Consider the following 55,123-nt stretch of genomic DNA (forward strand, 5'->3'; position numbering starts at 1 on the left):
TTCTCGACAGCCGCGGCAACCCCACCGTCGAGTGCGACGTCCTGCTCGAGTCGGGCGTAATGGGCCGCGCCGCTGTGCCCTCGGGTGCCTCCACGGGCAGCCGCGAAGCCATCGAACTGCGCGACGGCGACAAGAGCCGTTACCTGGGCAAGGGCGTGCTCAAGGCCGTCGAGCACGTCAACACCGAAATCTCCGAAGCCGTGCTGGGCCTGGACGCGAGCGAGCAGGCCTTCCTCGACCGCACGCTGATCGACCTCGACGGCACCGACAACAAAGCGCGCCTGGGCGCCAACGCCATGCTGGCCGTCTCCATGGCCGTGGCGCGCGCGGCCGCCGAAGAATCGGGCCTGCCGCTGTACCGCTATTTTGGCGGCATGGGCAGCATGCAGCTGCCCGTGCCCATGATGAACGTGATCAACGGCGGCGCACACGCCAACAACAGCCTCGACCTGCAGGAATTCATGCTCATTCCCGTGGGCGCACCGAGCTTTCGCGAAGCGCTGCGCTGGGGCGCCGAGGTGTTCCACGCGCTCAAGAAAATCATCAACGACAAAGGCATGAGCACGGCTGTGGGCGACGAAGGCGGCTTTGCCCCCAACGTGGCCAACCACGAAGCCGCGATCCAGCTCATCCTGCAGGCGATCGACGCGGCAGGCTACAGCGCGGGCGAACAGATCGCGCTGGGCCTGGACTGCGCGGCGAGCGAGTTTTACCGCGACGGCAAATACGTGCTCGCGGGCGAGGGCGGCCTGCAGCTCGCGGCCGCGCAGTGGACCGACATGCTCGCGAGCTGGTGCGACAAATACCCCATCATCAGCATCGAGGACGGCATGGCCGAGGGCGACTGGGACGGCTGGAAGCACCTGACCGAGCGCCTGGGCAAGAACGTACAGCTCGTGGGCGACGACCTGTTCGTCACCAACACCAAAATCCTCAAAGAGGGCATAGACAAAGGCATCGCCAACTCCATCCTCATCAAGATCAACCAGATCGGCACGCTGACCGAAACCTTCCAGGCCATCGAAATGGCCAAGCGCGCGGGCTACACCGCCGTCATCAGCCACCGCTCGGGCGAGACCGAGGACGCCACCATCGCCGACATCGCCGTGGGCACCAACGCGGGCCAAATCAAAACCGGCTCGCTGAGCCGCAGCGACCGCATGGCCAAATACAACCAGCTGCTGCGCATCGAGGAAGACCTCGGCGACGTCGCCCACTATCCGGGCCGCGCGGCGTTCTACAACCTGCGCTGACAGCGCGCCGCGCCAGAGCCGCCATCCGCTGCCATCGAGCCACCATGGGCGGGCGCCTCGTTCCCTTCGTGCTGCTGGCCTTGCTGGTGGCTTTGCATGCCCAGCTCTGGCTCGGACGCGGCAGCGTCGCGCACGTGCGCAGCCTACAGCAGCAGCTCGCCGCCCAAAAAGCCGCGAACGCCCAGGCCCAGCAGGCCAACGACCGGCTCGCGGCCGAGGTCAACGATCTGAAAGAGGGGCTGGAGATGGTCGAAGACAAGGCCCGCAGCGAACTGGGCATGGTCAAGCCCAACGAAATCTACGTGCAAATCGCGCCGCGCTGAAAACACTCGTCATAACGACGCGGGGCGCCGGTTCAGACAAACCGGCGCCCCGTTTTTTTTCTGGATGACTTACACCGGCGTGAACATCGGCACCATGGTGCCGTTTTCGCTCGGCTTCATCACCACCTTGACGCGGTCGCCGATGCGCAGGGCCTCGAAGTCGCAATCGACGATGTTGGTCAGCATGCTCACGCCCTCGTCGAGCGTGACGTAGGCGATCACGTAGGGCACGGGGCCGACGCGGCGGTTGATGCTGAAGGTGTAGATGGTGCCGGTGCCGGCGGCTTCCCGCCACTCGGTCTGCTCGCTCATACAAAACGGGCACAGGGGGCGCGGATACCAGTGCGGCTGGTTACAGCTGCGGCAGTGTTTGACGAGCAGTTTGCCGGACTGCGCAGCGGCCCAGAATTCCTTGTTGTCGGGCCAGATATCGGGCGAAGGGATGGCGCGTGTGCTTGCAGTGGTCATGGCTTCAGGCCCTTTCCAAAATCAAAGTGGCGCTGCCGTGCAAAGCGCCGAGTCTGCCGCCGGTGCCTTGCGCCAGCGCCAGCGTGCAGTTTTTCACTTGTACCGCGGGGTGCGCCTCGCCGCGCAGCTGGCGCACGGCCTCGATCACCTTGGTGATGCCGCCGCGGTTGGCCGGGTGGTTGTTGCACAGGCCGCCACCGTCGGTATTGAAGGGCAGCTTGCCCACGCCGGAGATCAGGTTGCCGTCGGCGACGAACTTGCCGCCCTCGCCTTTCTTGCAAAAACCCAGGTCTTCGAGCTGCATCAGCACGGTGATCGTGAAGCTGTCGTAGATCGAGGCGTATTGGATGTCGGCCGGCGTCACGCCCGCCTCGGCAAAAGCGCGCGGGCCCGACCAGGCCGCAGCCGAGTAGGAAAGATCGACCTTGCCGCCGTTGAGCCCCTTGGGCGCCTCGCCCGCGCCCAGCACGTTGACGATGGGACGCTTGAGCGAACGTGCGATTTCAGGCCGCGCGACGATCAGCGCACCACCACCGTCGCTGACCACGCAGCAGTCGAGCTTGTGCAGCGGGTCGGCGATCATGGGCGAATTCACCACGTCCTCGACGGTGACCACGTCACGCAGCATGGCGTTGGGGTTGTGCTGCGCGTGGTGCGAAGCCGCCACCTTGATCCAGGCGAGTTGCTCCGCCGTGGTGCCGAATTCGTACATATGACGCTGGGCAACGATGGCGTACAGGTTCACCGTGACCGGCCCGTAGGGCGCCTCGAACGGCGACTCGGGCACGTTCGGGCCGAAATTGCGCGGTATCGTGCCGCTCGAAGCCTCGGAGCGCGGCCGTCCGGCCAAAGTGATGAGGGCGATATTGCACTTGCCCGCCATGATGGCCTGCGTGGCATGGGCCACATGCGCGATGTACGAGGAGCCGCCGGTTTCGGTCGAATCGACGTGGCGCGGGCGCAGGCCCATGTAGTCGACCATGCTCAGCATGCCCAGGCCCGGCGCGTCGCCGGCGCAGAAGTAGCCATCGACATCGCTCAGCGAAAGCCCCGCGTCTTCGAGGGCGCCGCGCGCGGATTCGGCGTGCAGTTGGGCGACGGTCTTGTCCGGCGCCTTGCGGGTGGGGTGCTCGTAGGCGCCCACGATACAGGCTTGTCTTTTGATGCTCATGGAGAACCAATCAGAATGATGAAAAGGAAAGAAACGACATCTAAGCGATGAACCTGCTATCCTAACAAACGTTCGGATGGCTTGAGTATCGCACCATTCGTGCCCTCGCAAAACCGGGCAAAACCAGCCCAAAATCGAGCAACCCACGCGAGGCGGCTCCCTTTCTCAACAACCGCACCAAGGAGACAGCTATGAGCATTCGTTTCGACAACCGCGTCGCCATCGTCACCGGCGCCGGTTCGGGTTTGGGCCGCAGCCATGCGCTGCTGCTCGCCTCACGCGGCGCCAAAGTCGTGGTCAACGACCTGGGCGGCGCCGTCGATGGCAGCGGCGGCTCGCTCACGCCGGCGCAGCGCGTGGTGGCCGAAATCGAGGCTGCAGGCGGCGCCGCGATTGCCAATGCGGATTCGGTCGCAAACCCCGAAGGCGCCAAGCGCATGGTGCAAGCCGCCATCGACCAGTGGGGGCGCGTAGACATCCTCGTGAACAACGCCGGCATCCTGCGCGACCGCACCATTTTGAAAATGACGCCCGAGGATTTCGACGCCGTCGTGGCCGTGCACCTGGCTGGCTCGGCCTACTGCACCATGGCCGCCTGGCCGCACATGAAAGAAGCCAACTTCGGGCGCATCGTGATGACCACCTCGGCCGCCGGCTTGTTCGGCAACTTCGGCCAGGCCAACTATGCGGCGGCCAAGCTGGGCATTGTGGGCCTCATGAACGCGCTCAAGCACGAAGGCGCCAAGTACGACATTCGCGTCAACACCGTGGCGCCGATCGCGCTCACGCGCATGACCGAAGACTTGATCTCCCCCGACGTCAAGCCCCGGCTCAAACCCGAGTACGTGTCATCCATGGTGGCGTGGTTCTGCGCGCCCGAAAACCAGGCCACCGGGGACATCGTCGAAGTGGGCGCGGGCTACTACGCGCGCGTGCAAATCATGGAAGGCGAAGGCGTGCTGCTGGGCGACGGCCAAGTGCCCACGCCCGAAGAAGTGCGCGACCACTACGCGCGCATCTGCGACATGCGCGGCGCCAAGCCCTTCGAGTCGGCCAACGAGGTCATGCGCCGCGTGTTCGGTGAAATCCAGCGGCCGAGCAAATAAACACGCGAGACCTGGCGCCCGGGCTTCATCTCGGACACCGCCACGATGGCTGTTTGGGGGTTCATCAGGTCTCCTTTTGTCGTCGTCCAACATTTCACTGCAGCCCCTGCGGCCCTGGTGGCGCAAAAGGTGCATCCGGCACATCGGGCGAGGCTGCAAAAATCTGCGCCACATCGACGGCGTCGAAGTGGTACTGCTGGCCGCAGAACTCACAACCCACCTCGACCTCGCCGCGCTCGGCCAGAATGCTTTCGCACTCGTCCCGCCCCAGGCTGCGCAGCATGGCGCTCACGCGCTCACGGCTGCAGCTGCAGGCAAAACGCGGCCCGCGCGCGCCCTGCAAGGGCTCGAAGCGCAGCAGGTTTTCTTCCCAGAACAGGCGGTGCAAGATGGTGTCCGCGTCGAGCGTGAGCAGTTCCTCGCGCGTGAGACTCGCAGCCAGGTGCGCAATGCGGTTGTAGTCCTCGTTGGCGCCAATCTGCTCCTCGTTTTCGGCCGAGCTCAAGCGTTGCGCCAGATTGCCTTCGCCCGCCACCGGCATGCGCTGGATCAGCAGGCCGGCAGCCAGCTCGTCGTTGGCGGCCAGCACCAGCACGGTGTCGAGTTGCTCGGACTGCAACATGTAGTGCTGCAGCACCTCGGACATACTCGCAAAGCTGCGATAGGACGCATCTTCGAGCGGCACGATGCCTTGATAGGCTTGTTGCCCGGCCGATTTGTCCTTGGGGTCGAGCGTGATCGCACAGCGCCCGCCGCCTGCGACGTTGAGCATCTGGGCGAGCGTGGCATCCTCGGCCACAGGGCCGCGCACCGTGGCCGTGGCGCGCAGGCTCAAATCGGGCTGCACCTCGACCACGGCGAGCTTGACCGGGCCGTCGCCAAACACCTGCAGCACCAGTGCGCCGTTGAATTTGATGTTCGACTCCATCAGCACCGCCGCCGCGGCCATTTCACCGAGCAAGGCGCGCACCGGCGCCGGATAGGGGCCGGTGGCGGAATTGGCCGCGCGGCGCCGCAGGATGTCGCGCCAGGCATCGGTCAGACGCACGAGCATGCCGCGCACGGGCAGGCCTTCGAACAGAAATTTGTGTAATTCGGACACGCGCAACTTTCGCTGGACTTACGCAAACAAGGATGCAGCAAACTGCTTTGCCATTGGGGCGTGCGCCTTGCCTGACCCCGATTTGCGTAAGTCGTGTTTCGTTTTCGAAGGTTCAGTGGGGCAAAAAAAGAAGCGACCGCCAGCCGCTCACGCCAGCTTGTGCAGGCTGCGCTGGAAGCGGCGCGCGTTCTCGATGTAGTGCTGCGCACTCTGGCGCAACCCCTCGATCTGCTCGGGCGTGAGCTGGCGCACCACCTTGGCGGGGCTGCCCAGGATCATCGAGCCATCGGGGAACTCCTTGCCCTCGGTCACGAGTGCACCCGCACCCACGAGGCAGTTCTTGCCGATTTTTGCCCCATTGAGCACCACGGCGCCTATGCCTATGAGCGACTCGTCGCCTATGGTGCAGCCGTGCAGCATGACCATGTGGCCCACCGTCACGCGCTCGCCCACGACCAGCGGCTGGCCGGTGTCGGCATGCAGCACGCTCGCGTCCTGGATGTTGCTGCCTGCACCTACGGTGATGCTGTCGGCGTCGCCGCGCAGCACCGCGCCGCACCACACGCTCGCCTGCGCGCCCAGCGTCACGCGGCCGATCACCTGCGCGCTCTCGGCCACCCAGGCCGAATCGGCGACCTGCGGCACCATGCCGTCGAGTTCATACACTGCCATGCTCTCGTCTCCCTGAAGCTGTTCCGCCCTGCCGCCCGGCAGGGGCCGTGCCCAATTGTAGGGATGGAACTGCGCGCACGTGCACTGCAGCCTCTGCGTGGGCGAAACCCAGTGCAAAAATCGGCTCCAGTGCTCGATACACAAGCGCAAGAAGCTCCTTTTAATATAGCAAATGATCCTTGCGGTACGGAGTCGAATCCACCCGGAGCACGGCGTGCTGCAAGCCGCGCGGCAACCTGGCTGATTTGGCGCAAACAGGGGCAACGCAAACCAAGGATGCAGCGAGGCGCTCTGCCATGCGGCGAGCGCCTCGCCTCACCCCGATTTGCGCAAGCCGTGATGGAATACGTTGCTACACAATGCTGCAGCCTTCGTCCTGCCAGAATCCTAAAATCCCTCGACCTCTTTTGGCCTGCCCCAACCCCAACCGTCCATGTCCACTCCAGCCGCGACCTCTACTGTGACGTCTGTCCAGGGGCCATTTGCCGTCACCATGATTGCACGCCAGGCCATCGTGAACGCCCAGCAGGCCGTGATAGGTCATGAATTGTTCAACCGCGCCCGCTCGAGTGGGGAGCACACGGCGGCAAGCGATGTCATCTTGGTGTTTGCCACCTTGTCGCACACCGGCACAGAGGACTTGCTGGGCAACAAGCTCATCTTCATCAACTGCACGCATGAAAGTCTCTCGGGCGGCCACCTCGAGCTACTCAATCCAGAGCAAATCGTGCTCGAAATCCCTCCACTGGGCCACACTGCCGTCGATGAAGTCCATGCCCGCCTGCCCATTCTCAGTGCCCTGCGTGAACGCGGCTTTCGCCTTGCCTTCAACCACACGGTGCTCGAGTCGGCCTATGCCCCTTGGCTGTCTCTGGCCGACTACATCAAGCTCGACTTGTCCATACTGGCCCCAGATCAGCTCGCCGTGCTCGTGCGCTATGCAACGCGCAATTCCAAGGCCCAACTGATCGCAGAAAAAGTAGAAACCGCCCAGCAGTATGACTTGGCCTCGCAGCAGGGTATCGGGCTTTTCCAGGGCTATTGGTTCGCACGCCCGACCCTCATGGAGACGCGCGTGCTCACTCCTGCCCAGACCAGCATCATCGAACTCATCAACAAAGTGCGTCAACAAGCCAGCACCGAAGAAATTGAAGAGGTGCTCAAGAAAGACCCGAGCCTGGCCTTCAACCTGCTGCGCCTGATCAACTCCGCTGGCCTGGGCTTGCGCCATGAGATCACTTCATTGCGCCAGGCCGTGCTGCTGTTGGGTCTCAAAAAACTGTTCCGCTGGGCAGCCTTGCTGCTGACTGCCACGCGCGCGAGTGGGACACCTTCTCCCCTTGCGCACACCGCCGTGGTACGGGGTCGGCTCATGGAATTGCTGGCGCAGCAAATCCTCACGCAAGAGGACGCCGATCAAGCCTTCGTGACAGGCATTTTCTCTTTGCTCGATGTGATGCTTGGCATGCCCATGGCCTCTGCGGTGCGCTTGCTGAACCTGCCTACCAGGGTCACCAGCGCACTGCTGCGGCATGAAGGTTCGCTGGGTGACTTGCTTACCCTGGCTGAGGCTTGCGAAATGGGCGACGACTCGGCCTTCGACCGCGCCGCGCACAATTTGCACCTCACGAGCCAACAGATCAACCTCGCACACTTGCAAGCACTCGCGTGGGCCGATCAGCTCGACTGAGCAGTAACACTTGAACACAATTTGAAGCAAGAAGCCTAGAATGGGACGCTCATGCATTGCCAACCTTATGCTTCCCATGCCAAGCCCCGCTGACTCCACAGACATTGCCGCCCCCTCCGCCCTGCCGGATTTCGGGGCTGCGCCCGACGCGCAAGCGTCGAACCAGGCCATCATCGCACGCCAGCCCATCGTCGACGCGCAGCGCGCCGTCTATGGCTACGAGCTATTCGACCGCACCACCGCTTCGAACCACCACACGGCGGCCAGCGACGCCGCCTTGCTGTTCAACGCGCTCTCCAACGCCGGAACCGAAGCCTTGGTGGGCAAGAAAACGGTTTTCATCAACTGCACCCATGAGAGTCTGGCTGGTGGCCATCTGGAGCTCATTCATCCCGACAAAGTCGTGCTCGAGATCCCCCCTCTCGCCGTCGATGCCAGCGCACAAAACATCGAGGGCCGCATTGCTGCGCTGCAGGCCCTGCGCCAGCGCGGCTTCAGACTGGCTTTCGACCAGCAGGTTCTACGCCGTCCCTACGCCAGCTGGCTGCCCCTCGCGAGCTTCATCAAGCTAGACATGCAGGCCTTGAAGCCAGAACTTGCCGCCCCATTGGTGCAATTCGCCCGCGCGCACAGCCAAGCCACACTCGTCGCAGAAAAGGTCGAGACCGCCGAGCAATTCCAGCGCATGGCCGATCTCGGGGTCACACTGTTCCAGGGATTTTGGTTCGCCCAGCCCGTCCTGGTGTCCACCACCATCGCCAAGCCCGCGCAAGCCAATGTCATCCAGCTCATCAACCTGGTGCGCAAACAGGCCAGCACGGCAGAGATCGAAGAAATCCTCAAACGCGATCCGGCCCTGTCGTTCAATCTGCTGCGCTTCATCAACTCCTCTGGGTTTGGCCTATCGTGCGAAGTGACTTCGTTTCGCCACGCAGTGATGATCCTCGGCCTGAAAAAACTCTTTCGCTGGGCGGCGCTGCTTCTGACCACCTCTCGCGCCGATGGCACGGCTCCCGCAGTGGGCACTACGGCCGTCGTGCGCGGCAGGCTCATGGAATTGCTGGCCGCCGAATTGTTGCCCCCAGAGGAGTGCGACAACGCCTTTGTCGTAGGCGTGTTTTCCTTGCTCGACGTCATGCTCGGCATACCCCTGGAAAAGGCACTGCAATCCGTAGCCTTGCCAGACACGGTGACCGACGCGCTTCTGCATCACAAGGGCGTGTTCGCGCCATTTCTTGCGCTCACCAAAGCCTGCGAGAGTGGCGATGAGGAGAGCTTCGCCCGGCTCGCGCAGGAATTGCACCTCACCAACCGGCAAGTCAATTGGGCGCATCTACAGGCCCTGGCCTGGGCCGAGAGCCTGGGCGAAGAAGCGATGTGAGAGCGAATCATCCGCCCCGGGCGCGCGCAAGCACCTGCGCTACGCCTTGATTTGCAAGCGCGTCGGCGCGCTCGTTGCCCGGATCGCCCGAATGTCCGCGAATCCAGCGCCACTCGATGCGGTGTCCGCGCTCGCGCACGAGCGCGTCAAGCTGCTGCCACAAGTCCACGTTCTTCACCGGCTGCCCTGACGCGGTGCGCCAGCCTTTGGCCTTCCAGCCCGCAAGCCATTCGGTGATGCCCTTGCGCACGTACTGGCTGTCCAGGTGCAGCGTCACGGCGCACGGGCGCTTGAGCGCCGCGAGCGCCTCAATCACGGCGCGCAGTTCCATGCGGTTGTTGGTGGTATCGGGTTCTCCGCCGAACAGCTCCTTTTCGTGGCTGCCCGAGCGCAGCCACACGCCCCAGCCACCCGGGCCCGGGTTGCCCTTGCAGGCGCCATCGGTATAAATCTCTACGTGGTTCAATGCTTTTCCTTGTCCAAACGAGCGGCATGGAGCCCACGCGCCCGATCGCCGCCAGGCCCCGCGTCCGCCCCGCGCAGCCGCGCCACCGGCATGGACGCCGCGGCCCGCTGGGGCGCGGCACGCCACGTGGGTTCGAGCAAGCGCATGCCATGCACCCGCTTCACGGCCACGATGAAATACACGGCCCCCAAGACGGGCCAGGCGCGCGCGCCAAGTGCGTCCATCCAGGCCAAGCGCTCGAGCCACTGGCTGCCGCGCACGGCTGGCCGGTAGCAGCCGAATTGCGCCGATTCGACCTCGAAACTCAGCAGCCGCAGCCAGTCGCGCAGGCGCCGGTAGGCGATGAATTCCGCCACGCCGGGCACGAAGCGCCCGCCCCAGCCCATGCGCTCCCACCAGCACGAGCGCATCTGGCGCAGGCCCCACAGGCTCAGCGTATGCAGGCCGCTGATGATCACGCGGCCCTCGGGCACGAGCACGCGCTCGACCTCGCGCAGCGTGGTGTGTGGGTCGATGCTGCGCTCCAGCGTGTGCGGCAGCAGCACCAAATCCAGACTTTGCGCGGCAAAAGGCAAGGCCGCGGGATCGGCGAGCAGCGCCGGGCGCACACCGGACAGGGAATGCGCCGCCAGCGCAGCCACGCCCTCCTGCCCCAGCGCCAGCCAGCGGTGCGGCATGCGGTTGCAACGCAGCCCGTCGAGCTGCGGCAGGCCCAGCTGCAGGCTGTGGTAGCCAAACACGTCGGCCACCGCGGCATCGAAGCGTGCCTGCTCCCAAGCCAGCAGGTAGCGACCGGCAGGGCTGTCGAACCAAGCCGGGTCGAAAGAACTTAACGCATCCATGCAGGTGCCGCCCGAAAAACCCTTTGCCGCTCACCGGGCACTTGCAGCACCGCGGTTTTTATAATCTCCAGGACCATGAAGCTCATTCCTCTACCTGCGTTTAGCGACAACTACCTTTGGCTGCTCCACGATGAGGCAGGCCAAGCCTTGGTCGTCGATCCTGGAGATGCCGCACCGGTTCAAGACGCCCTCCAGCGCCTAGGAGCCTGTCCGACTTTGGGCGTCGATAGCGAGAAGGCGCCCCAGCGTGACCAGTTTTTGCCGGATTCGCCGCCCCATAGCGGGACTATGGGGCAAGAAGACGGTAAAAAATGGGCCGCTGCGGCGCATTCGCAGCCGACGATTCCAAAGTCCGACAGGCTCCTAGGGCTGCAATTGCGCGCAATTTTAGTCACGCACCACCACCCCGACCATGTCGGCGGCGTGGCCGCGCTGCGCGACGCCACCGGGGCGCAGGTCTATGGCCCGGCGCGCGAAACCGTCCCCGAGCCGCTCGTGCGGCTGCAGCAAGGCGACACCGTCGAAGTGCTGGGCCTGCGCTTTGCGGTGCTCGACGTGCCGGGCCACACGGCGGGGCATATCGCGTTTTTCGCGCCCGAGGCCGAAGGCGGGCCACTGCTGTTTTGCGGCGACACCTTGTTTTCCGGCGGCTGCGGGCGGCTGTTCGAGGGCACGCCTGCGCAAATGCTCGCCTCGCTCGACCAGCTGGCAGCGCTGCCCGACGCCACGCGCGTGTGCTGCGCGCATGAATACACGCTCTCGAACCTGAAATTCGCGCGCGCCGTGGAGCCCGACAACCAGGCCCTGCGCGACTACCAGCAGCGCTGCGAAGACCTGCGCGCCCAGGGCCTGCCCACCTTGCCCTCGACCATCGCACTCGAGCGCGCCATCAACCCGTTTTTGCGCACGCGCGAAGCCGCCGTGGCGGCCGCCGCGCAGCGCCACGACCCTGCCGTGAACCCTGCCGACCCCGTTGCCGTGCTGGCCGCACTGCGCGCATGGAAAAACGGCTTTCAATGAGCTGGCTGCGCTGGGCCCTGCTCGCCGGCTTGCTGTGGCTGGCGGGGTGTGCGACGACGGGCTCCCCGGGCGATCCTGCAGCCGGCAGCGACGGCACGCCATCATCCCCGACTGCCGCGCCCGGCAACGCAGCGCAATACCCGAGCGGCTCGCTGCGCCCCATCACACCCGGCGAGGCCGCGCGCGGCGGCGTCGCCTCGCTCACGGCGCCCGTCGATCTGTGGGATCGCATCCGCCGCGGCTTTGCCATGCCCGATCTGCAGGACGACCTGGTGCAGGACCGCATCCAGTGGTACAGCGCCCGCCCCGACTACCTGCAGCGCATGACGCTGCGCTCGAGCAAGTACCTGTTTTACATCGTCGAAGAGCTCGAGCGCCGCGGCATGCCCACTGAACTCGCGCTGCTGCCTTATGTGGAGAGCGCCTTCAACCCGCAAGCCGTCTCGAGCGCCAAGGCTGTCGGCATGTGGCAGTTCATGCCGGCCACGGGCACGACCTTCGACCTCAAGCAAAACGCCTTCCGCGACGACCGGCGCGACGTGCTCGCCTCCACGCGCGCCGCACTCGACTACCTGCAAAAGCTCTACGGCATGTTTGGCGACTGGCATCTGGCGCTGGCCGCGTACAACTGGGGCGAAGGCAACGTGGCCCGCGCCATCGCGCGCAACCAGAAAGCCGGGCTGGGCATCAAGTACACCGACCTGAACCTGCCCGCCGAAACGCGCATGTACGTGCCCAAGCTGCTGGCCGTCAAAAACATCATCGCGAATCCCGACAGCTTCCACGCCGAGCTCGCACCGATCGAAAACCACCCGTATTTCCAAACCGTGGAGATCAAGCGCGACATCGACGTGGCGCTGGTCGCCAAGCTCGCGGGCATCCGCGAGGAGGACTTTCGCGCGCTCAATCCGTCGTTTCACCGCCCCACGATCTTCGCCGCCGGCACGCCGCGCATCCTGCTGCCGTGGGACAACGCGCGCGTGTTCGAGCGCAACCTCGAGGCCTACGACCAGGGCGAATACGCGAGCTGGACGGTCTGGACCGCGCCTGCGACCATGACAGTGGCCGAGGCCGCGCAGCGCGTGGGCATGAGCGAGAGCGACCTGCGCAGCGTCAACAACATCCCGCCGCGCATGCTCATCCGTGCGGGCTCGGCGCTGCTCGTGCCGCGCAGCGCCACGCGCAACGACGACGTTCCCGGCCAAATCGCCGACAACGGCCAGCTGCTTCTGGCCCCCGAAATCGTCACGCGCCGCACCGTCGTGGGCGCACGCAAGGGTGACACCGTGGCGCGCCTGGCGCAACGCTACCGCCTGAGCGCCGCGCAGGTAGCGCAGTGGAACGACACCAAAATCAACGCCTCCTTCAAGGCCGGCCAGCCCGTCGTGCTGTTCGTGCCCGTGCGTATGCTGGGCACCAGCACCCCTGCCACAACCCACCGACCGGCAGCGCGCGCCGGCGAGCCTGCGCGCAAAAAATCCGTCTCCACCGCAAAACGCAGCGCCAGACCCGCGACCTCTGCCAAGCCGCGCATAACGGCCAAGGCTGCACGCCGCTGACGCCCCACCCACCTCTTTGCTGACCTCATGGACGCCACCACCCAACTCAACGAGCGGCGCCTTGCCGACGCCTGGGCCGAACTCTACGTCCAGGCACACAATGGCAACCCGCTGCATCCCGATGCCAATCGCCTGGCTTTTGCCGATCCCGAATTCCTCTTTCGCCGCGAAACCCGCGGCATCCGCTTCCAGCTCGAGCTGCTCAAGCCCGACCTCGGCCAGAGCGAGCAGGGCATAGAAAACACCATCGTCGTCTACGGCAGCGCGCGCATCCTTGACCCCGAAGCAGCAGCGCAGCAACTCGCCGCAGCGCAGGCCGCGGGCGACGCCACCCGCATCGCCCAGGCCCAGCGCGCCGTACGCAATGCGCGCTACTATGAAGCCGCGCGCCGCTTCGCCACCCTCGTGGCGCAATACAGCGAGCGCCAGCGCCCGTCCGAGCGCATCTACATCTGCACGGGTGGTGGCCCCGGCATCATGGAAGCTGCGAACCGAGGTGCACACGAAACCGGCGCGCTCAACGTCGGCCTCAATATTTCGCTGCCGCACGAACAGCACCCCAACCCTTTCATCACGCCCTCGCTGAGCTTCAAGTTCCACTATTTCGCGCTGCGCAAGATGCACTTCATGATGCGCGCCAAGGCCCTGCTCGCCTTTCCCGGCGGCTTTGGCACGCTCGACGAGCTCTTCGAAGTGCTGACCTTGGTGCAGACCAAAAAAGCCAAGCCCGTCCCCATCATCCTGTTCGGCAGCGACTACTGGAAGCGCCTGATCGACTTCGACGTGCTGGTCGAAGAAGGCATGGTGACGGCCGAAGACCTCGCACTGTTTCACTACAGCGACGATCCGCAACAGGCCTGGGAGCTCGTGCGCGACTTTTATGAGCTCTCGAAAGAGTAGCTGCTTACGCAGTATTCATCAGCGTTTTAGGCAATTTTATGCCTAACCGTTGGTGTCGCTGCGCGGGCGCGGCTGGTTCACCGGCGTGAGCGGCCCGCGCCCGGCAAAGAACGCAATCAGGTTGTCCGCCGCGAGCTGCGCCATCGCCAGGCGCGTGGGCAGCGTGGCGCTGGCGATGTGCGGCGTCAGCACCACGTTGGGCACCTCGAGCAGGCCCGGATGCACCTGCGGCTCGCCTTCGAACACGTCCAGGCCGGCGGCGGCGATGCGCCGCGTGCGCAGCGCCTCGGCCAGCGCCGCGTCATCGACGATGCCGCCGCGCGCGATGTTCACGAGCGTCGCCGTGGGCTTCATCAGCGCGAGTTCGGGCGCGCCTATGGTGTGGTGCGACTCGGGCGAGTAGGGCAGCACCAGCACCACGTGGTCGGCCGTGCGCAAGAGCTCCTCCTTGCCCACGTAATTCGCCTTGCATTCGGCCTCGACCTCGGGCGCGAGGCGCGAGCGGTTGTGGTAGATCACGCGCATGCCAAAGCCGTACGCGCCGCCCCGGGCAATGGCCTGGCCTATGCGTCCCATGCCGATGATGCCCAGCGTGCTGCCGTGCACCTCGGCGCCCGCGAGCAAGTCGTAAGACCAGCGCCGCCACTGGCCCGCGCGCAAATAGCGCTCGCCCTCGGTCACGCGCCGCGCCGTCGCCAGCAGCAGCGCAAAGCCGAAATCGGCCGTCGTTTCGGTGAGCACGCCGGGCGCGTTCGTGCCCTGCACGCCCCCCGCGTCCATGGCCGCGAGGTCGAAGTTGTTGTAGCCCACGGCCATGTTCGCGACGATGCGCAGGCGCGGGCAGGCCGCGAGCAGCGCAGCGTCGATGCGCTCGCTGCCTGTGGTGAGCGCGCCGTCCTTGTCGCGCAGGTGCGCCGCGAATTCGGCGGGCGACCAAATGTCGTCATGGACGTTCGCCTCGACCTCGAAGTGCTGCGCGAGGCGCTCGATCACTTCGGGAAAGATCGCGCGCGCCACGAGGATGCGCGGTTTTTGCATTGCAGTCATAGGAAGCAGATCCAGGTCATGAGCAGAAACAAGGGCAGCAAGATGCCGCCCGACCAGAGCATGTAGCCGAAAAACCCCGGCATCGCAACCCCGCGGTCTTCGGCGATGGCCTTGACCATCAGGTTCGGTGCGTTGCCGATATACGAATTGGCGCCCATGAACACCGCACCGGCCGAAATCGCCGCGAGCGTAGGCGCGAGCGGCCCCATGAGCGTCGCCGCGTCGCCGCCTGCGGTGTGGAAAAAAACGAGGTAGGTCGGCGCGTTGTCGAGAAACGAGCTCAGCGCCCCGCTGGCCCAGAAATACATGGCCGGATCGGGCGTGCCGTCGGCGCGCGTGACGGCGCCCACGATGGCCGCAAAAGGCCCCTGCGTGCCCGCCTGGAGCATGGCGATCACCGGCGTGATGGTCAGGAAAATGCCCGCAAACAGCTTGGCCACCTCCTGCATGGGCGCCCAGCCGAACTGGTTGTCCGCGTGCACCTGCGCGGGCGTGGCGCGCAGCGACAGCAGCGTGACCAGCACCAGCCCCCCGTCGCGCACCAGGCCCGGCAGTCCGAGCGGCACGCCTGCGAGCTCGAACACCACGGGCGACTTCCAGATACCCGAAAGCAGCACCAGCCCCACGATGGCCGCAAGCAGCGCCAGGTTGACCTTGCCCTCCAGCGCCAGAGCGTGCGTGTCGGGCGTGGGGTCGGTGGGTTGCAGCTCCTCGCGGCGGTGGTAGAACCAGCTGTCGAGCGCATAAAAAATCAGCAGCAGCGCGCCGACCAGAAACAGCGCCTTGTCCCAGACGTGGCGCAATGTCCAGAAAAAATCCACGCCTTGCAGAAAACCCAGAAACAGCGGCGGATCGCCGAGCGGCGTGAGCGCACCACCGGCATTCGAGACGATGAAGATGAAGAACACCACCACGTGCGCAACATGGCGCCGGTTGTCATTGGCGCGGATCAAAGGGCGGATCAGTAGCATGGACGCGCCCGTCGTGCCCATACAGCTCGCGAGCAGCGCGCCCGTGCCAAGCAGCGCCGTGTTCAACGCCGGGCTGCCGTGCAGGTTGCCACGCAGATAAATCCCGCCCGCCACGGTGAACAAGGCCGTGAGCAGGAGCACGAACGGCAGGTATTCGGCCAGCAGCGCATGCGCAAAAGCCGCCGTCGCAGCGCCCGGGCCGAACACCGCCGCGCAGGGCAGCAAAAACGCGAGCGCCCAGCCCGCCGCCACCTTGCCATAGTGGTGGTGCCAGAACAGCGGCGCCAGCAAAGGCAGCAGTGCGATCGACAGCAGCATCCCTGCAAACGGCAGGCCCCACAGCGGCGAGAGGCTCGCCCCCTGGAGCTCGCCCGCGCATGCGAGGGCCGGCGCGACGCCCAAAACACCTCCCAGAACGGCGCCATAGACAGCACGGGCCGGCCACCTCCACCCACGGCGTTGGTTCATCTTGTCTCCTCGTTCATGGTCGGCGGCGCTGCCATTTGGCCAGCATCAATTCATATTAAAAAATGCCTTTTGCGCTTATGTAGCAAGCGCTAGTGCAGTGTTTGATGCTTGATGCGACCAATAAAACCGATGGATTTTTGGTCTGGGCAAGGCGCAAACCGCAGCGATACCGGGTGGTATCGCGAGGATTTGCAACGCGGCCCAGGCCGAAAAGACGCGGTTTTATGTCGCAGATAGCGTCGAACACTGCACTAGATGCTATTTCTTATATAGCAATCACGTGCGCAGCAATGGCTGCAGCGCCGCACGCAAAGGCTCAGGCAAGGGCACGGGGCGGCGCGTCGTGCGGTCCACATAGACGTGCACGAAATGCCCGGCCGCCGCCGTTTGCGGCGCGCCTTCGGCAAACAGCCCGACCTCGTAGCGCACGCTCGACCCACCGAGCCGCGCCACGCGCAGCCCAGCTTCGACGGTCTGCGGAAAGGCCAGCGGCGCGAAATAGTTGCACTGCGTCTCGACCACCAAGCCTATGGTCGCGCTGCGCTCGATGTCGAGCACGCCCTGCTCGATCAAATAAGCGTTCACGGCAGTATCAAACCAGCTGTAATAAACGACGTTGTTCACATGACCATAAACGTCGTTGTCCATCCAACGCGTACCAATGGCGCGAAAAACACGGTAGGCGCAGCGTGGCTCGGGTACAGGCCGCAGCGCGGCCGCAGGCATGGGGGATTCGCTCATGGCGGGCGATTCTGCCAAAAAGCGCAACGACTGCACGCGCAGGCCCCCCTTTGTGGGGCACGAGAGTGGAGCGGATCGGATCCGTCGGTGCAGATTTTTAGAAAACCATTTCTAAAACGCAAAAAAATGCTGCACTGCAACAAATTTCTCTTGCAATCCGCCAGTAAGCCCCTAAAATTCGCCCCATGCTGCACTGCAACATGACTTTCGGTCAGGCCAGGGCAGAGTTTCTCAACCCTGGTCGTAAAGACTGGATTTTTTAGGAGATATCAAATGTCGCTGACCCCTGAACAAGTCATGGCCACCCACAAAGCCAACATGGAAACCTTCTTCGGCTTGGCCAACAAAGCCTTTGATGGCATGGAAAAAATGGTGGAACTCAACCTGTCCACCTCGCGCGCTGCCTTGACCGATGTGGGCACGCAAATGCAGTCGATGCTGAGTGCCAAGGATCCGCAGGAGCTGCTCTCGCTGCAAACCAGCATGCTCCAGCCGCTGGCCGAAAAAATCGCCAGCTACAACCGCCAGATGTATGAAATCGCCTCGGCCACGAGCGCAGAATTCACCAAGACGCTCGAAGCCCAGGTTGCAGATGCGCAAAAGGCCTTCACCAATCTGATCGACAGCACCGCCAAGAACGCCCCTGCCGGCTCCGAAACCGCCGTGGCCGTGATGAAGAGCGCCGTGTCTGCCGCAACCAACGCCTTCGAATCGATGCAAAAAGCCGTCAAGCAAGCCACTGACATGGCCCAAGCCAACATCAGCGCCGTGGCCGAGACGGCCGCCGACGCCGCCAAATCGGCGGCTCCGCGCAAGCGTTGAGCCAAGCATCGATCCAGCAGCCCAACGTAGCCTCTTGAATCCGCGCCCATAGCCCCGATTTCAAGAAGGCTCCAACAGTTGTCTCCTTGGATCCTCTCGAAACCCCGTTTCAGGGATCCTTTACAGCCCGGCCCCGTGCCGGGCTCTTTTTTGGCTTTTTGCCATCCGGGCTCGCGGCGGCCCCTCAGCGTTGCGCCAGGGTTTTGTATACGCCGCAGCCCAGGTACAGGTCGCCGATGCGCGTGACGAACGACATCTTGGTCTGCACTGCCCCGGTCAATGGGTTGGTAATGTCGTACTCCACCCACCCTGGCCCTCGATCTGCCTGCGCAATGATGTCGTGCAGCAAGCGCTCCCCGTCCACACCGGGAATGTCTTGCACCCTCGTGCCCACTTTGGCCGGATTGCCACCAAAGGCGAGGTAGGCGCCGGAGGCATCGAGCACGAACACATACATGTCGCGGTCGTGGTAAGGCTCACCGGGGTCGGTGATGCGACGCAAAAATGCCTCGCGCGTACTGCTTTTGGCGAGCGCCACGGCTTTGTGCACCAATGCCATGGCTTCATCGGCCGTGCCTTGCTGCAGGCGAAACGTGGACACTGCCTGCAACAAAGCCGCTGCCCGACTTTGCAGCGCCTGTGCCTGCGCAACGGCGTGCTGCGCCATTTGCGCATTGTCTTGCGTGATTTGATCGAGTTGCTGCACGGCCAGATTGACTTCATGCAGGCCGGAACTTTGCTCGGCGCTCGAATGAGAAATTTCGCTCATGCTGGCAGCCACGCGATGCATGCCCTCCGCCATGGCGGCGATGCCCGTGCCCGTCTTGCGGATGAGGCCGGAACTCGCCTCCACCTGCCGCACCGACTCCTGGATGAGGGCGCGAATCTCGCGAGCGGCATCGCTCGAACGTTGTGCGAGCGTGCGCACCTCGGTCGCCACCACGGCAAAACCACGTCCCTGCGCGCCTGCTCTGGCCGCCTCGATGGCGGCGTTGAGCGCCAGGATATTGGTTTGAAACGCAATGCCGTCGATCACCCCAATGATCTCGGCCATGCGGCGTGCGCCGTGCTGGATCGCCTGCACCGATTCGACCGCTTGCGCCATGGCCTGGGCCCCCTCGTCGGCCGCCTGGCGCACCTGGGCCGCGCGCCGATCGGCATCCTGCGTGATTTGCGCATTGTTCTGCACCGCGGACGCCAGCTGCTGCACGCTGCTGGCCGTTTCTTCGAGGCTGCTTGCCTGCTCTTCGGTGCGCTCGGCCAGCGCACGGTTGCCCTGGGCCAGACTCTGGCCACCCTGGCTCACGAGCGCGGCATTGCTGCGGATGTCGGCCACCATGGCAGAAAGCGTACGCACCATGCGCTCCAGCAGCTGCGCCAACGCGCCTGCTTCATCCCGCCCACCGGTATCCGCACGCACCGCCAAATCCCCCTGCATTGCGCGCTCCAAGGCACGCGCCAGCGCGGCGAGATCGCGCGCAAGACTCAGGTACAAAGCCACAAACCAATACAGCCCCAGCACAGCCCCGGCAAGCAGGCCCCACCAGCCCAGGCCCAGCATGGCAAGTGCCATACCCGCGAGCCAAGCCCCGCCCGATACAAGCAATTTCCCCGGCAAATGCAGACGGCGCATGAGCCTCAGCCCCGGAGCAAACAAAAAATATCCTGGCATGACGTCTCCTGATCTGGCGCAAGCATGTCAGCCGAAACTTACACAAACTTACACGACATGGGGTTCGGCAAAACTCCGCTGTCGCGCTTCATCCGGCTGCGCCCCGGCAGGGTCTCGCCCAGAAAGTCCAGAAAACAGCGCACCGCGGGCAGCAAGCCGCGGCGTGACGGGAAGACGGCGTGCACGATGCCCGGCGGCGGCGCCCACTCGGGCAGCAGGTGCACAAGACGGCCGGCGCGCACTTCGTCGGCGCACAGATAGTCGGGCAGCCAGCACATGCCCACACCCGCGAGCGCGGCGAGCTTGAGCGTGAGCAGGTCATCGACCACATAGCGCGGCGCATACTGCAGGCTGTGTTCGCGCCCGCCCGGCCCGAGCAGGCGCAGCGTGCAGCGCCCATCGACAGCCGACATGGCGATGCTGTCGAGCTGCGCGAGCGCTTCGAGCGTCTGGGGCGTGCCCTGGCGCGCGAGCAGGGCCGGGCTCGCGACGAGGATCTGGTGCGCATCGTCGAGCCGCTTGACGACCATGCTGCCGCTGTCGTCGAGCGTGGGACGCACGCGCAGCGCCACGTCCAAGCCCTCTTCGATCAGGTTGACCACGCGGTTGCTGACCTGCATCTCCACACGCACCTCGGGGTAGCGCGCCAGAAAATCGGGCATGAGCTCGCCCAGGACGGTCTGCGCGAGCGTCACCGGACAGCTCACGCGCACGGTGCCGCGCGGCGCGGTTTGTACCTGGGCCACGGTGTCCGCCGCCGCCTGCGCCGCAGCGCGCAAGTCCTGGCAATGGCGCAGGTAGGCTGCGCCCACCTCGGTGAGCGCAAGCCGCCGCGTGCTGCGCTGCAACAGGCGCACACCGAGCGCGGCTTCGAGCGCAGCCACGCGGCGTGACAGGCTGGACGTGGGCATTCCGAGCGCCCGCGCGGCCGCGGCAAAACTGCCACGCTCCACCACTTCGGCAAAGTAGCGCATGTCGTTGAGGTCTGGCAGTTGTGGCATGGCTCATCGTTCCAAAAATGGAACGATACCGTGCATTTCTGCGGTCTTGTCGATTTCCAGAGCGAATCCCACAATATTCACCAGCCATTTTTGCTTTTTCACTTCAGGAGAACACCATGCGATTGCTTCACGTCGATTCCGCCATCACCGGCGCTGCCTCTGTCTCGCGCCAGCTCAGCGCAAAAATCGTCGCGGCCTGGCAGGCCAGCCACCCTGGCACCGAGGTCGAATACCTGGACCTGGTGGCGCAGCCTCCGGGCGACTTCACCATGGACGCGATGTCGCTGCGCCTGGGCCAGAGCGAGGGCCTGAGCGAAGCGCAAAAGCGCGAAAACGCCATCACCGAGCGCCTGGTGCGCCAGTTTCTCGCGGCCGACGTGGTCGTGCTCGGCGCACCCATGTACAACTTCACCATTCCTACCCAGCTCAAGGCCTGGATAGACCGCCTCGCGCAGCCGGGCTACACCTTCCACTACACAGCCAACGGCCCTGAAGGGCTGGCCAAGGGCAAGACGGTGCTCATCGCCTCGAGCCGCGGCGGCGTGTATTCGACCAGCGACACGGGCCGCGCCATGGATCACCAGGAAAGCTACCTGCAGACCGTGCTGGGTTTTTTTGGCATCACCGACATCCGCATCGTGCGCGCCGAAGGCGTGGCCATGGGTGACGAGGCCCGCGCGCAGGCGCTGGCCGCAGCCGAACAGGCGATCCGCACGCACACCGCAGCCTGAGAGCAGGCAAACAGAGCAGAGGGCGCTGGGCGTGATCGGGCCGCATGCAGCGCGCGATAATCCGCGCCCATGAATCCCCTGCTCTCGCGCCTGCAGCCCTACCCTTTCGAGCGGCTCAAGCAACTCTTTGCGGATGTCACGCCCGCGCCCAACTATCGCCCGATCAGCCTGGGCATAGGCGAACCGCGCCACGCCACCCCGCAGTTCATCAAAGACGCCTTGTGCGCACACACGGACGGCCTGGCGAGCTACCCCGCCACGGCCGGCGAGCCGCGCCTGCGCGCTGCGTTCACCGACTGGCTCGCGCGCCGCTATGGCCTGCAGCTCGACCCGGCCACGCAGGTGCTGCCCGTGAACGGCTCGCGCGAGGCGTTGTTTGCGTTCGCGCAGACGGTGATCGACGCATCCAAGAGCAAAGGCTTGCCCGAAGACGCGCCCATCGTGGTCTGCCCGAACCCGTTTTACCAAATCTACGAAGGCGCGGCCCTGCTCGCGGGCGCGACGCCGCACTACGTGCCGAGCCTGCCCGAGCGCAACTTTGCCGTCGATTGGGACAGCGTGCCCGAAAGCGTATGGCGGCGCACGCAGCTCGTCTATGTGTGCTCGCCGGGCAACCCCACGGGCGCCGTGATGCCGCTCACGGAATGGGAAAAGCTCTTTGCCCTGAGCGAGCGCCACGGCTTTGTGATCGCCTCGGATGAGTGCTATAGCGAGATTTACTTCCAGGGCGAGCCGCCGCTGGGGGGCCTGCAGGCCGCAGAGCGCCTGGGGCGCAGCAGCTTCAAAAACCTCATGGCCTTCACGAGCCTGTCCAAGCGCAGCAACGTGCCGGGCCTGCGCAGCGGCTTCGTCGCGGGCGACGCCGAGCTGATCCGCGCCTTTTTGCTCTACCGCACCTACCACGGCGGGGCCATGGGGCCCGCGGTGCAAGCCGCGAGCATTGCCGCCTGGAGCGACGAGCAGCACGTGGCAGAAAACCGCGCGCTGTACCGGCAAAAGTTTGCCGAAGTGACGCCGCTGCTCGCGCAGGTGATGGACGTGCGCCTGCCAGACGCGGGCTTTTACCTGTGGGCCGGCGTGCCCGCGGCGCTCGGCCTCAGCGACACGGCCTTCGCGCGCGAGCTGCTGGCTCAATACAATGTGACGGTGCTGCCCGGCAGCTACCTGGCGCGAGAAGTGGCCGGCAGCAACCCCGGCGCGCAGCGCGTGCGCATGGCCCTCGTGGCCGAGACCAGCGAATGCCTAGAGGCCGCCCAGCGCATCGTGCAATTCATCCAATCCCATTCCACCTGAGCCTTCCGCTTGATTTTCATGACCCAGCAACTGCAAGCCACCATAGACGCCGCGTGGGACGACCGCGCCAACCTTTCGCCGACGAGCGCACCCCCAGAGGTGCGTGACGCCGTCGAGCACGTGATCGCCGAGCTCGACGCGGGCCGCCTGCGCGTGGCCACGCGCACGGCCGTGGGCCAGTGGACGGTGCACCAGTGGATCAAGAAGGCGGTGCTGCTGTCCTTTCGCCTCAGCGACAACGCCCTCATGCGCGCGGGCGACCTGGCTTTCTACGACAAGGTGCCCACCAAATTCGCCGGCGCTTCGGCCGCCGAACTGCAGGCCCTGGGCGTGCGCGTGGTGCCGCCCGCCGTGGCGCGCCGCGGCAGTTTCATCGCCAAGGGCGCGATCCTGATGCCGTCTTACGTGAACATCGGCGCCTACGTCGATGAGGGCACCATGGTCGATACCTGGGCCACGGTGGGCTCGTGCGCGCAGGTCGGCAAGAACGTGCACCTCTCGGGCGGCGTGGGCCTGGGCGGCGTGCTCGAGCCGCTGCAGGCAAACCCGACCATCATCGAGGACAACTGCTTCATCGGCGCACGCTCCGAGATCGTCGAGGGCGTGGTCGTCGAAGAAAACTCCGTCATCTCCATGGGCGTCTATATCGGCCAGAGCACGCCGATCTACGACCGCGCCACGGGCGAAGTGAGCTACGGCCGCGTGCCCGCAGGCTCGGTCGTGATCAGCGGCAGCCTGCCCAAGGAGGGCGGCAAATACAGCCTCTACGCGGCCATCATCGTCAAGCGCGTCGATGCGCAGACGCGCGCCAAGACCAGCCTCAACGACCTGCTGCGCGCCTGAAGCCCACACTGCAGCGACTGCGATTTGCGCGCACCACCACGAAAGGAGCCTCCCATGGGCATGATGGAGCGGATTTTGCGTCTGATGGGCGAAAAGCAGGCCTCGGACGTGTACCTTTCGGCCGGCGCACCGGCGCTGATCCGCATCCACGGCGAGTGCGTGCCGATCAACAGCCAGATGCTGCCGCCCAACGCTCCGCGCGACCTGCTGGCCGAGGTCGTCTCGCCCGAGCGCATGGAAGAGCTCGAAGAAACGGGCGAGCTCAACCTCGCCATTCCACTCGCTGGCGTGGGGCGCTTTCGTATCAGCGCGATGCGCCAGCGCGGCACGTATGCGGTCGTGATCCGGTTCATCTCGTACCAAGTGCCAGAACTCGCCTCTCTCAACATGCCCGCGGCACTAGGGGAGATCGTGCTGCAAAAGCGCGGCCTGGTACTGGTCGTGGGCGCCACGGGCTCGGGCAAGAGCACCACGCTCGCGGCCATGATAGACAAGCGCAACAGCGAACTCACGGGCCATATCCTCACCGTCGAAGACCCGATCGAATACCAGTTCAAAAACAAGAAATCCATCGTCAACCAGCGCGAAGTGGGCACGGACACGCAATCGCTGCAGATCGCACTCAAAAATGCGCTGCGCCAGGCGCCCGACGTGATCCTGATCGGCGAAATCCGCGATCGCGAAACCATGTCCGCCGCCATCGCCTACGCGCAGTCGGGCCACCTGTGCCTGGCCACGCTGCACGGCAACAACAGCTACCACGCGCTCAACCGCATCCTGAGTTTCTACCCCGTCGAGGTGCGTGCAGCCATGCTCGGCGACCTGTCCTCGGCGCTACGTGCCATCGTCTCGCAGCGCCTGGTGCGTACCGTGCAAGGCACGCGCCTGCCCGCGGCCGAGGTCATGCTCAACACCAAGCTCGTGGCCGACCTGATCGAGCAGGGCAATTTCTCGGGCATTCGCGAAGCCATGGAGTCGTCGCTGGCCGAGGGCTCGCAAACCTTCGAAGAAGACCTCGCCCGGCTCGTGCGCGATGGACTCGTGGCGCGCAAGGAAGCACTCGCCAATGCCGACTCGCCCACCAACCTCACCTGGCGCCTGCAAAACGACTTTGCCCTCGCCGCCAACGCCGCCAAGGCGCAGCAGCAACAAAAAGCCCAACCCGCCCCCAGCGAGGACGACCAACCCTCGTTCACCGAAATCGTGCTCGACGTGGACCCCGACTGAGCACCCGCTTCTTCTTTTTTATGTCCCGCACCCTGCAACTGGCCGAGCAGCTCATCGCCCGGCCCTCCGTCACGCCCGAAGATGCGGGCTGCCTCGAACTGCTCGCGCAGCGCCTCGCGCCGCTGGGCTTCGTCTGCGAGCGCATGGACAGCGGCCCGCCCGAGTTCCGCGTCAGCAATTTATGGGCAAAAAGGCCCGCAGCGCTTGATGGCTCTGCGCTAGCAGCTTCCAAAACAATAGTATTCGCAGGCCATACCGACGTCGTGCCTACCGGCCCGCTCGAGCACTGGAGCAGCAACCCCTTTCTGCCCACGCAGCGCGGCGGCAAGCTCTACGGGCGCGGCGCGAGCGACATGAAGACCTCGATCGCCGCCTTCGTCGTCGCCGTCGAGGAATTCCTCGCCACCACACCCGCGCCGCACCTGGCGCTCGCCTTTTTGCTCACGAGCGACGAGGAAGGCCCCTCGGTCGATGGCACCAAGGTCGTGGTCGAGCGCCTGCGCGCGCGCGGCGAGCGGCTCGACGGGTGCATCGTCGGCGAGCCCACCTCGGTGCAGCGCAGCGGCGACATGATCAAGAACGGCCGCCGCGGCACGCTCAGCGGCAAGCTCACGGTGCGCGGCATCCAGGGCCACGTGGCCTACCCGCAGCTCGCGCGCAACCCCATCCACCAGGCGCTGCCCGCGCTCGCCGAGCTCGCCGCGACCACCTGGGACGAGGGCAACGCCTTTTTCCCGCCCACGAGCTGGCAGATCAGCAACATCCACGCAGGCACGGGCGCGACCAACGTCATCCCGGGCAGCCTGGAGGTCGATTTCAACTTCCGCTTTTCCACCGAATCCACGGCCGAATCGCTGCAGCGGCGCGTGCACGCGGTGCTCGACCGCCACGGGCTCGAATACGACCTGCGCTGGACACTCGGCGGCCAGCCCTTCCTCACGCCCGTGGGCGAACTCGTGCACGCCGTGCAGCAGGCCATACGCGCCGAAACCGGCATCGAGACCGAGCTCTCGACCACCGGCGGCACGAGCGACGGGCGCTTCATCGCGCAAATCTGCCCGCAGGTGATCGAACTCGGCCCGCCCAATGCCTCGATCCACAAGATCGACGAGCATGTGTGCCTCGCGGACATCGAGCCGCTCAAGAACATCTACCGCCGCACGCTCGAAGCGCTCGAAGCCCAGGCCGCCGCGCAGGCCGGGGCCGCCCAGGCATGAGCGCCGCCGACCAAAACCTTCCCGCCGCCGCCCTGCCCGCCTTGCAGGGCGAAACCTTGGGCGCCTTGCTCGACGCGGGCACGCGCCTGCTCGAGGCCGCGGGCGTGGCTTTCGGCCACGGCACGACCAACGCGCGCGACGAGGCGGCCTGGCTGATCCTCTGGCGCCTGGGCCTGCCGCTGGACACGCCCATCACCGACGATGGAGCCGAAGATGCGGCCGAAAATGGCATGGCAAATCGCCCCATTACGCCCGCCGAGCTTGCGCAAGTAGCTACGCTTTTCGATGCGCGCATACGCACCCGCAAGCCCGCCGCCTACCTCACGCACGAGGCCTGGCTCATGGGCGTGCCGTTTTACGTCGATGAGCGCGCGATCGTGCCGCGCAGCTTCATTGCCGAGCTGCTCGTCGATGGCAGCCTCGATGTCTTTCTCAGCCCCGATACGCGCCAGGTGCTCGATTTGTGCACGGGCAACGGCAGCCTCGCCGTGCTCGCGGCGCTGGTCTGGCCCGATGTCACTGTGACTGCCGCCGACATTTCGCCCGAGGCGCTCGAAGTCGCGCGCATCAACGTCGCCAAGCACGGCCTGCAGGAGCGCATCCGGCTCCAGCGCTCGGACGGGCTCGCCGAACTCCCCGGCCCGTGGGACTTGATCCTGTGCAACCCGCCTTACGTGAACGCCGCGAGCATGGCGCAGCTGCCGCCCGAATACCGCGCCGAGCCCGCGCTCGCGCTCGCGGGCGGCGCCGACGGCATGGACTTCGTCCGCCGCCTGCTCGCCGATGCCCCCACGCACCTGGGCCCCCACGGCGTCCTCGTGCTCGAAATCGGCAACGAACGCGCGCACTTCGAGGCCGCCTTCCCGCAGCTGCAGCCGATCTGGCTTGAAACCAGCGCCGGCGCAGACCAAGTGCTGCTGCTCACGCGCGACGCGCTGCTCGCGCCCCCTGCCATCGCATGATCACGCTCAAAGACATCTGCCTGCGCCGCGGCAGCAAGCTCGTGCTCGACCACGCGAGCGCCACCATCCACCCCGGCGAGCGCGTGGGCCTCGTCGGGCGCAACGGCGCAGGCAAGTCCTCGCTGTTTGCGCTGCTCAGCGGCGACTTGCACGAAGACAGCGGCGAATGGTTCTTCCCGCCCGGCTGGCGCCTCGCCCAAGTCGCGCAAGAGATGCCCGAAACCGACGCCTCGGCCACCGACTTCGTGCTGCAGGGCGACACGCGCCTGGCCGAGCTGCGCCAGGCACTGCAGCAGGCCGAGCAGGCAGGCAACGGCATGGCCATCGCGCAGGCGCACAGCGACCTCGCCGACGCCGGCGCGCACGATGCCGTGGCGCGTGCACAGACGCTGATCCTCGGGCTGGGCTTTCAGCTGGCCGAGCTCGAACGCCCCGTGCGCAGCTTTTCAGGCGGCTGGCGCATGCGCCTGCAGCTCGCGCGCGCGCTCATGTGCCCGAGCGACCTGCTGCTGCTCGACGAGCCCACCAACCACCTGGACCTGGACGCGCTGGTCTGGCTTGAAGCCTGGCTGCAGCGCTACGCCGGCACGCTGATCGTGATCAGCCACGACCGCGAGTTTCTCGACGCCGTGACCACCGTCACGCTGCACCTCGAGCAGGGCCGGCTCACACGCTACGGCGGCAACTACAGCCGCTTCGAGGAACTGCGCGCGCAGCAGCTCGCGCTGCAGCAGTCTGCGTATGCGCGCCAGCAGGACAAAATCGCGCACCTGCAAAAATTCATAGACCGCTTCAAGGCCAAGGCCACCAAGGCGCGGCAGGCACAAAGCCGCGTCAAGGCGCTCGAGCGCCTGGAAAAAATCGCCCCTGTGCTCGCCGAGGCCGAGTTCAGCTTCGAATTCAAGGAGCCGCCGAGCCTGCCCAACCCCATGCTCACGCTCAGCGACGCCGCGTTCGGCTACCGCAGCGCAGACGGTCACGTGACCACCATCTTGCAGCACGTGAACCGCTCGGTGCTCGCGGGCCAGCGCATAGGCATTCTGGGCGCGAACGGCCAGGGCAAATCGACGCTGGTCAAGACCATCGCACGCCAGATGCCGCCGCTCGCTGGCCGCATCACCGAGGGCAAGGGCCTGCGCATAGGCTACTTCGCACAGCAGGAGCTCGACCTGCTGCGCCCCGGCGAGAACCCGCTCGAACACATGGTGCGCCTGGCACGCGAGATGGGCCCCACCCACCCCATGCACAACCCCGCACCCAGCCGCGAGCAGGACCTGCGCAACTACCTGGGCAGCTTCAACTTCTCGGGCGACATGGTGCAGCAGCCCGTGGGCAGCATGAGCGGCGGCGAAAAAGCCCGCCTGGTGCTGGCCATGATCGTCTGGCAACGCCCCAACCTGCTGCTGCTCGACGAGCCGACCAACCACCTCGACCTGGTCACGCGCGAGGCCCTGTCGGTCGCGCTCAACGGCTTCGACGGCACGGTGATGCTCGTGAGCCACGACCGTGCGCTGCTGCGCTCCGTGTGCGACGAATTCTGGCTCGTGGGCCGCGGCGCGGTCGCGCCGTTCGACGGCGACCTCGACGACTACCAGCGCTACCTGCTCGAAGAAAGCCGCCGCCTGCGCGAGCTGGCGCGCACGCAGGCCGCACCCGCCGGCGCGGCAAAATCTACTGAAAACGTAGCTGCTCACGCAGGCACATCAAGCACAAACGCTGGTTTTTTGCCTGAAACCGCGGCACCCGCCCTCGCGCCGCGCGAAGCGCGCCGGCAAAGCGCCCAGGCGCGCCAGCAGCTGGCCGAGAAGACCCGCCCGATCCAGCGCGAGATCGCGCAGATCGACGCGCGCCTGGCCGCACTCGCCGCCGAAAAAAGCGCGCTCGAAGAACGCCTCACGCAGCCGCTCGCGCCCGCCGACATCGCCAACTGCGGCCGCCGCCTCAAGGAATGCGGCGACGAAATCACCGCGCTCGAAGACCGCTGGCTCGAACTCAGCGCGACGCTCGAGGCGCTGAACGCCGCGGCCGACACGGCTGGAGTTGGATAAAAATCTTTCTGGCGCGAGAAACCAAGGCCCCGCAAAGCAGAACGCAAAAAAATTTGCCTGCCCTGTCAACGCAGTGTGAAGCTGTGGCGTTTTTCAGAGCATCACAGGAGTTTTCTGCCATGCAAACCACCGCACCTCTGACCCTCTGGCCCGAAGACGAGCGCGACCGCAAGCGTGCGCCGGCTCGCGGCTGCTGATCCGCCACCGTCCATGCTGCGGTTTTCGCAGCGTTATCCTCTTCCCTGCCATAAAAAACCCCGCAAAAGCGGGGTTTTTTGTTGGCACGCGGCGAATAGCTTCATCCCATGTGCAAGCCGCCGTTGACGGAAAAATCCGCCCCCGTCGAATAGCTGCCATCTTCGGACGCGAGCCAGGCCACGATGGAGGCGATCTCGCGCGGCTCGCCGAGGCGCTTGAGCGGCACGGTGGCGATGATTTTTTCGAGCACCTCGGGGCGAATGGCCTTGACCATGTCGGTGCCGATATAGCCCGGGCTCACGGTGTTCACCGTCACGCCTTTGGCCGCGAGTTCCTGCGCCAGCGCCATCGTGAAACCGTGCATGCCGGCCTTGGCCGCCGAATAGTTGGTCTGCCCGGCCTGGCCCTTTTCGCCGTTCACGCTGCTGATGTTGATGATGCGGCCCCAGCCTTTTTCGACCATGTCGCCCACGACCTGCTTGGTCACGTTGAACAGGCTGTTGAGGTTGGTTTCGATCACCGCGTCCCAATCCTCGCGCGTCATCTTGAGGAACATGCGGTCGCGCGTGATGCCGGCGTTGTTCACGAGCACGTCTATGCTGCCGTGTTGGGCCTTGGCCTTGTCAAAGGCTTCCACCGTCGAATCCCAGTTGCTCACGTTACCCACGGAGGCGTAAAACGTGTAGCCCAGCGCTTTTTGCTCGGCCACCCATTTGGCGTGGTCGCGCGTCGGCCCGCAGCCCGCGATGACCTTGAAGCCATCCTTGAACAAACGCTGGCAAATGGCCGTGCCAATGCCCCCCATGCCTCCAGTGACGTATGCGACTTTCTGACCCATTGCGGTTCTCCTCAGTAAACGATTGTTGTCCCAGCAGCCACTCTACCCAAATTCACCCCACCCGACGCTGCGGAAAACACCCATTCGCGCCGCGAGTCTGTAACCAAGCGTGTCGATCGGCCAAAGTGCACGTCGGCTAGCAGCCTGTCGGACTTTGGGCGTCGAAAGCGAGAAGGTGCCGCAGCGAGGCCAGTTTTTTCCGGATTCACAGCCGACTATTCCAAAGTCCGACAGGCTCCTAGTGGCCCAGGTCTGTGCGCATTTTGTCGTTGGGTGCTAGTATTTGTTTCCTACAAAACACCACGCGGACTGCACCGTCGTGCTTAGAAAAAAGGAGCAAACATGCAAAAACTGTCACGCAGACAATGGCTTTCTGCCACCGTGGGTGGCATCGGGCTGAGCGCATTGGCAGGCACGGCCCATGCCGCCAAAACCGTGGAAATGCCTTTTGCCAATGGACGGCGGCACCTCATCGCCTTTCCGGAAAAGCGCGAACTGATCGTGCTGACGACGCGGCCCCCACAACTTGAAACGCCATTCAGCGTCTTCAATGAAGGGCTGCTGACGCCGAATGACGCCTTTTTCGTGCGCTATCACCACAACGGCCTGCCTCCGGCCATCGACGGCGACAAACACGTCATCAAAATCGGCGGCAATGCCTGTGGCAAGCCGTTCGAGCTCACCATGCAAGCGCTCAAGACGCAATTTCGACCTGTCGAGCTCGTCGCCGTGAAACAATGCTCAGGCAACAGCCGTGCCTTTTTCGAGCCTCGCGTCACGGGCGGACAACTCGGCAACGGCGCGATGGGCAATGCACGCTGGCTCGGTGTGCCTCTCAAGGACATCTTGGCCCAAGCCAATGTGAGCGGTGCAGCGCGCTATGTGACGTTCGACGGTTTGGATTACCCCCTGATGGGCGGGGGAGATTTCGTCAAAGCGCTCGAGATCGACCATGCGCTCGACGGCGAGGTGATGGTGGCCTACCAGATGAACGGCGCCGATCTGCCCTATCTCAATGGTTTTCCGGTAGTTCTGGTCGTGCCTGGCTATTACGGCACTTATTGGATCAAGCACCTTTCCGAAATCCGCATCATCGATCATGAATTCGATGGTTTTTGGATGAAGACCGCCTACCGCATTCCAAACAACGACTGCGCTTGCGTCGATCCCGGCAAAACGCCCCCATCGACGCGACCGATCGGGCGTATGAACGTACGCTCCTTCATCACTTCGCTGCAGGACGGCGAGCAAATCCGCGCCGGAGCGCCCCTGGAAGTGCGCGGCATCGCTTTCGATGGCGGTCAAGGCATTCGGGAAGTCGCATATTCGCTCGATGGGGGACAAAACTGGCGCCAGGCCCGTCTGGGCGAAGACATCGGACGTTATTCGTTCCGCGAATTCAAGTTCGGCTTTACGCCCGAAAAAGGCTCGTACGACCTGCGCGTGCGCGCCTGGAATCGTTCTGGGCAAAGCCAGCCCATGCAGGCGCTATGGCAACCAGCAGGCTATATGCGCAACGTGGTTGAGTCCGTCAAAGTAAACGCGGTCTGATGGACTGCCCTGAAAGAAAAAGAAGAGGAGCAAAGTAATGCATGCTTTCCTGCGCACCACGCTTTTGTCAGCCGCCGTACTCGGAACGGGCGCCGCGCCACTGCTCGCACAAGCCGTCACCAAAACCTACCAGGCCCCAGCCGATACCGTATTCCTCCAACCGAGCGCGCACCCCGGCTTCGCCAAGACTGCCGTCTGCGCTGCCTGCCACTCGGCCGAGTACATCGTCTATCAGCCGCCAACCGCTGCCAGACCCTATTGGGAAGCAATGGTCAAGCGCATGAAAAACGTCTTCAACGCGCCCATACAAGAGAGCGACATCCCGGATATCGTCGACTATCTTGTGAAGACCTACGGGAACGAGCGGCCCCGTTGACCCACAAGGCCGCGAGGAGATTCAGCGCGCCTCCTGCAGCTCCAAAGGCGGCAGCGTCGTGCGCGGCGGCGGATGGGCGCGTTGCAGGTACGCGTCGATGCGCGGCCGAACGGCTGCCAAAGCGAACTCGGTGATGCAAGGCCAGGGCACTCAAGATTTGCCCGGGGCATGATCAAAAAAGCTGCCTCACTCCCACTCGATTGTTGATAACAGAAAAAACTCATTTAACATCAGCAACTTACGATCACACATCTCATCAGTACCACGAAAAATACCATGACGGCCGTCGGCAACCAATTTAAGCCAGTTCTACTACTCTGGCAGCGGCAGCAGGAACAGTGTGCACCTCACTGAAGTCAACATTCCGATGCGCTGCTTCCTGCTGTAGTTCCCCAACATTGGACTTCAGGCGATATCTTTGCTTGTCGCTGAGCGTTATGTCTTCCTCGCTGGGTGTACCAAACAGCAGGGTGGCTGTTAACGCAGGATTCCGCTCCTTTGCCAGAGCCAATTTCCACATCTTCGCTCTGGCGTCCTCCATCCCCTGGTTCTGCTGCGATGGCCTCAATAAGCCGAACTGTGCCGCGAGGCGTTGAGTGAGAATGGCAAACCGAACTGGAACACCGCCATCGACCAAAACCGCCTCACGGTTGAAATACATACTCAAGTCAGGACGCAACACTTGGATTGCCTCCTTCACCTTCGTTGTCCACTGCTGATTAACTTCTCTCTCTGGCGTTGGAAGATCATCACTGGTTGGCAATGGCTCATCAGCAATTACGCTCAGGCTGCAATTCATTAACACAATTTGCCGCAACAGGTCGTTTTCGTTGCTCGCCCATGTAGCACGCGGCGAGGACATAGAAAAATTGCTAAGCGGAATCGACGCAAGGGCAGCCTCCAGCCCATGACCATGCGCGACCGCAGACAGCGCATCCATCATCCCGCCCACCATATGGACAACACCGTCACCAGCCGCGCCATACATGCATCGCAGCACATCTTCTCGAACAAGGGATTTCGCGATATAGCGCCCGTCAAACTCGCACAGCGCCGCGACATTAATGCGTTCACCTGATCCCGGCACAGGCTCCCATCCGATCACGCTATATCGGGCGTTGTTGTCTACAAACGCAGAAAGTGTGGTCATGGCTGTTGCCTCGCGAACATAGGAGTCATCGCATTGGCTGTGTTGGCAGCGAGTGAGCCTAAATTAGACCGCGCAAGCCCACTAAAAGTCACACAATGCTGCCCGATAACTGATGGAACCGCAGCAAACTCAGCCTCAATCATTTGCCACACGGTTGAACCTACTCCAAGCAATGCTTGCTGCGCCAACGCAGCGCTAGTGCCTGCACTTTGAACGCTCGCTACCAACTGTGGCTGAAACTGGTTGGTTGCAAAAAACGCTAGCTTGTTCAGTTGCATCGGTTTGATTCCCAAGGTTCTCTCATGATCGATGATGGTGAACTGAATACCGTTCCAGAGCACGTTTCCAGGGTTGCGGTCGCCGTTCACTATCAGTTCGTCAAAAGAAATAACTTGCCCAACTTGAGACCATGCCGAAAGAATGGAGGCCAGGGCCTGCATCTGGAGAGCATCCGCATGTGTACCGATCCGTAGTCGGCTGGACAAGCTGGGATAGCCGACTTCGCGGGCACCAAACCATAAGGTGTTATCGCGGGGATCGGTGACCACGACAGGAACCAAAGTCGGTAGCCCCAGAGCATTGCCAAGCAATGCGCATAAGCATTCCGCGGCAATTTCGCGATCTCCAGCTCTTTTGACTACGCATCTTTGCGAAAGGCCTGCGATCACCACGATTGCGTAACTCGCACCTGTAATACCCTCACCTACAGGTGTCAGAGTGGCTGGAATCAAGATGCCTTGTTCGATCTTCACCTATACCTCCGAAGCGCGCTTAATATTGTTCGCCCGCTGGAATTCGCAGAGTTGTATATCGTACTCTGGAACTTGCCCGATCTGAATCCGGCTCTGCCCCTCTTTCCACTCATGCAAACATCTGAATCTGTTCGTGCTTCAGTGCGTCGATCCGAGCAAACAGCCTAATCTTCTCGTCGGCCTTCTGCTTGGCATGTTCCGACATGAAAGACAGTAGATCTTCGAGCTGTTCAACTGTGGCGATGTTCTTGAAGACCTTAGCCTTATTCACAAATACGACAGATTTCTTCTTCCGAGCCAAAAGTTCGATGACGTTGCTGAGAGTACCCGTGCTCTTGGCGTCCCAGATCATCAATCCGATGTCAGCAACCTCGGCCATGCGGATGTCTTTGGCGGTGAAGAACGCACGCGATCCCTGGGAGTGACTTGTCTCGACGCATTGAACAGGCCAATGCCCTACATTGTTTCTGGGCCGCTCACCGCTACAGAAAACGATTGCCCTCGTCGTACCGTGGTTGACCAGATACTGCTGGATCGAGGTGTCGGCTCCGTCAGCATCGCCCACCACCACCTCAAAGTCTTGGGCAACGATGTTGTCGATTCGCTCCTTGACCTTCGGATCAAGGTGCTTAATGTTCATCGAACCAGCAATGAAAACTCGCGTAGTCATCTTCATCTCCAAGTCAGTGCGGCTACGTAGATCTTCCGTACCTTGGGGTACGCACGCAGCACTTTGCAAGCGGCCTCCATTGACGCCCCGGTGTGGAACAAGTCATCGACGACGAGCACGTTCCAGGGACCATTGCCTTGGATACCATCGGTCACGCTGAAGCTGTCGCCGATCGCTTCGATCTTCTCATCCTTGGTGTGCAGGTCCTTGAGGGACTTCCCATTCGCAGCTTTCACCAGCAGGCCGTCGAAGACAGGCACCTTCACCAGCGCACCCAGCTCATTGGCTACTTCGGTGACAGGCTGCCGATGGCGCTGATTCGATGCCGGCATCGAGACGATGAACCCCACGTTGGCCAGCTTCGGGTAGATGTGCTCGGCAATGGCCTGCGCGAGCGGCTTAACCTGCGCCCAATCGCTGCGGTACTTGAGTTGATACGTGGCCTCGCCAACCTCGGTGCGGGTCGTATCAAAGCGCGCATGGCCATGTTCGTCATCACCAAGATAAACGCTTTGCAGGGTGTGCTTGTCCAGCACCCACCCGTCATCCCAAGGCCCACGAATTTGTCGAAGCGAAGCTTTCAAAGCGATCCCCCTTTGCCCAATACTTGTCGCGCTTCTTGTAATCGTCCAGCCAACACCCGCCGCGCCTGATCCTGCTCGGCCGGAGCTGCTACCTTCACCTCCTGTTGCTTCATGGCATAGTATTGACCTCAATCATGGCATCGATGACACATAGTACCATTCAGAATGCCATGAAAAAAGTCTGCTTGGACGTGCCAGAAGGCGCCAATCAGTGCCACTCCAATAATGAAAAAAGCCCGCAAAATCGCGGGCTTAGAGTTGTTTTAGTGCCTGCTGGTGCCAGCCACTGCCAGACGCGGGATCATTCCCACTCGGTCATCAATGAATCACGTAAGTCCGCGTGGTTAAAGGGATTTGCGATGATCGAAATGGGGCCTTACCGTCGTCTTTACCGTCTGCATCGGACATCTTTTGCTGGCGCGGGAGATGGGGCGATTAGCGGGGTGACGACGCTGGCGGCACCATCATCAATCGCCTTCTAGCATAGCGCAGATAGCTGCTTGGCGAGCAGGTCAGCCTGCTCGCCAAACTTCCTCGCATCGACCTTCTGCAACTGCGCCAGGTTGCGCAGCTTCCAGCGGATGCCCGGCAGATGTTCGAGGTGCGCGATGCCCAGCAATGACCACTCCGGCGTACCGGCGGCCAGCGACAGCAGGAAGCGCCGCTCGTCGTCGTCCAAGCCCTGATGGATTTCGCGCACCATGCGCTCGCGGGCAGCAAGCAGTGCATCGAGCGGCACGGGCTCGGCCGTCATGCCTTGGAAGTTGTGCTCGTAGTCGTGCCGGATGTCTCGCAACGGCGTGAACAGCACTTCATGGATCGGCCGATTGCTGCTGGACAGATAGACCACGAAGGCACGCCGGATGCCAGGCGTGATGCCCTCATGCGCAAAGAGCTGCATCACGTCGAACAGGTCGCGTGGGTGTTGCCGATCCAGTGCCGCCACCAGCTTGCCGCCGTACACGTCCTCCAGCGACACCACCGGAATCTCCAGATCGGCCATCAACACGTCGCGGGCAACCGGCGTCAGCGAAGCGCGGCGCACCGGCTGAACCGTGCCGCGCATGACGAAGTTGACTTCGACCTTGACCTGAATCGAGCCGCGACGCACCAGCAGCTTCGTCTCCCCTACTGCCGCAGCAGGCGCGTGCGTCTGAAATCCCCGCTTCTTCAGCCGCTCAGCAGCCTGCCGGATGGCCTCGTTGATGCGCGCCAACGCCTCGTCGCGCGGCAGCGTGTGATCGGGAAAAACCAGATCGAGATCGACCGACAGACGCGGCATGTCGCGCACGAACAGATTGATCGCCGTGCCGCCCTTCAAGGCGAAGGTGTCATCCACGAACACCAGTGGCGCCACCTGCGTCAGCAGGCGCGCGGTATCGAGATAGGTCTGGTTCATGGCTTGAGCACCAGCAGGCCGTCGGCCGACCGAGACACCCAAGGCCGCTCGCTGCCCGTCGGCAGCGAGGCCGAGTCGAGCTTGGCCACCCAGGGCAATGACGCCTCGCGGCCGAGTTGCAGGCACAGCCGCACGGTCTTGACGTTCGTGCAGTGCTGCAACAGCTCGCGCAGCACATCGGCACGCAGGCTGTACGCGCCTTCGACGAGTTCGCGGGCTTCCTGCAAGGGCTGGCGCACGCCAACCTCGCTCAACAGTTCCAGCAAGGCGCGCTCCGGCGCCGACACCTGCGGCGCCCCGCCGCGCTTCTCAAACGGGCCGACGTGCAGCATGGCGTCCGGCTGCTCATCGAACAGGCGCTTGCGGTGGTACTCGGCCGGGAAGCGTTCGGTGAACCATTCCGGCAAGCGTGCAGCCTTCCAGCCATACAGATGCAGCACCGGCTGCTGCGGCACGTACTGGCGCACGCCGTACCAGTCCAGCGCCGACTTGCCGCCGACGTGCAGCCCCTCGAATTGGCGCTGCAACAGCAGCAGGCTGGAATGGAGCGCCGGGGAATCGTTCGGGCGGCAGAAAACCCCCCGCGCCAAGCGCGTCAGCCACCCTGCCCGGACGTAGTGAACGGCCAGGTCGGCAGAGATGCCCAACGCCGCCAAGTCCTCCGAGGTCAGCGGCGCTCCCGGTGCCAGCCGGGTGTAGAGCGCGTTTAGCTTGCTTGAATTAGTCGTAGTCATACTACGATTTTTACAACTTTCCCAAGCGGAAGTCAATTTGATATGGCGAACCCAGTCGTAGTTTGGATACGACAACGGCAACATATTCAAAATCTCATCCCTTCGGCGCAGCCGTGCGGGAAGACGATCGGGTGTCGTCTCCCCTGCCCCGCCGGAATCCTCGATCCCCAGCAATGAACGCCTCCAGCATGTGCGGGATCAACGTCGTTGCATCGACGGCCTCGCCATACGCCTGCGCGTGCAGCGCGGCGTAGGCGTCCAGGTCGGCTTTCAGGCTGGCCGGGCAGGTGAACGTCAGCTTCGTGCTACCGCTGGACGGCAACGGGCCGAGGCGGAGTTTTCGGGCGGTACTCATCGCGCACCTCCAAGCTGATAGAACATGGGTTGGTAAGGACGCAACACGAGGTCGCGCGCCACGATCACCCGAACCGGCAAGCCCGGCCGTGCCGTCAACGTCGGCTGGATGTTCATGTTGCGCCGGGTGATCTCTTGCCCGACCTGATTGATGCTGTCCTGGGCGCTGTCGCGCCCGGCGATGACGATGCGGTTGCCGTCCTGGCGGTTCTCCGGCGCGGCCAGCTCGGCGCCGACGCCCAGCAGCGTCGTCAGCACCGCACCGGCAAAGATGCGCTTCCAGTGCCAGTCCACGTCGTCTTCCAGGCCCGCGTAGCCGGCCGGGTCAGTGCCCACGAGGTTGTCGAGCGTCAGCGATGACGTGTCCGGCAGGATGATCCGGTTCCACACCACTTGCACGCGGCTCTGCCCATAGCTGACCTGGCTGTTGTATTTGCCCAGGATGCGCGATCCCTGCGGGATCAGCAGGAACTTGCCCGTGGCCGTGTCATAGACCGGCTCCGTGACGGTGGCGATCACATCGCCCGGCAAGTCCGACTTGATGCCCGTCACCAGCGCCCCGGCGATCACCGTTCCAGCCATGACCTGATACGGCGACGTCGGCAGCGCCAGATTGCCGGAATTACGGGTTTCCGTAGAACCGGCTTTCAGGAACGCCTCTTTCTGGTCTTGCCGGTTCTGCACGGCGGTCGGGTCGGCGGGCTGGGCCGCCGTCGAGGCCGGCCCGGCGGCGAGCGGATCGAAGGCCGCGAGCGTGCTTGCCACGCCAGGTACGCCCGGCGCTGCCTGCGCCACCGTGGCCGCGGCTTGACCACCCGAGCGGAAGAACACCGACGAAGCCGCAGCGGCCTCCGCTTCCTTGCGCAAGGCGTCGTTGGGATCGTGGCCGGGGGCCGCGTAGGCGGCCACGGCTGGCTGCTGCGAGTTCACGATGGCCGGGCCGAGGTCGCCCGGCAGCGGCGGCCCCAGCTCGGGCACCTTCGGCGGCAGCTTCGAGTAGTCGGCCGGCAGGCCGTCCAGCCCTTCGGACTTCGAGACACGATCCACGTTGTAAAGCTCGGTCTGCTCGCCCGCGCCACGCCGCTGCGGCTGCAATGACCAGATCGTGGCCCCAAGCACGGCGACCGACAGGCCGCCGACGAGGATGGCCAGCGTGCGCCGGTTTAGGCGCGTGACCGGGCGCGGCTGGGCGCGCAGCGCCACCGCCTCGGGCGCGACCTTGCCCGCCTGCGGCGTGGCGAGGTCGGGGGTGTTGTCCTGGCTCATGGTCAGTTCCTCCGTGCCACGCCATCCGTGCGCTCGATCCGCACCACGTCGCCCTTGTCACCGCCCAGGCGCAGTTCGGCCGCGCCGAACAGCCGATCCACGATGTAGTACGGCGAGCGGAAGCGGTAGTTCACCAGTTGCCCGTCGCCCTGCGCGCCGATGACAAACAGCGGCGGCAGCTCGCCTTGCGCGATGCCCGCCGGAAACTGGATATAGACCTTTTCGCCGTCATCGAACGCACGCAGCGGCTTCCAGGGCGTATTGCTGCCGCTGATCGCGTAGCGGAAGCGCAGGTTCTCCAGCGCCAGCCCGGTATCGACAGGCGCGGCGGCATTGGCCGCCTGCGCCTGACGCTGCAAGGCCAGCATCCGGTCGCGCGGATACTCCCAGGACACGGACGCCATCCACGTCTTCTCCGTCGAAGCCAGCTCCAGCAGGTACGTCCTGCGGCTGGTGGTAATGACGAGATTGGTCTTGAGGCCCGAGCGGATCGGCTTGACCAGCACGTTCACGCGCAGGTCGGCACCGCTACCGCTGGACGTGTCGCCCACGATCCAGCGCACGGTATCGCCGGCGGCCACCGTCACCAGTTCCTCGCCCGGCTGGAGCGAAACCACGGTCACACGGCCGACGGCCGCATAGACCTGATACAGCGCGCCATCGGTGAAGGGCCAGACCTGAATCGCATTGACGTAGCCCTCGCGCGTGGGCGCGACGCGGGCCTCGGCATTGGCGCGCGAGACGCGCACCTTCTCGTCGGCCGGCTCCGGCGCGGGTTTGGCGTCCTCGAGCGGCTTCAACTGCGCCGGCATTGGCAGCACCTCGGGCACGGCCACCACTTCCACCGGCGCGGGCGGCTCCGGCAGCGGCTGCGCCTGCACCGGCTCATCGAGCGAGATGGTTGGCGGTGGCTTGCCCTGCGAGGCGCAGCCCGCGAGGGCGAGCAGGATCGCCGGCAAAGCGGATTTACGGAAAAGATCATTCATGGCTTGGCTCCTTCGGAAGAATCCAGTTCGCGGCTCCACGACAGGCCGTTGACGTAGATGCCCAGGGGGTTCTTGCGCAGGCGTTCTTCGGTGCGCGGCGGCTGGAGCACGATGGACACCACGGCCGTCCACCGCTCCAAGCCCGCCGCGGCGCCGTTGACGTAGCGGCGTTCCGTCCAGCGCACGTTGAAAGACGTGTCGCTGGCGCGCACGACGCTGGTGATCTGTACCGTCACCGACTCCTTGCCGATGCGCGCGAACGGGTCGTTGACCCGCGCGTAGTCGTTGAGCACGGCCGCGCCCTTGTCGGTCGTGTAGTCGTAGGCGTCCAGCCAGTTCTGGCGGACGACGATGGGGTCGATGGACAGCGAGCGCACCAGCGTCACGAAGCGCGCGATGTGGTGCGCGGTCTGCGCATCGTTGGGCCGGTACGGCGTGGCGGCTTCGCCCACGGCGCGCACCTGGCCCGCGTTGTCCACCTCCACGACGTAGGGCGTCACGAAGGACTGCGCCGAGCGCCACACCAGGCCGCCAGCCATCAGCAACGCGAGCGTCAGGCAGCCGAAGGCCATGAGGCGCCAGTTCTTCGCCTGCACGCGCGGCGAGCCGATGCGCTCGTCCCACACCTGGCCGGCAGCTTGGTACGGCGTGGCAGGCTGCGGCGTGTCGGCATAGCGCACCTGCGGTTTCTTGAATCGCATGGTCAGTTCTCCTTATGAATCGGAATCGCGCAGGCTCGGCCCCTGGCCGGAGCCGCCGCCATCGCCACCGCGTAGCGTGTGGGCGGTGGTGGTCGCGGCATGGGTGAGTTGCTGGCGGCGATGCAGGCGTTTGGCCCAAGCGGGCTGTTCCTGTTTCTGTGCGGTAGCGGCGCTGGCTGCGGCCTCGCCTGCGCCACCCTGACCGGATGCCGCACTGCCATCGGCAGCAGCGCCATTCCAGCCAGCGCGGAAGGGAGCGGCCATGCGCTGCCCGGCAGCGGAGGCGCGGGATGCCGCGCCTCGCCCGGCTGCCTGCGCGCCGGTCTTGGCGACGTTGCCCAGGCCCGCCATCGCGCCCTTCGCGCCGCCGCCAGCGGCGGCGGAACCGGCCTGAAACGCCGACTTCGCACTGCTGGCCGCCGACGTAGCGGCGCGCGCACCGCTGCCGGCCAGCTTGGCGGCGGCCGGGGCCATGCGCGCGCCAGCAGCCACGGCGCCACCCACGCCCGTCGCGGCGGCGCCGATGGCGACGGCCGTGCCGGCAGCGCCGACTGCAGCACCGGCCATTGCGCCCGCGCCGAGTTGCGGCGCACCGGAGACGAGGCCCGTGGCGATGCCGGGGCCGAAGATCCCGAGCGCCAGCAAGGTGAGCGAGGCCAGCATGATGACCAGTGCGTGGTCGATGGACGGCTCGGCGGGATGGACTTGGAACTGAGCGAACAAGCCCGAGCCGATACCGACGATCACGGCCAGCACCAGAACCTTGACGCCGGAGGCCACCACGTTGCCCAAGACCTTTTCGGCGAGGAACGCGGTCTTGTTCCAGAGCGCGAATGGCACCAGCACGAATCCGGCGAGCGTGTTCAGCTTGAACTCGATCAGCGTGATGAACAGTTGGATCGCCAGCACGAAGAAGCACAAGACCACGACCAGCCACGCGAGGAACATCACCACGATGGGGTCGAGGTTCACGAACACTTCGGGAAAGCCCGCCATCTCGCCGATCTGCTCCAGAATCGGCGCTCCAGCGTCGATGCCGGTTTTCGCCAGCCGGCCCGGCTGCAAGAAGTTCTCCATCGTGATGGCCGAGCCGGTGGCGGTGATGCCCAATCCCGCAAACGAGCGGAACACGATGCTGGCCAGCCAGTTGAAGTTATTGATGATGTAGGCGAAGGCACCGACGTAGAGCACCTTGCGCAGCAGCTTGGCGATCACGTCCTCGCCCTGGCCGGTGGCATGGCTCATGGCCCAATACAGGCCGACGATCGTCATGTCGATGACGATCAGCGTGGCCGTGAGGAACGCCACTTCGCCCCGCAGCAGCCCGAAACCCGAGTCGATATAAGCGGCAAAGGTGTTGAGGAATTGGTCGATGATGGTCACGTCATTCATGGCGTGTCCTCCGGTTCGGCGGGAACGGCCGCCGCCATGTCATCGGCCGGTTCCTCGAAGCTCGGCGGGATCGGCGGCAGGTCGGCCAGCGTCTGGTATTCATCCGGCCCGGCCCGGCCGGAGAAGAAGCGCCGCCGGAAGGCTTCGGCGGCGGCACGGCAAGCGTCCTCGCCCGTGGCCTGCATGACCTGTCGTGGATGGGCCGTGCATTGCTCGCGCAACGCCTTGAGCCGCACTGGATCGGCGGCCAGGGCATCCGCAAGGTGGCCGACCGGCTGCTCGCCGCAAGCGGCCAGCAGCGCGGTACACAGGACGAGGACGCATCGCATGGCGGCCTCCCGTCAGTTGCCGTAGAAGTTCACGGACTGCGGTGTGTACGGCGTGCCGTCACCCAGGAAGCGCCGCCGCACCTCGCGGGCGCGCTCCGTGGCCGCCGCCTGCCGCGCCAGCTCCAGCGAGGCCGCACGGTCTTGCGTGATCTGAAGCCGCTGCGCTTGGATCGACTGCTTGGCCTGCAAGGCCAGCAACTGGTTCATGGCCTGCATGGCTTGGAGCGCGCCTTGGGCCGACTGGCTCTTGCCCACGAGATCGGCCAGCACGCTTTCGTCTTCGCCCAGGTTCTGCGACACCTGCGCCTGCATCTGCATGGTGGTCTGCAAGCCGTTGAGCGTGTTCCGCCAACGCTCCTGCGTGTCGCGGACCATCTGGTCGCCGCTGACGGTGGCGGCGTACTGCTCGGGATACAGACGTGCGAACTCCCGATCCAGATTCGTCACGTCGTAGGCCAGGCCTCTGGCCTGGGCGATCAGCCGCTCGGTCGTCGCCAGGTTGGCGCGCAACTGGTTCACCACGCTGGACGGCAGGCTGGCGAGGTTGCGCGCCTGGTTCATCAGCATCTGCGCTTCGTTTTGGAGCTGACGAATCTGGTTGTTGATCTGCTCTAGCGTGCGGATCGCGGTCAGCGTGTTTTGCACATAGTTGCTCGGATCAAAGACGATGCGCCAGGCCAATGCTGGTGAAGGCGTCAATATCGTCAGCGACAGTGCGGCAGCAAGCGAAATGGAAAGCGCACGGATCTTCATGGCTGGTTCTCCTATGAGTGGTCGGCGGTACGGAGGGAATCCGGCGCGAGGCCGGGGAACGAGGGCAGCAGGTCGGCCGCCCAATCGAGGCCGCGATGGCGCAGCCAGGCGCCCGCGAAGCCGGGCACGCCGGCGTCCAGCAGCACGCGGTCTATGTCGCGCTGGTCTTGCGGCGTGGATGCGCCCGCGAAGGCCAGCGCCGCCGGCCCCAGGTCGAGGTCGAACAGGCGGTTGCCGAGCCGGGATTGGTAGTAGTAGTCGCGCTTGGGCTGCGCGGTGGCGACGATTTCGATCTGCCGCCTGTTGAGGCCGAAGCCCTCGTAGATCGTGCGAATCTGCGGTTCGGTGGCCTGCGGGTTGGGCAAGAAAATCCGACTCGCGCAGCTCTCGATGATCGCGGGCGCGATGCTCGAATCCTTGATGTCGGCGAGGCTCTGCGTGGCGAAGATGACGCTGACGTTCTTCTTGCGCAGCGTCTTGAGCCACTGGCGGATACGCGCGGCAAACGCCGGGTCATCGAGGAACAGCCAGGCTTCATCGAGGATCAGCAGCGTGGGCGCACCGTCGAAGCGTTCATCGAAACGCGCAAAGAGGTAATGCAGCACGGCCATGACGGCGGCCTTGCTGTGCATCAACTCCTCCATCTCGAAGCACTGCACGTCGGCCATGCCCATCCGATCGTGATCGGCGTCCAGCAGCTTGCCGTGGGCGCCGCCGAGCACGTAAGGCGACAGCGCCTGCCGCAGCGCGTTCGATTGCAGCAGCACGGAAAGCCCCGTCATCGTGCGCTGCTCCAGCGGCGCACCGGCGAGACTTCCCAGCGCCGACCAGATGGCCGCTTTCTCATCGGGGCCGACCGCCACGCCTTCGTGCAGCAAGCGGCCTTCGATCCATTCAGCGGCCCAGGTGCGGTAGCCCTCGCGGTCGATGCGCGCGAGCGGCTGGAAGGCGATTTCGCCATCCGTGCCCAGGTCGTAGTGTTCGCCGCCCAGGCCGAGGATGGCGGCCCGCATGGAGCGGCCCATGTCGAAGGCGAAGATGCGCGAGCCGCGATAGCGGCGGAACTGCATCGCCAGCGTGGCGAGCAAGACCGACTTGCCCATGCCGGTTGGACCTGCGACCAGCGTGTGGCCCACGTCGCCGATGTGCGTCACCAGCCGGAACGGCGTCGCGCCATCGGTGCGCGTGACGATCAGCGGCGGGCCGTCGAGGTGGTCGTTCTTCTCTGGCCCGGCCCATACCGCCGACACCGGCATCATGTGCGCCAGGTTCAGCGTCGAGACGATGGGCTGGCGCACGTTCGCATAGGCGTTGCCAGGGATCGAAGACAGCCAGGCATCCACGGCATTGAGCGTTTCGGGGATGGTGACGAAGCCCCGGCCCTGGATGGCGCGCTCCACCATGCGCAGCTTCTCGTCTGCGACGGCGGCGTCCTCGTCCGTGACGGTGACGGTCGCCGTCAGATAGCCGAAGGCAACTTGATCGCTGCCCAGCTCCTGCAAGGCAGCGTCGGCGTCGGCGGCGTTGTTGTTGGCGTCGGTATCGACCAGCGGGCTTTCCTGCTGGAAGATCGTTTCGCGTAGCAGCGCGATGACGTTCTTGCGCTTGGCGAACCACTGGCGGCGCAGGCGGGCGAGTTCTCTTTCCGCCTCGGCTTTGTCGAGGCAGAGAAAGCGCGTGCTCCAGCGGTACGCAAAGCCAAGGCGGTTGAGGTCGTCCAGAATCCCCGGCCAGGTCGAGGTCGGGAAGCCCCGCACCGACACCACGCGCAGGTGCTGGTCGCCCAGCATGGGCGCCAGGCCACCGACCAGCGGCGAGTCGGTCAGCAGCGCGTCGATGTGGAACGGCACTTCGGGCACGCCGACGCGATAGCGCCGCGTCGAGATGGTCGCGTGCAGGTAGGTCAGCGTCTGCGCGTCATCGAGCCAGTCAATCTCCGGCATCACGCCGTCGAGCAGGTCAAAGACGCGATCCGTTTCCGCGACGAAGGCTTGCAGCCGCTCGCGCCAGTCCACGCCATTCGTCGGCGTGTTCTCGTAGAGCATCTTGGCTGCACGGGCGCGGGATTCTTCCGGCGGCAGGTAAAGCAGCGTCAGGTGATAGCCGCTCTCGAAGTGATTGCCCGATTCCTCGAAGGCGGCCCGGCGTTCTTCCTCCACCACCCAGGAAAGCGGCTCGGGAAACTCCGAGTGCGGATAATCGGCGGCAGGCCGGCGCTCGGCTTCAATGAATAGCGCCCAGCCCGATCCCATGCGGCGCAGCGCGTTGTTCAACCGCGCCGACGTGGCGACCAGCTCGCCTTGCGTCGCGCTGTCGAGGTCAGGCCCGCGAAACCGGGCCGTGCGCTGGAAACTGCCGTCCTTGTTCAAGACGACGCCCGGTGCGACCAGCCCGGCCCAGGGCAGCCAGTCGGCAAGCAAGGCCGGGCGCTGGCGGTATTCGGCGAGATTCAGCATCGTGGCGTCCTCCCCTCACACGTCCAGCAGCGGGCGGTGTTTGATGTGCCGCGCGAACACGGCCATGAACTGCGGATCGACGCGCGCACCCCACACCGCCAGCGAATGGCCGACGATCCAGAGCACCACGCCGGGAATCCACAGTTGCAGGCCCAGGCCGACAGCGGCGGCCAGCGTGCCGTTGGCGATCGCCACGGTGCGCGGTGCGCCGCCCAGCAGAATCGGCTCGGTCAGCGAGCGATGCAGCGGCACCTCGAAGCCGTCCGCGAAGGTGTCTGGGGCACTCATACGACGGCCCCGCCGGAGAAGCTGAAGAACGACAGGAAGAAGCTCGAAGCCGCGAAGGCGATGGACAGACCGAAGACGATCTGGATCAGCTTGCGAAAGCCGCCCGACGTGTCGCCGAAGGCAAGCGCGAGGCCCGTGGCGATGATGATGATGACCGCGACGATGCGCGCTACCGGCCCCTGGATGGATTCGAGGATGGATTGCAGTGGGCCTTCCCACGGCATCGAGGAACCGGCGGCCTGTGCGGTTCCGGCCAGGAACAGCAGCAGCGCAGCCAGCAGCGGCCCTTGCCCCGCAGGGCGGGCCAGGCAGCGCAGCCGCGCAAGTCGCAAAGCCGGATTTGCAGAAAAACGGAAAGCAGGAACGATCATCTGCGTCATGGCAGTTCTCCAAGTGAGTCAGGGGATGGGGAAGTCGCCGCAGCGGGTGCGGCATCGGGAGGTGGCGGCAGCTCGGGAAACGGCGTTTCCAGCGCGTCCGCCTCCCAGTCCACCAGCCGGTAGCCCACGCCGTCGAAGCCGACGACGCGGGCGATGCTCTCGATGCGGCGCTTGCGCCCGCGCCCGGCGATGTGGATCACCACGTTGACCGCCTCTGCGATCAGCGCACGCGGCGGGTTCACCGCCACTTCGAGAATCAGTTGCTCCAGGCGCAGCAGCGCGCCCAATGCGGAGCCGGCATGGATCGTGGCGATGCCGCCCGGATGGCCCGTGCCCCACACCTTGATGAGATCCAGCGCCTCGGCGCCGCGCACCTCGCCGACGACGACGCGATCCGGCCGCAGACGCATGGACGAGCGCACCAGTTCGGTCATCGACACCACGCCTGCGCGGGTGCGCAGGGGAACGTGGTCGCGGGCCGCGCATTGCAGTTCCACCGTGTCTTCGAGCACCAGCACGCGGTCGCCGGTGGCGGCGATTTCGGCCAGCAACGCATTGGCAAGCGTGGTCTTGCCACTGCTGGTGGCGCCGGCGATCAAGACGTTCTGCCGCTCGCGGACGGCGCGAACGAGAAAGCCCGCCTGCGCGCTGGTCATCATCCCGTCGATGACGTACCGCTCCAGCGGAATCACGCCGATGGCGCGCTTGCGCAGCGCGAAGGCCGGTCCCGGCGCGGCCGGCGGCAAGATGCCCTCGAAGCGTTCGCCCGTTTCGGGCAACTCGGCGGACAGCAGCGGCTGGCCGCGATGGACTTCCGCGCCGACGTGGGCGGCGACAAGGCGGATGATTCGCTCGCCGTCCGCCTCGGGCAGTTCCACGCCCATCGGCGCGCGTCCACTGGAAAGCCGATCCACCCAAAGGGTGCGATCAGGATTCAGCATCACCTCCACCACGTCCGGGTCTTCGAGCGCGGCGGCGATCAGCGGCCCCATCGCCGTGCGCAGCATTTGGATGCGGCGGTCGAGCGACGTGGCACTCATGGACTGCGGAACGGCGCTCATGACACACGCTCCTGCGCTTGCGCGGCTGCCGCCGCGTCCTCCAACCGCATCGGGTCGGGATGCAGCTCCTCCACCACGTCGCGCACCAGGCTTCGCCCGCGCAGCAGGTGGCGACCCAACTGTTCAACGAACTGCTCGAAGCGCGCTTTGCCCTGTGCGCGAGCGGCCTCTTGGTGCGCTTCGGGGACTGGCGTGCTGACCGTGAGGTAGTAGCGAATGAACAGCGCCAGCGTCTCGATCTGGATGTTCTGGTCGCGCTCCATGCGCTCGGCCTGGCGCGAGAGGCGATCCAGCCGCTTGGCGATGGCTGCCTCGCGCTGGTCGGCGGCATCGGGCGACAGCCACGATGCAAGCGCCGCCGCGACGATGGATGACTTGGACACGCCTTTCTTGGCGGCCAGCTCATCGAGCCGCTTGGCGTGCTCCGGCTGGATGAACAGGTTGAGGCGGTAGTGGCTCATAGCTCGATTCCGTCGTTGGGGTCGAGGGAAGCCAGCCGGGCCGTGCGCTGCATGGCTGGATCAAGCTGGCGCGGGAGGGGAAGCGGCAAATCGTCGTCGTCATCGAGCAGCCCGAGGTCGGCCGCGGGCGCAGCCAATTCGGGGTCGTAGGCGACGGTTTCGGATAGCTCGGGCTGGCGGCGCGGGCCGCCGTCGTCGGCCGTACCCAAGTTCTCCAGGCCATCGGCGGATGCCGTGGCTGGTGCGGCAGGCACGGCAGGAATCGCCAGCCCGCTCCAGGCGTCGGCGCGTGCCGGCGGCGCGTCGGCATACTGCCCGTCCGCTAGCGCGGGCGGCGGCAGCACGCGGCGCTTGAAATTGGCGTCCGCGTAGTAGCGCAGCTTCTTGGCCTTGATCGGTGCCACGCTGGACACCATCACCACGGCCTCGTCGGGTGGAAGCTGCATGACTTCGCCCGGCGTCAGCAGCGGGCGCGCGGTTTCCTGGCGCGACACCATCAGGTGGCCCAGCCACGGTGCGAGCCGGTGGCCCGCGTAGTTGCGCTGGGCGCGCAGCTCGGTGGCCGTGCCCAGCGTCTCGGAGATCCGTTTGGCGGTGCGCTCGTCGTTCGTGGCGAACGTCACGCGCACATGGCAGTTGTCGAGGATGGAGTGGTTTTGCCCATACGCCTTGTCGATCTGGTTGAGCGACTGCGCGATGAGAAAGCTGCGGATGCCGTAGCCCGCCATGAAGGCCAGCGCCGTCTCGAAGAAGTCCAGGCGCCCCAGCGCCGGGAACTCGTCAAGCATCAACAGCAGCTTGTGGCGGCGCTCGATGCCATCGGAGCCGTCGAGCGATTCGGTGAGGCGCCGCCCGATCTGGTTGAGGATCAAGCGAATGAGCGGCTTCGTCCGCGAAATGTCCGAAGGCGGCACCACAAGGTACAGCGACACCGGATGCTCGGCCGCGATCAGGTCGGCGATGCGCCAATCGCAGCGCGAGGTGACTTCGGCCACGGTCGGGTCGCGGTACAGGCCGAGGAACGACATGGCGGTGCTTAACACGCCCGAGCGTTCGTTGTCGCTCTTGTTGAGGACTTCACGCGCTGCCGATGCGACGACCGGATGCGGCCCATCGCCGAGGTGCGGCGTGGTCATCATCCGGTGCAAGGTCAGCTCGAACGGGCTGGCCGGGTCGGACAGGAAGTTGGCGACGCCGCGCAGCGTCTTGTCTTCGCCCGCGTAGAGCACATGCAGGATGGCCCCGACCAGCAGCGCGTGCGAGGTCTTTTCCCAATGGTTGCGCCGCTCCAGCGCGCCTTCGGGATCGACCAGAATGTCCGCGATGTTCTGCACGTCGCGCACTTCATGCGCGCCGCGCCGCACCTCCAGCAGAGGGTTGTAGGCCGCCGACTTCGCATCGGTCGGGTTGAACAGCAGGCAATGCGAAAAACGCGAACGCCAGCCTGCGGTGATCTGCCAGTTCTCGCCCTTGATGTCGTGGATGACGGCCGAGGCCGGCCAGGATAGGAGCGTCGGCACCACCAGGCCGACACCTTTACCCGAGCGCGTGGGCGCAAAGGTCAGGACGTGTTCCGGCCCTTCGTGCCGCAGGTAGTGGCCGTCATGCTGGCCGAGAAAGACGCCAGCAGGCTGCGTCAGCCCAGCCTTGCGAATGTCGGCAGCATCCGCCCAACGGGCCGAGCCATAGGTCGTCACCTTGCGCGCCTGACGCGAGCGCCACACCGACATTGCGATGGCGACCGCCACGGCCAGCAGGCCGCTGCTTGCCGCGATCATGCCGCCGGTGTCGAACACCTGCGGCGCGTAGGCATCGAAGAAGAACCACCACTCGAACAGCTTCCACGGGTAATAGACCGGCGTGCCGTACAAGTCGAACCAGGGCGAGCCCAGGCGTAGCTGGTAGCCCAAGGCGGCGGCTGTCCATTGCGTGGCACCCCACACACCGGCGATCACGATGCCGAACACGGCGGCGATCTGCCCGAACAACACACCTTGAGCCTGCATACCTTGGCCTCCGATTTCTCCTGCGCTGATTCCCCGTGGAAAACGCGGCACAAAGGCGTGCCGCAGGCGTCAGGATCGGTGCCGGTTCAGTGCTGGTCAAAGACCGTTATCGGCAGCAAGGTGATGCAAAAAACATGGTTTCATGTAGGGACGAAACCAGTAAAAACGCCGCAGGCGTGGGCGCGCTGCGGCGTGTCGAGAAAGAAAACGAAGATATGCAGCAAGCCGCCAACGGTTAGAACTTCGGTGGCGTTTCCGATGGCGTGTAAGGTACCTTGCCGTCGCCGAAGAAGCGCTTGTTCGTGGCTTCGGCCACGCGGTTGCACAGCACGTCGCCCATCGTCGGGCGCTCGGTCTTGCACTGGCGGCGCAGTTCCTTCAGGCGTGCCGGATCGGCGGCCAGTTCGTCGACGGTTGGCACATTGGCTTCCTGCTTCGGCGGCTCCGACGGGCCGCAGGCTACCAGTGCAGTAACCAACAAGAACGGGGTAATCAGCTTCATGGTCATGGCTCGACTTCCTCTTGGGGGTCGGGTTTGAAGGGGCGCACGGCTCCGCCGCCTTCCGGTGATTCGAGTACCAGTACTCGTTCGATAAAGCGCAACAGCACATCGGAGGATTCACCTACTCGATGTAGTACATAGGTCGTGAGCAAAGGAGAACGCCCCGTTAACGCTCGTGCAATCACACCAGATTCACGGCGAGCCGCAATGTGCGGCGCTCCAGTAATTCCCAGAGCAAAGCCTGCTGATACCAGCGCCATCATCAAGTCGTAAGACGCCACACGCTCAGCAATCATCGGCTCCATGTCTGAGCAGCGCAGTACACGCTCAATCTGGCGGGCATGTCCTTCACACACATTCAGATCGCAGAGCACCAGCGGATAGCGCAGTACTTCTTCCAATGGAATACGCTTGTGTCTCAGCAGCGGGTGCCGTGCAGGCACTGCCACCATCAACGGATCACTCCACGCCGCCTCAGCCACGAGTCCATCACCAACGTCATCGGACTGCGCAAAGCCCACGTCGTACAAATCGTCGTGCAGTCCCTTGATCTGCTGCGACAGCGGCACCTCGAACAGCCGAATCTCGACCTCGGGCTCCTCCTGCCGACACAGCGCCAGCAAGGACGGCAGACGTGACGGCATGATGCCGTCGGACAGTGCAATGCGTAGCTGGCTATGGAAACCATTGGTAGCTGCCTTCACGCTGTCTCGCGCCTGCTGCAAGGCGGTGAAAACACGCGGCACATGCTCCAGAAACAGTTTGCCAGCACGAGTCAGCCGCGTGCTGCGGCTAGTGCGGACGAACAACTGCTCACCCAGATCTTCCTCCAGTTCCTTGATGGTGCGCGACAGCGGCGACTGTTCAATATGCAGTCGCTCGGCAGCACGGGCAAAGTGCAGTTCTTCGGCGACCGCCAGGAAGCAGCGCAGGTGTCGAAACTCCATGTTGTTCCTCTCTATTCGCTGGTTTGTGCAGAGCTGCTCAGCGATTCACATCCACCACCAGACGCCCACGCACCTTGCCGGCGAGTAGATCCTCGGAGGCAGCGATGGCCTCGCCTAATCCAATTTCCTGAGTAATCGCATCGAGTTGGACGAAATCCAGATCTTTGACCAGTCGTGACCAGGCCTGGATACGGTCGGCTTTCGGACGCGTCACGCTGTTGATCCCGAGCAGGCTGACGCCGCGTAGGATGAAGGGTGCTACTGTGGCCGGCAGATCCATGCCTTGGGCCAGGCCGCAAGCAGCCACGGCACCATCGGCGCGCAGACCAGCGCAGACGTTGGCCAGCGTGTGACTGCCGACTGAGTCGATTGCTGCTGCCCAGCGCTCGGCTTGCAGCGGCTTGCTGGGTTGCGAGAGGGTGGCGCGGTCGATGATGGTCTCTGCGCCCAAGGCTCGCAGATAGTCGGATTCCTGTGGCCGCCCCGTGGAGGCGACGACGTGATAGCCAAGGCGAGCCAGCAAAGCAATGGCGAAACTGCCGACACCGCCGTTGGCACCTGTAACCAGCACCTCGCCGTGTTCCGGACGCAGGCCGTGACGCTCAAGCGCAAGCACGCACAGCATCGCGGTATAGCCGGCCGTACCGATGGCCATCGCCTGGCGTGCGTCCAATCCGTGCGGCAGCGGGATCAACCATTCGCCTTGCAGCCGGGCGCGTTGAGCCAAGCCGCCCCAGTGCTTTTCGCCCACGCCCCAGCCATTGAGTAACACTGCATCGCCGGTACTGAAATCGGGGTCGTCGCTGTGCAGCACGGTACCAGCCAGATCTATGCCTGGCACCATCGGGAAATGACGAACCACGGCTCCGCCCTGGCCGGTGATGGCAAGAGCATCCTTGTAGTTGAGCGTGCTCCATTGCACTTCTACCGTTACGTTGCCTAAGGGCAATACGGCCTCGTCCAGCGTACTCAAGTTGGCGTGGTAACCGGAATCGTCTTTATCAATGAGGATGGCGTTGAACATATGTAGCTCCTTATCGGATGGGAAATCGGATTAGCGGGGCAAGACTGCGAGCGCAGTTGTGTACGCTGCACGGCACAGAACATCTATCAATTTGGATATTGACATATCCCGAAATGTAGCTATGATAGCCATGTCACCCACCCAAGTCAAAGGAGTTCATCGTGTTGACACACAACCAAACCACTTCAAACCATGCACCTGACATCCACTACGGTCATTTCATCGACAACCAATGGGTTGACGGTGAAAGTGGCGAGACCATCGACAGTACCAACCCGGCCACCGGTGCATTCCTCACCAAGATCCCGCGTGGCACGGCTGGAGACGTAGATCGTGCTGTCCAGGCGGCTGCCCGCGCATTCAAGTCCTGGGGCAAGACTTCTCCGGCTGAGCGTGCCAACGCGCTGCTGAAGATTGCTGATCTGCTCGAAGCCGATGCTGAGCGTTTCGTGGCGTTTGAGAGTATGGATGTCGGCAAGCCGGTCCGTGAGGCCCGGGTGGATGTGCCGCTGGCCATCGACCATTTCCGCTACTTCGCCGGTGCGATACGCAGCCATTCGGATGAAGCTTCCATGCTTGACCACCAAACGATGAGTCTGACGCTGAGCGAACCACTCGGCGTGGTAGGCCAAGTCATCCCCTGGAACTTCCCGCTGCTGATGGCTGCCTGGAAGATTGCCCCAGCGATTGCTATGGGCAACACGGTGGTGATCAAGCCATCAGAGATGACGCCAGTCACGATTTTGGAACTGGCAAAGATCTTCGCCAAGGTGCTTCCAGCCGGCGTGGTCAACGTCGTCACTGGCCTGGGAACGGAAGTTGGCCAGGCGATTCTCGATCATCCCCAGGTCGCCAAGCTCGCCTTCACCGGCTCGACGCGTGTCGGTGAAGGCGTGGCGGCCGCGGCAGCCAAGAGGATCATTCCGGCCACGCTGGAGCTTGGCGGCAAGTCGGCCAACATCATCTTCCCTGATGCCAACTGGGATCGGGCTGTCGAGGCGGCTGCACTTGGCATTCTGTGGAACCAGGGTGAAGTCTGCGAGGCCGGCTCCCGCCTGTTCGTGCACGAATCGATCTATGAGCGCTTCGTCGGCGAACTCAAGGAGCGCTTTGAAAAGGTTCGCGTGGGCAATCCGCTCGACCCCAACACGCAGATGGGTGCCCAGGTCAGCCAGATCCAGACCGACCGCATCATGGGCTACATCGAGCTGGCCAAGGAAGAAGGTGCTCGCATCCTCACGGGTGGTGAGCGGCTGACTGGTGGCGAATACGATGCTGGCTTCTTCATCAAGCCGACGATCATCGTTGATGTGCGCAACGACATGCGTGTCGCCCAGGAGGAAATCTTCGGGCCGGTCGTCACCGTACAGTCGTTCAAGGATGAGGATGAGGTCGTGGCGCTGGCCAATGCTTCCGACTACGGCCTCGCTGGTGCCGTCTGGACCCAGGACATCAACCGCGCAATTCGCGTGGCGCGTGCCATCGAAACCGGCCGTATGTGGGTCAACACCTACCACGACATTCGGGCCCACGCACCGTTCGGCGGCTACAAGAAGTCCGGTCTCGGCCGCGAAACCCACAAGTCCGTGCTGGACGCGTACAGCCAAAAGAAGAACATCTACATCAGCCTGAACGAAGCACCGTTCGGCGTGTTCTGAGTTCGATTCACCGCCAAAATTTTGCCAAATAACATCGAGATTTCTGGATATTTAGGAGTGTTAAAATGAGTAGAGAAATACTGTTTGAAAGCACGCAGTTGGGGCCTTACACCCTGAAAAACCGGATCGTGCTCCCGCCGCTGACCCGCTCGCGCAGTTCCCAGCCGGGCAACATTCCGAACGACCTCATGGCCGAATACTACCGTCAGCGGGCCGGGGCGGGTTTCATGGTCACCGAAGGCACGCAGATCGAGCCGCGTGGCCAGGGGTATGCCTGGACGCCGGGCATCCACAGTCCGGAACAGGTTGAGGGCTGGCGCAAAGTCACGGCTGCAGTGCATGCCGAAGGCGGCATCATCTTTGCGCAGCTCTGGCATGTAGGGCGTGTTTCGCATAACTCGCTGCAACCCGGCGGTGCGGCACCCGTCGCACCATCGGCAATCGTTGCCGACAACGTCAAGGTGTTCGTCGAAACCGGCCCGGGCCAGGGCGCACTTACGGAGCCGTCGGTGCCGCGTGCGCTGACAACCGCCGAAGTTAAGGAGTTGGTACAACTTTACGCCCAGGCGGCCCGCAATGCACTTGATGCGGGCTTCGATGGTGTCGAACTCCACTGCGCCAACGGCTACCTCGTCAATCAGTTCATCTCCGCGCACACCAATCGGCGCACTGATGAATACGGTGGCCCCCTGCAAAACCGTCTGCGCTTCCTGCGCGAGGTGGTACAGGCCGTTGCTGATGTGGTCGGCAAGGAACGGCTCGGGGTGCGATTTGCCCCGCTGTTCGCCAGCACCGAAGAAGACCGCGTCTATCTGGGACTGGTGGAGGAAGATCCCCATGAAACCTATATCGAGGCCATCAAGGTTCTCGAACAGGTCGGGATTGCCTATGTCTCGCTTGCCGAGGCCGATTGGGACAATGCGCCAGAGCTGCCCGAGACCTTCCGAAATGATGTGCGCAGCAACTTCAGCGGCAAGATCCTTTATGCCGGTAAATACACCGTGGAGCGCGGTGTGCGCGTGGTCAAGGCGGGCTGGGGCGATCTGATCGCGTTCGGCCGTCCCTTCATCGCCAACCCGGATCTGCCTGAGCGCATCGCCCAGGGCTGGCCGCTCAACGCAGTAGATCCAGCGACGATGTATGGCGGCACTGACAAGGGATACACCGACTACCCCTCTTACCGGCCATAAGGCAGTACTGGCCGCGTTCGCAGCTTCGGACGCGGCCAGTGGCGCTGCGCGCGTGCGATGGAAACCTTGAGACCCAGAGGAGCCTGACAATGTATCAGCCAAGTACAACCCCTTATCAACA

Annotated in this window: 57 protein-coding genes (2 of these 57 cut by a window edge); 23 read left to right on the top strand and 34 right to left on the bottom strand. The window is 64.3% G+C overall.

Features of this window, described 5'->3' with window-relative positions; translation table 11 throughout:
• Positions 1–1,253 carry the 3' portion of a phosphopyruvate hydratase gene (eno, locus tag DFR45_RS02575; RefSeq protein ID WP_114482104.1) on the top strand. Its footprint begins 34 nt before the window's first position, so only the last 1,253 of its 1,287 coding nucleotides appear in the window; the start codon falls outside the window, past its left edge; the stop codon is at positions 1,251–1,253.
• A 44-nt stretch (positions 1,254–1,297) separates the two neighbouring features.
• Positions 1,298–1,576 carry a septum formation initiator family protein gene (locus tag DFR45_RS02580; protein ID WP_114482105.1) on the top strand — a complete coding sequence of 93 codons (279 nt, stop codon included), beginning with the start codon at positions 1,298–1,300 and terminating at the stop codon, positions 1,574–1,576.
• A 69-nt stretch (positions 1,577–1,645) separates the two neighbouring features.
• Here DFR45_RS02580 and DFR45_RS02585 read toward each other — a convergent pair whose 3' ends face one another.
• Together DFR45_RS02585 and DFR45_RS02590 are read right to left on the bottom strand one after the other, a co-directional pair.
• The gene (locus DFR45_RS02585) at positions 1,646–2,044 is read right to left on the bottom strand and encodes a Zn-ribbon domain-containing OB-fold protein (RefSeq protein ID WP_114482106.1); all 399 of its coding nucleotides are present in this window, start codon (positions 2,042–2,044) and stop codon (positions 1,646–1,648) included.
• A 4-nt stretch (positions 2,045–2,048) separates the two neighbouring features.
• Positions 2,049–3,215, bottom strand: coding sequence for a thiolase domain-containing protein (locus DFR45_RS02590; RefSeq protein WP_114482107.1), 1,167 nt, complete (start codon positions 3,213–3,215; stop codon positions 2,049–2,051).
• Between the two features lie 191 nt (positions 3,216–3,406).
• On the opposite strand from DFR45_RS02590, the gene DFR45_RS02595 reads away from it, so the two are divergent.
• Complete coding sequence (locus DFR45_RS02595; RefSeq protein WP_114482108.1) at positions 3,407–4,321, top strand: SDR family NAD(P)-dependent oxidoreductase; 915 nt, start codon at positions 3,407–3,409, stop codon at positions 4,319–4,321.
• 94 nt (positions 4,322–4,415) lie between these two features.
• Here DFR45_RS02595 and hslO read toward each other — a convergent pair whose 3' ends face one another.
• Both hslO and DFR45_RS02605 read right to left on the bottom strand, forming a co-directional pair.
• Positions 4,416–5,423 (bottom strand): Hsp33 family molecular chaperone HslO, encoded by a 1,008-nt coding sequence (hslO, locus tag DFR45_RS02600; RefSeq protein WP_114482212.1) that lies wholly within the window; start codon positions 5,421–5,423, stop codon positions 4,416–4,418.
• Between the two features lie 147 nt (positions 5,424–5,570).
• Positions 5,571–6,095 carry a gamma carbonic anhydrase family protein gene (locus tag DFR45_RS02605; protein WP_114482109.1) on the bottom strand — a complete coding sequence of 175 codons (525 nt, stop codon included), beginning with the start codon at positions 6,093–6,095 and terminating at the stop codon, positions 5,571–5,573.
• 433 nt (positions 6,096–6,528) lie between these two features.
• Here DFR45_RS02605 and DFR45_RS02610 point away from each other — a divergent pair, with 433 nt between their 5' ends.
• Both DFR45_RS02610 and DFR45_RS02615 read left to right on the top strand, forming a co-directional pair.
• Positions 6,529–7,785, top strand: a complete 1,257-nt coding sequence (locus tag DFR45_RS02610; protein WP_114482110.1) for an EAL and HDOD domain-containing protein — start codon at positions 6,529–6,531, stop codon at positions 7,783–7,785.
• Between the two features lie 76 nt (positions 7,786–7,861).
• Entirely contained in the window at positions 7,862–9,166 is a 1,305-nt protein-coding gene (locus DFR45_RS02615; RefSeq protein ID WP_114482111.1) for an EAL and HDOD domain-containing protein, read from the top strand.
• A 7-nt stretch (positions 9,167–9,173) separates the two neighbouring features.
• On the opposite strand, the gene rnhA is transcribed toward DFR45_RS02615, so the two are convergent.
• Both rnhA and DFR45_RS02625 read right to left on the bottom strand, forming a co-directional pair.
• Positions 9,174–9,632 carry a ribonuclease HI gene (gene rnhA, locus DFR45_RS02620; protein ID WP_114482112.1) on the bottom strand — a complete coding sequence of 153 codons (459 nt, stop codon included), beginning with the start codon at positions 9,630–9,632 and terminating at the stop codon, positions 9,174–9,176.
• Positions 9,629–10,474: a class I SAM-dependent methyltransferase gene (locus DFR45_RS02625; protein WP_114482113.1), complete on the bottom strand. Its 846-nt coding sequence runs from the start codon at positions 10,472–10,474 to the stop codon at positions 9,629–9,631. Before DFR45_RS02625 ends, rnhA begins: the two co-directional genes overlap by 4 nt.
• 75 nt (positions 10,475–10,549) lie before the next feature.
• Here DFR45_RS02625 and gloB point away from each other — a divergent pair, with 75 nt between their 5' ends.
• The 3 genes from gloB to DFR45_RS02640 are packed head-to-tail and all read left to right on the top strand — an operon-like array spanning position 10,550 to position 13,953.
• Positions 10,550–11,494, top strand: coding sequence for a hydroxyacylglutathione hydrolase (gloB, locus tag DFR45_RS02630; protein ID WP_114482114.1), 945 nt, complete (start codon positions 10,550–10,552; stop codon positions 11,492–11,494).
• Complete coding sequence (locus DFR45_RS02635) at positions 11,491–13,053, top strand: transglycosylase SLT domain-containing protein (RefSeq protein ID WP_114482115.1); 1,563 nt, start codon at positions 11,491–11,493, stop codon at positions 13,051–13,053. The genes gloB and DFR45_RS02635 overlap by 4 nt, the downstream gene beginning before the upstream one ends.
• Before the next feature lie 27 nt (positions 13,054–13,080).
• Positions 13,081–13,953 carry an LOG family protein gene (locus DFR45_RS02640; RefSeq protein ID WP_114482116.1) on the top strand — a complete coding sequence of 291 codons (873 nt, stop codon included), beginning with the start codon at positions 13,081–13,083 and terminating at the stop codon, positions 13,951–13,953.
• 42 nt (positions 13,954–13,995) lie between these two features.
• On the opposite strand, the gene DFR45_RS02645 is transcribed toward DFR45_RS02640, so the two are convergent.
• The 3 genes from DFR45_RS02645 to DFR45_RS02655 form a co-directional block, all read right to left on the bottom strand.
• Positions 13,996–14,991, bottom strand: coding sequence for a 2-hydroxyacid dehydrogenase (locus tag DFR45_RS02645; protein WP_114482117.1), 996 nt, complete (start codon positions 14,989–14,991; stop codon positions 13,996–13,998).
• 5 nt (positions 14,992–14,996) lie between these two features.
• The gene (locus DFR45_RS02650; RefSeq protein WP_114482118.1) at positions 14,997–16,439 is read right to left on the bottom strand and encodes a sodium:proton antiporter; all 1,443 of its coding nucleotides are present in this window, start codon (positions 16,437–16,439) and stop codon (positions 14,997–14,999) included.
• 276 nt (positions 16,440–16,715) lie between these two features.
• Positions 16,716–17,180, bottom strand: coding sequence for an acyl-CoA thioesterase (locus DFR45_RS02655; RefSeq protein WP_114482119.1), 465 nt, complete (start codon positions 17,178–17,180; stop codon positions 16,716–16,718).
• Positions 17,181–17,453: 273 nt separating this feature from the next.
• Here DFR45_RS02655 and DFR45_RS02660 point away from each other — a divergent pair, with 273 nt between their 5' ends.
• Positions 17,454–18,002, top strand: a complete 549-nt coding sequence (locus DFR45_RS02660; RefSeq protein WP_114482120.1) for a phasin family protein — start codon at positions 17,454–17,456, stop codon at positions 18,000–18,002.
• A gap of 184 nt (positions 18,003–18,186) precedes the next feature.
• Here DFR45_RS02660 and DFR45_RS02665 read toward each other — a convergent pair whose 3' ends face one another.
• Complete coding sequence (locus DFR45_RS02665; protein ID WP_114482121.1) at positions 18,187–19,674, bottom strand: methyl-accepting chemotaxis protein; 1,488 nt, start codon at positions 19,672–19,674, stop codon at positions 18,187–18,189.
• 38 nt (positions 19,675–19,712) lie between these two features.
• Positions 19,713–20,666 (bottom strand): LysR family transcriptional regulator, encoded by a 954-nt coding sequence (locus tag DFR45_RS02670; RefSeq protein ID WP_114482213.1) that lies wholly within the window; start codon positions 20,664–20,666, stop codon positions 19,713–19,715.
• A gap of 125 nt (positions 20,667–20,791) precedes the next feature.
• Here DFR45_RS02670 and DFR45_RS02675 point away from each other — a divergent pair, with 125 nt between their 5' ends.
• The 7 genes from DFR45_RS02675 to DFR45_RS02705 all read left to right on the top strand — a co-directional run bounded on the left by DFR45_RS02675 (position 20,792) and on the right by DFR45_RS02705 (position 28,996).
• Positions 20,792–21,406: an FMN-dependent NADH-azoreductase gene (locus tag DFR45_RS02675; protein ID WP_114482122.1), complete on the top strand. Its 615-nt coding sequence runs from the start codon at positions 20,792–20,794 to the stop codon at positions 21,404–21,406.
• A 69-nt stretch (positions 21,407–21,475) separates the two neighbouring features.
• Positions 21,476–22,699, top strand: a complete 1,224-nt coding sequence (gene dapC / locus DFR45_RS02680; RefSeq protein ID WP_114482123.1) for a succinyldiaminopimelate transaminase — start codon at positions 21,476–21,478, stop codon at positions 22,697–22,699.
• A gap of 18 nt (positions 22,700–22,717) precedes the next feature.
• Positions 22,718–23,542 carry a 2,3,4,5-tetrahydropyridine-2,6-dicarboxylate N-succinyltransferase gene (gene dapD / locus DFR45_RS02685; protein WP_114482124.1) on the top strand — a complete coding sequence of 275 codons (825 nt, stop codon included), beginning with the start codon at positions 22,718–22,720 and terminating at the stop codon, positions 23,540–23,542.
• A gap of 54 nt (positions 23,543–23,596) precedes the next feature.
• Entirely contained in the window at positions 23,597–24,769 is a 1,173-nt protein-coding gene (locus DFR45_RS02690; protein WP_114482125.1) for a PilT/PilU family type 4a pilus ATPase, read from the top strand.
• Positions 24,770–24,789: 20 nt separating this feature from the next.
• Positions 24,790–25,986: a succinyl-diaminopimelate desuccinylase gene (gene dapE, locus DFR45_RS02695; protein WP_114482126.1), complete on the top strand. Its 1,197-nt coding sequence runs from the start codon at positions 24,790–24,792 to the stop codon at positions 25,984–25,986.
• Complete coding sequence (gene prmB / locus DFR45_RS02700) at positions 25,983–26,948, top strand: 50S ribosomal protein L3 N(5)-glutamine methyltransferase (protein WP_114482127.1); 966 nt, start codon at positions 25,983–25,985, stop codon at positions 26,946–26,948. Before dapE ends, prmB begins: the two co-directional genes overlap by 4 nt.
• Positions 26,945–28,996, top strand: coding sequence for an ABC-F family ATP-binding cassette domain-containing protein (locus tag DFR45_RS02705; protein WP_114482128.1), 2,052 nt, complete (start codon positions 26,945–26,947; stop codon positions 28,994–28,996). The genes prmB and DFR45_RS02705 overlap by 4 nt, the downstream gene beginning before the upstream one ends.
• Before the next feature lie 298 nt (positions 28,997–29,294).
• Here the strand turns inward: DFR45_RS02705 and phbB are convergent, their stop codons facing one another.
• Positions 29,295–30,032, bottom strand: coding sequence for an acetoacetyl-CoA reductase (gene phbB / locus DFR45_RS02710; RefSeq protein WP_114482129.1), 738 nt, complete (start codon positions 30,030–30,032; stop codon positions 29,295–29,297).
• A gap of 342 nt (positions 30,033–30,374) precedes the next feature.
• Between phbB and sorA the strand changes: the two genes are divergently transcribed.
• Together sorA and sorB are read left to right on the top strand one after the other, a co-directional pair.
• A complete protein-coding gene (gene sorA, locus DFR45_RS02715) occupies positions 30,375–31,583 on the top strand; it encodes a SorA family sulfite dehydrogenase catalytic subunit (RefSeq protein ID WP_114482130.1) in 1,209 nt (402 codons plus the stop codon).
• 37 nt (positions 31,584–31,620) lie between these two features.
• Positions 31,621–31,959 carry a SorB family sulfite dehydrogenase c-type cytochrome subunit gene (sorB, locus tag DFR45_RS02720; RefSeq protein WP_144686942.1) on the top strand — a complete coding sequence of 113 codons (339 nt, stop codon included), beginning with the start codon at positions 31,621–31,623 and terminating at the stop codon, positions 31,957–31,959.
• 298 nt (positions 31,960–32,257) lie between these two features.
• On the opposite strand, the gene DFR45_RS02725 is transcribed toward sorB, so the two are convergent.
• The 4 genes from DFR45_RS02725 to DFR45_RS02735 form a co-directional block, all read right to left on the bottom strand.
• On the bottom strand, positions 32,258–33,109 hold the full coding sequence (locus tag DFR45_RS02725) for a hypothetical protein (protein ID WP_144686941.1): 852 nt from the start codon (positions 33,107–33,109) through the stop codon (positions 32,258–32,260).
• Positions 33,106–33,861 (bottom strand): hypothetical protein, encoded by a 756-nt coding sequence (locus DFR45_RS14315; protein ID WP_144686940.1) that lies wholly within the window; start codon positions 33,859–33,861, stop codon positions 33,106–33,108. Before DFR45_RS14315 ends, DFR45_RS02725 begins: the two co-directional genes overlap by 4 nt.
• A gap of 109 nt (positions 33,862–33,970) precedes the next feature.
• A complete protein-coding gene (locus DFR45_RS02730; protein ID WP_241659389.1) occupies positions 33,971–34,501 on the bottom strand; it encodes a hypothetical protein in 531 nt (176 codons plus the stop codon).
• A 32-nt stretch (positions 34,502–34,533) separates the two neighbouring features.
• Positions 34,534–35,115 carry a ComF family protein gene (locus DFR45_RS02735; protein ID WP_114482133.1) on the bottom strand — a complete coding sequence of 194 codons (582 nt, stop codon included), beginning with the start codon at positions 35,113–35,115 and terminating at the stop codon, positions 34,534–34,536.
• A 134-nt stretch (positions 35,116–35,249) separates the two neighbouring features.
• On the opposite strand from DFR45_RS02735, the gene DFR45_RS14320 reads away from it, so the two are divergent.
• Positions 35,250–35,597 carry a hypothetical protein gene (locus DFR45_RS14320; protein WP_144686939.1) on the top strand — a complete coding sequence of 116 codons (348 nt, stop codon included), beginning with the start codon at positions 35,250–35,252 and terminating at the stop codon, positions 35,595–35,597.
• Here DFR45_RS14320 and DFR45_RS02740 read toward each other — a convergent pair.
• The 15 genes from DFR45_RS02740 to DFR45_RS02810 form a co-directional block, all read right to left on the bottom strand.
• A complete protein-coding gene (locus DFR45_RS02740) occupies positions 35,594–36,514 on the bottom strand; it encodes a nucleotidyl transferase AbiEii/AbiGii toxin family protein (RefSeq protein ID WP_114482134.1) in 921 nt (306 codons plus the stop codon). The two genes, DFR45_RS14320 and DFR45_RS02740, sit on opposite strands and share 4 nt — an antisense overlap.
• The gene (locus DFR45_RS02745; protein ID WP_114482135.1) at positions 36,511–37,248 is read right to left on the bottom strand and encodes a type IV toxin-antitoxin system AbiEi family antitoxin; all 738 of its coding nucleotides are present in this window, start codon (positions 37,246–37,248) and stop codon (positions 36,511–36,513) included. Before DFR45_RS02745 ends, DFR45_RS02740 begins: the two co-directional genes overlap by 4 nt.
• A gap of 94 nt (positions 37,249–37,342) precedes the next feature.
• Positions 37,343–37,603 (bottom strand): DUF2274 domain-containing protein, encoded by a 261-nt coding sequence (locus DFR45_RS02750; protein ID WP_011516297.1) that lies wholly within the window; start codon positions 37,601–37,603, stop codon positions 37,343–37,345.
• Entirely contained in the window at positions 37,600–38,868 is a 1,269-nt protein-coding gene (locus DFR45_RS02755; protein ID WP_114482136.1) for a TraB/TrbI/VirB10 family type IV secretion system protein, read from the bottom strand. Before DFR45_RS02755 ends, DFR45_RS02750 begins: the two co-directional genes overlap by 4 nt.
• 2 nt (positions 38,869–38,870) lie before the next feature.
• Positions 38,871–39,854 carry a P-type conjugative transfer protein TrbG gene (gene trbG, locus DFR45_RS02760; protein ID WP_062832703.1) on the bottom strand — a complete coding sequence of 328 codons (984 nt, stop codon included), beginning with the start codon at positions 39,852–39,854 and terminating at the stop codon, positions 38,871–38,873.
• On the bottom strand, positions 39,851–40,555 hold the full coding sequence (gene trbF / locus DFR45_RS02765) for a conjugal transfer protein TrbF (RefSeq protein ID WP_031656899.1): 705 nt from the start codon (positions 40,553–40,555) through the stop codon (positions 39,851–39,853). Before trbF ends, trbG begins: the two co-directional genes overlap by 4 nt.
• A 12-nt stretch (positions 40,556–40,567) precedes the next feature.
• Complete coding sequence (gene trbL / locus DFR45_RS02770) at positions 40,568–41,947, bottom strand: P-type conjugative transfer protein TrbL (protein WP_066695124.1); 1,380 nt, start codon at positions 41,945–41,947, stop codon at positions 40,568–40,570.
• Positions 41,944–42,276 (bottom strand): hypothetical protein, encoded by a 333-nt coding sequence (locus tag DFR45_RS02775; protein WP_066695122.1) that lies wholly within the window; start codon positions 42,274–42,276, stop codon positions 41,944–41,946. Before DFR45_RS02775 ends, trbL begins: the two co-directional genes overlap by 4 nt.
• A gap of 12 nt (positions 42,277–42,288) precedes the next feature.
• The gene (trbJ, locus tag DFR45_RS02780; protein ID WP_066695120.1) at positions 42,289–43,029 is read right to left on the bottom strand and encodes a P-type conjugative transfer protein TrbJ; all 741 of its coding nucleotides are present in this window, start codon (positions 43,027–43,029) and stop codon (positions 42,289–42,291) included.
• 11 nt (positions 43,030–43,040) lie between these two features.
• The gene (trbE, locus tag DFR45_RS02785; RefSeq protein WP_114482137.1) at positions 43,041–45,485 is read right to left on the bottom strand and encodes a conjugal transfer protein TrbE; all 2,445 of its coding nucleotides are present in this window, start codon (positions 45,483–45,485) and stop codon (positions 43,041–43,043) included.
• Between the two features lie 15 nt (positions 45,486–45,500).
• Positions 45,501–45,773: a VirB3 family type IV secretion system protein gene (locus DFR45_RS02790; protein ID WP_046988731.1), complete on the bottom strand. Its 273-nt coding sequence runs from the start codon at positions 45,771–45,773 to the stop codon at positions 45,501–45,503.
• Entirely contained in the window at positions 45,770–46,153 is a 384-nt protein-coding gene (locus tag DFR45_RS02795; RefSeq protein WP_114482138.1) for a TrbC/VirB2 family type IV secretion system protein, read from the bottom strand. The genes DFR45_RS02790 and DFR45_RS02795 overlap by 4 nt, the downstream gene beginning before the upstream one ends.
• Positions 46,150–47,214: a P-type conjugative transfer ATPase TrbB gene (gene trbB, locus DFR45_RS02800; protein WP_114482139.1), complete on the bottom strand. Its 1,065-nt coding sequence runs from the start codon at positions 47,212–47,214 to the stop codon at positions 46,150–46,152. Before trbB ends, DFR45_RS02795 begins: the two co-directional genes overlap by 4 nt.
• Positions 47,211–47,675, bottom strand: coding sequence for a ribbon-helix-helix protein, CopG family (locus DFR45_RS02805; RefSeq protein ID WP_114482140.1), 465 nt, complete (start codon positions 47,673–47,675; stop codon positions 47,211–47,213). Before DFR45_RS02805 ends, trbB begins: the two co-directional genes overlap by 4 nt.
• Positions 47,672–49,681: a conjugal transfer protein TraG gene (locus DFR45_RS02810; protein WP_114482141.1), complete on the bottom strand. Its 2,010-nt coding sequence runs from the start codon at positions 49,679–49,681 to the stop codon at positions 47,672–47,674. The genes DFR45_RS02805 and DFR45_RS02810 overlap by 4 nt, the downstream gene beginning before the upstream one ends.
• 35 nt (positions 49,682–49,716) lie before the next feature.
• Between DFR45_RS02810 and DFR45_RS14325 the strand changes: the two genes are divergently transcribed.
• The gene (locus tag DFR45_RS14325; protein ID WP_066689930.1) at positions 49,717–49,920 is read left to right on the top strand and encodes a hypothetical protein; all 204 of its coding nucleotides are present in this window, start codon (positions 49,717–49,719) and stop codon (positions 49,918–49,920) included.
• Here the strand turns inward: DFR45_RS14325 and DFR45_RS02815 are convergent.
• Genes DFR45_RS02815 through acuI form a run of 3 tightly spaced genes read right to left on the bottom strand, consistent with a single transcriptional unit; the run spans position 49,917 to position 52,154 of the window.
• The gene (locus DFR45_RS02815) at positions 49,917–50,183 is read right to left on the bottom strand and encodes an EexN family lipoprotein (protein WP_174564687.1); all 267 of its coding nucleotides are present in this window, start codon (positions 50,181–50,183) and stop codon (positions 49,917–49,919) included. The genes DFR45_RS14325 and DFR45_RS02815 overlap by 4 nt on opposite strands.
• Before the next feature lie 2 nt (positions 50,184–50,185).
• Positions 50,186–51,130 (bottom strand): LysR family transcriptional regulator, encoded by a 945-nt coding sequence (locus DFR45_RS02820; RefSeq protein ID WP_066689937.1) that lies wholly within the window; start codon positions 51,128–51,130, stop codon positions 50,186–50,188.
• Positions 51,131–51,167: 37 nt separating this feature from the next.
• Entirely contained in the window at positions 51,168–52,154 is a 987-nt protein-coding gene (acuI, locus tag DFR45_RS02825) for an acrylyl-CoA reductase (NADPH) (protein ID WP_066689939.1), read from the bottom strand.
• A gap of 161 nt (positions 52,155–52,315) precedes the next feature.
• Here acuI and DFR45_RS02830 point away from each other — a divergent pair, with 161 nt between their 5' ends.
• The 3 genes from DFR45_RS02830 to DFR45_RS02840 form a co-directional block, all read left to right on the top strand.
• Positions 52,316–53,812: an aldehyde dehydrogenase family protein gene (locus DFR45_RS02830; RefSeq protein WP_066689941.1), complete on the top strand. Its 1,497-nt coding sequence runs from the start codon at positions 52,316–52,318 to the stop codon at positions 53,810–53,812.
• 65 nt (positions 53,813–53,877) lie between these two features.
• Positions 53,878–55,002, top strand: coding sequence for an alkene reductase (locus tag DFR45_RS02835; RefSeq protein WP_066689943.1), 1,125 nt, complete (start codon positions 53,878–53,880; stop codon positions 55,000–55,002).
• Between the two features lie 89 nt (positions 55,003–55,091).
• Positions 55,092–55,123 carry the beginning of an LLM class oxidoreductase gene (locus DFR45_RS02840; RefSeq protein ID WP_033040868.1) on the top strand. 940 nt of this gene lie beyond the right edge of the window, so only the first 32 of its 972 coding nucleotides appear in the window; the start codon lies at positions 55,092–55,094; the stop codon falls past the right edge of the window.

The sequence above is a fragment of the Extensimonas vulgaris genome (assembly GCF_003337425.1).
GTDB lineage: Bacteria > Pseudomonadota > Gammaproteobacteria > Burkholderiales > Burkholderiaceae_C > Extensimonas > Extensimonas vulgaris.

Excerpts from the sequence above, each read along its gene's own strand:
- DFR45_RS02835 (WP_066689943.1), top strand. The coding sequence starts at position 53,878 with ATGAGTAGAGAAATACTGTTTGAAAGCACGCAGTTGGGGCCTTACACC.
- DFR45_RS02690 (WP_114482125.1), top strand. The coding sequence starts at position 23,597 with ATGGGCATGATGGAGCGGATTTTGCGTCTGATGGGCGAAAAGCAGGCC.
- DFR45_RS02790 (WP_046988731.1), bottom strand. The coding sequence starts at position 45,773 with ATGAGTGCCCCAGACACCTTCGCGGACGGCTTCGAGGTGCCGCTGCAT.
- phbB (WP_114482129.1), bottom strand. The coding sequence starts at position 30,032 with ATGGGTCAGAAAGTCGCATACGTCACTGGAGGCATGGGGGGCATTGGC.
- DFR45_RS02705 (WP_114482128.1), top strand. The coding sequence starts at position 26,945 with ATGATCACGCTCAAAGACATCTGCCTGCGCCGCGGCAGCAAGCTCGTG.
- DFR45_RS02725 (WP_144686941.1), bottom strand. The coding sequence starts at position 33,109 with ATGACCACACTTTCTGCGTTTGTAGACAACAACGCCCGATATAGCGTG.
- DFR45_RS02645 (WP_114482117.1), bottom strand. The coding sequence starts at position 14,991 with ATGCAAAAACCGCGCATCCTCGTGGCGCGCGCGATCTTTCCCGAAGTG.
- trbF (WP_031656899.1), bottom strand. The coding sequence starts at position 40,555 with ATGCGATTCAAGAAACCGCAGGTGCGCTATGCCGACACGCCGCAGCCT.
- DFR45_RS02775 (WP_066695122.1), bottom strand. The coding sequence starts at position 42,276 with ATGCGATGCGTCCTCGTCCTGTGTACCGCGCTGCTGGCCGCTTGCGGC.
- DFR45_RS02625 (WP_114482113.1), bottom strand. The coding sequence starts at position 10,474 with ATGGATGCGTTAAGTTCTTTCGACCCGGCTTGGTTCGACAGCCCTGCC.
- trbB (WP_114482139.1), bottom strand. The coding sequence starts at position 47,214 with ATGAGCGCCGTTCCGCAGTCCATGAGTGCCACGTCGCTCGACCGCCGC.
- DFR45_RS02605 (WP_114482109.1), bottom strand. The coding sequence starts at position 6,095 with ATGGCAGTGTATGAACTCGACGGCATGGTGCCGCAGGTCGCCGATTCG.
- DFR45_RS02590 (WP_114482107.1), bottom strand. The coding sequence starts at position 3,215 with ATGAGCATCAAAAGACAAGCCTGTATCGTGGGCGCCTACGAGCACCCC.
- DFR45_RS02585 (WP_114482106.1), bottom strand. The coding sequence starts at position 2,044 with ATGACCACTGCAAGCACACGCGCCATCCCTTCGCCCGATATCTGGCCC.
- trbE (WP_114482137.1), bottom strand. The coding sequence starts at position 45,485 with ATGCTGAATCTCGCCGAATACCGCCAGCGCCCGGCCTTGCTTGCCGAC.
- prmB (WP_114482127.1), top strand. The coding sequence starts at position 25,983 with ATGAGCGCCGCCGACCAAAACCTTCCCGCCGCCGCCCTGCCCGCCTTG.
- DFR45_RS02665 (WP_114482121.1), bottom strand. The coding sequence starts at position 19,674 with ATGCCAGGATATTTTTTGTTTGCTCCGGGGCTGAGGCTCATGCGCCGT.
- dapC (WP_114482123.1), top strand. The coding sequence starts at position 21,476 with ATGAATCCCCTGCTCTCGCGCCTGCAGCCCTACCCTTTCGAGCGGCTC.
- DFR45_RS02795 (WP_114482138.1), bottom strand. The coding sequence starts at position 46,153 with ATGACGCAGATGATCGTTCCTGCTTTCCGTTTTTCTGCAAATCCGGCT.
- sorB (WP_144686942.1), top strand. The coding sequence starts at position 31,621 with ATGCATGCTTTCCTGCGCACCACGCTTTTGTCAGCCGCCGTACTCGGA.
- DFR45_RS02805 (WP_114482140.1), bottom strand. The coding sequence starts at position 47,675 with ATGAGCCACTACCGCCTCAACCTGTTCATCCAGCCGGAGCACGCCAAG.
- DFR45_RS02640 (WP_114482116.1), top strand. The coding sequence starts at position 13,081 with ATGGACGCCACCACCCAACTCAACGAGCGGCGCCTTGCCGACGCCTGG.
- DFR45_RS02810 (WP_114482141.1), bottom strand. The coding sequence starts at position 49,681 with ATGCAGGCTCAAGGTGTGTTGTTCGGGCAGATCGCCGCCGTGTTCGGC.
- DFR45_RS02580 (WP_114482105.1), top strand. The coding sequence starts at position 1,298 with ATGGGCGGGCGCCTCGTTCCCTTCGTGCTGCTGGCCTTGCTGGTGGCT.
- sorA (WP_114482130.1), top strand. The coding sequence starts at position 30,375 with ATGCAAAAACTGTCACGCAGACAATGGCTTTCTGCCACCGTGGGTGGC.
- dapE (WP_114482126.1), top strand. The coding sequence starts at position 24,790 with ATGTCCCGCACCCTGCAACTGGCCGAGCAGCTCATCGCCCGGCCCTCC.
- DFR45_RS02820 (WP_066689937.1), bottom strand. The coding sequence starts at position 51,130 with ATGGAGTTTCGACACCTGCGCTGCTTCCTGGCGGTCGCCGAAGAACTG.
- DFR45_RS02595 (WP_114482108.1), top strand. The coding sequence starts at position 3,407 with ATGAGCATTCGTTTCGACAACCGCGTCGCCATCGTCACCGGCGCCGGT.
- trbG (WP_062832703.1), bottom strand. The coding sequence starts at position 39,854 with ATGAATGATCTTTTCCGTAAATCCGCTTTGCCGGCGATCCTGCTCGCC.
- DFR45_RS02615 (WP_114482111.1), top strand. The coding sequence starts at position 7,862 with ATGCCAAGCCCCGCTGACTCCACAGACATTGCCGCCCCCTCCGCCCTG.
- DFR45_RS02750 (WP_011516297.1), bottom strand. The coding sequence starts at position 37,603 with ATGAGTACCGCCCGAAAACTCCGCCTCGGCCCGTTGCCGTCCAGCGGT.
- gloB (WP_114482114.1), top strand. The coding sequence starts at position 10,550 with ATGAAGCTCATTCCTCTACCTGCGTTTAGCGACAACTACCTTTGGCTG.
- DFR45_RS02740 (WP_114482134.1), bottom strand. The coding sequence starts at position 36,514 with ATGAACCAGACCTATCTCGATACCGCGCGCCTGCTGACGCAGGTGGCG.
- DFR45_RS02755 (WP_114482136.1), bottom strand. The coding sequence starts at position 38,868 with ATGAGCCAGGACAACACCCCCGACCTCGCCACGCCGCAGGCGGGCAAG.
- DFR45_RS02660 (WP_114482120.1), top strand. The coding sequence starts at position 17,454 with ATGTCGCTGACCCCTGAACAAGTCATGGCCACCCACAAAGCCAACATG.
- DFR45_RS02650 (WP_114482118.1), bottom strand. The coding sequence starts at position 16,439 with ATGAACCAACGCCGTGGGTGGAGGTGGCCGGCCCGTGCTGTCTATGGC.
- DFR45_RS02635 (WP_114482115.1), top strand. The coding sequence starts at position 11,491 with ATGAGCTGGCTGCGCTGGGCCCTGCTCGCCGGCTTGCTGTGGCTGGCG.
- DFR45_RS02610 (WP_114482110.1), top strand. The coding sequence starts at position 6,529 with ATGTCCACTCCAGCCGCGACCTCTACTGTGACGTCTGTCCAGGGGCCA.
- DFR45_RS02745 (WP_114482135.1), bottom strand. The coding sequence starts at position 37,248 with ATGACTACGACTAATTCAAGCAAGCTAAACGCGCTCTACACCCGGCTG.
- dapD (WP_114482124.1), top strand. The coding sequence starts at position 22,718 with ATGACCCAGCAACTGCAAGCCACCATAGACGCCGCGTGGGACGACCGC.
- DFR45_RS02655 (WP_114482119.1), bottom strand. The coding sequence starts at position 17,180 with ATGAGCGAATCCCCCATGCCTGCGGCCGCGCTGCGGCCTGTACCCGAG.
- DFR45_RS02730 (WP_241659389.1), bottom strand. The coding sequence starts at position 34,501 with ATGAACATTAAGCACCTTGATCCGAAGGTCAAGGAGCGAATCGACAAC.
- DFR45_RS02815 (WP_174564687.1), bottom strand. The coding sequence starts at position 50,183 with ATGAAGCTGATTACCCCGTTCTTGTTGGTTACTGCACTGGTAGCCTGC.
- DFR45_RS02675 (WP_114482122.1), top strand. The coding sequence starts at position 20,792 with ATGCGATTGCTTCACGTCGATTCCGCCATCACCGGCGCTGCCTCTGTC.
- acuI (WP_066689939.1), bottom strand. The coding sequence starts at position 52,154 with ATGTTCAACGCCATCCTCATTGATAAAGACGATTCCGGTTACCACGCC.
- trbJ (WP_066695120.1), bottom strand. The coding sequence starts at position 43,029 with ATGAAGATCCGTGCGCTTTCCATTTCGCTTGCTGCCGCACTGTCGCTG.
- DFR45_RS14320 (WP_144686939.1), top strand. The coding sequence starts at position 35,250 with ATGGCATCGATGACACATAGTACCATTCAGAATGCCATGAAAAAAGTC.
- trbL (WP_066695124.1), bottom strand. The coding sequence starts at position 41,947 with ATGAATGACGTGACCATCATCGACCAATTCCTCAACACCTTTGCCGCT.